Raw genomic sequence first — 46212 nt, forward strand, 5'->3', positions numbered from 1 at the left:
CCGGCCAGGCGGCGGCCGGCCAGGCGGCGCCCGACCGACGCCCGACCGACGTCCGCCCGGCGCCCGGCGGAGCGCCGCCCGACGCCCGCCTCAGCGCAGGCCGAGGGTCGCGAGCGCGCTGGCGTGCCGTGCGAGACCCGCATCGACGGCGTCGGGATGCTCCGCGTACCAGGCGAGATGGGTGGCGCGGACCTCGTCGGTCGAGACGGACGCTCCGTCGACGACCCAGTGGTCGGTCGGCGAGGCGTCGAGGCCGAACGCCTCGACCACGGCCGCCTCCCGCGGCGCGTGCACGCGATCAAGCAGCGGCCGACCCGGATCGACGACGTGCTCGGGCAGACCGAGTGCGGCGCGCACCCGCGTCGCGGCCGCACTCCAGACCGGGTTGCCGGGGTGGTTCAGCGTGCGCATCTGATCGAACGAGGGGCGCTCGAACAGGTCGGACAGCACCACGGTCTCGTTCGCGGCCTCGCGGCGGCGCAGCTGGTCGAGCGACTCGTCGGCGATGGTGTGGACGGTTCCCGTGTCGAGGCGGGCGGCGACACCGGCTGCCGGCACCGCGCCTCCTTCGCGTCGGATCGCCGCTTCGACCAGCACCCGCAGGTCGTGGTACTCGACGACGGGCGGCACCAGCGACGCGTCGCTCGGCGGTCGGACGATCGCGTGGGTCGGGTAAAGCCCGGCGACGCGGATCACCGGCACGCGCAGCACGCGCCCTCCGGCGGGCAGCAGCGCGGCCAGCTGAGCCGTGCCGAGGGGCATGCCGTGGTAGTCGGTGCGCACCGGCTGCGACACGAGCACCGCCGCCCGCGACAGCCAGTACCGCAGATACGGCAGGTCGCTCGCCGTGAGCTCGTGCACCGCCGGGATGCGGATCGTCGCGAGGCCCGGCCCCTCGAGCATCTGCCGCAGGCTCTCGGCCTGGCAGTTGCCGACCACGATCGCGACGTCGTCGGCCGGCCCCTCGGCCAGCGAGTAGAAGACGCCGTAGTGATGCGCGCGGGGGTCCGCGTCGACCGGAGGCGCAGGAGGCGCAGGAGGCGCGGCGGAGGGAGAGGAGTCGGTCACGGTCCCAGCATGGCCCGGTGCGGCGCCGGGTGCGTCGCGGTCGGGCCCGGACGTCGGATGCCCGGCACCCGGTGCGGCGCCCGGTGCGCCGCGGTCGGGCCCGGACGTCGGGCACCCGGCACCCGGTGCGGCACCGGGTGCGTCGCGGTCAGCGACCGTAGCTCAGCCGACGGAGCAGCCGCTCGGCCGGCCCCGGCGTCGACGTGCGCTCGAGCACCACGGCGACGACCACGGTGGCCAGCCACACGCCGACGGCGACGAGCGCCACGCGCAGCGTCCCCGCTTCGACACCGAGCCCCAGCGCCCACGGCTTCAGCAGCACGACGAAGAGCACCGACTGCATCAGATAGCAGGTGAGCGACCGGCGGCCCACCGCGACGAGGGCCGACAGCACGAAGCCCGGCTGCGCTCCAGGCCCCACGACGGACCCCGCGGCGGGCTCGGCTGCGCGACCCGCCGCCCCGGCACCCGAGGAGGCGCGCTCGGCACGCCGCGCCGCCCACCAGCCGACGAGCCCGAAGAACGCCAGAGCGCCTGCGATGCCCGTCGTGCCGTGCAGCATGCCGAGCAGGTAGAGCAGCCCCTCGCCGGGCTGCCAGGCGCCGATGGCGGCGAGCACGAGCGGTAGAGCCCCCACGATGCTGATCGGGAACCCGACGAGCGTCAGTCGGCGCAGCAGCACGACGTGCTGTTCGGGCTGCTCGAGCACGCGACGGCGGCCGAGCAGGGTGCCGACCGCGGCGAGCGGCAGCAGCATCGCGACGGTGAACGGCGCGGTGAAGACGAGCCCCGCGAGGGCGATCACCCGCCAGAGGAGGTCGCCGAGCACGGTGCGCTGATCGAAGGGGAGCCAGGAGGTGTCGCCGGCACCGCCGCCGAGACCGTCGACCCCGGCCATGACGACGAAGACGACGAGCGTCGACCAGCCCACGACCCGGAAGACCTTGTCGCTCGCGGCGAACATCGCCGCGAGCACCAGCCCGAGGGCACCGTAGCTGAGCAGGATGTCGCCCTCGAAGAGCAGCACGATGTGCAGCGCGCCGAACACGATCAGCCAGAGGCTGCGGCGCAGCAGCAGCGACCGCGCTCGGCCCCGATCGACGCCCCGCTCGGCCTGTCGGCGGATCAGCACGGTGAAGCCGTACGCGAAGAGCAGGGTGAACAGCGGGAAGGCCCGGTTGTCGACGAAGGTGCCGACCAGCACGTCGGCCACGTGGTCGCCCGTCGAGCCGTCGACGGGTCGGGCCAGCGGACCCATCGTGCGGCCGACGATGTAGTAGACCGAGTTCGCGAGCGCGATGCCGAGCAGCGCGACGCCCCTCAGCAGATCGGGTGCGACGAAGCGTTCGGACGCGGCCACCGGCCCGCTGTACGCGACGGGCGGCGGCTTCGGCGACAGGTCGGTGCTCATGCGATCAGCCTGGCCGACAGCACGCAGGCGACACCACCGCCGGGAGAGGGAGATGGGGACGACGCGCAGGCCGCGCGGCCTGGGGAGGATCGGTCAGAGCTTGGCCGCGAGCTCCGGGTCGGTCGGCTCGACGAGGTGCGTGCCGTCGGGGAACACGACGACGGGGATGTTCGTGCGACCGCTCACGGCGTAGGCGCGATCGGCGCCGTCGGCGACGGCCTCGAGGTCGACGTAGTCGTACTCGACCCCGCGCGAGTCGAGCAGCGCCTTCGAGCGACGGCAGTCGCGGCACCATTCGGCGCCGAACATGAGGATGCGGTCGGGGGCACTGTCAGACATGAGCGTGATTCTAAGCCTCGGTTCCGAGGGCATGCTGGGACACCGGCGGAGACACCCGTCCGCGGGCTCCGTCATGCGGCAGCCGGCGGGTCGGGCCGAGGAGGCGCGGGTAACGTCCCCGACACACGTCGCTGCTAGACACGCCCCATGCTCGAGATCACCGGCGCCACCCGCATCGTCGTCGACGACCAGACCGAGACCACCGGCAGCCTCTTCGTCGAGGGAGGGGTGATCGTCGACGGCTCGTCGGGCGAGGTCACCGAGACCCTCGACGCGAGCGGCTGCGTCGTCACTCCCGGCCTCGTCAACGCGCATCACCATCTGCTGCAGAGCGGATTCCGCACCCTGCCGGGCACCCGCGGCGTCCCGATGGCCGACTGGCTGCCCGCGATGGCCGGGGCCTACGGCGCCGCCGGCATCGATCCGTCGCTCGTCGCCGCGACCACGGCCGTCGGCGTCGCCGAGGGCCTGCTCAGCGGGGTGACGACCGTGGCCGACCACCACCTGAACTGGCCGGTGCCGGCGGTCTCGGCCGCCGACACGGTGGCCGTCGCCCGGGCCGTCGCCGAGGCCGCGCGAGCGCTCGGGGGGCGACTCGTGTTCGTGCGCGGCTCGGCGCGCGACGATCCGCAGACGGCGGCCGGCTCGGCGGAGGCGATCGTGCGCGGCCTGCTGACCCGCGCCTCCGGAAGCATCCCGACCGGGGGCGTCTCGGACGACGGCATGCTCCAGGTCGCCGTCGGACCGGCCGGCGTGCACAGCGACGGCCGCGAGACGTTCGAGCTGCTGGGCGAGGTCGCCGCCCGCCACGGGCTCAGGAGGCGCACCCAGGCGAACGAGCAGGTCGACGTCGTCATCGCCCTCGAGCGCTACGGACGACGCCCGCTCGACCTGCTCGACGAATGGGGCTGGCTCGCGGACGACGTCACGATCGCCCACCTCTGCGCCGTCGAACCGGGCGAGATCGCCCGTCTGGCCGCCGCGGGGGTCAGCGCGACGCACGCCCCGGGGTGCGACCTGCCGATGGGCTGGGGCATCGCCCCGGTCGCCGCCCTGCTGGCCGCCGGGGTGCCCGTCGGCCTCGGCACGAGCGGGGGCGGCAGCAACGACGCCGGGCATCTGCTCGCCGACGCACGGCTCGCGATGCAGGTCGCACCGCTCGTGGGGCCTCCGATCGCGGCGCGCACGATGCTGGGCCTGGCGACGGCGGGCTCGGCGGCAGGGCTCGGACGACCCGAGCTGGGGCACCTGCGACCGGGCGCCGCGGCCGACCTCTGCCTGTGGGACGTCACCGGGGTGGCCGACGCGGGGGTCGCCGACCCCGTCGCCGGGCTGCTCTGGGCGGCGCCGGGGCGCCGACCGCGCGACGTCTACGTGGCGGGGAGGCGCGTGGTCGAGGGCGGGCGGCTCGTCGCCGCCGACGAGCGCGACCTCGTCGCCGCGCTGGCGACGCGCCTCGCCCGCTGACGCGCAGGACGCGGAGCCGCACGCACCGCACCGCGCCGCACGCACACACCGACGCGCCGATGAACCTCTCGCGCCGCAAGGACTGCTCGCGCCGACGAACCGCGTTCGCGAAGATGAACCGCGATGTATCGCGGTTCATCTTCGCGAACGCGGTTTTCGGCCGAGGCTGGCGGGGGCGCGCGGAGGCCGGCGGGCGCTGGCGGGGCTGGGGCGGCGGCGCGCCGCTACAGATCGAGCACGAGGCGGGCGCAGGCGGCGCGCGAGACGCAGACGAACATGCGGTCGCCGGCGGCCTGCTCGTCGGGTGTGAGGATCGAGTCGCGGTGGTCGACCTCGCCCTCGAGCACGGTGGTCTCGCAGGTTCCGCAGGTGCCCTCGCGGCAGCTCGACAGCACGAGCACGCCGGCCTCCTCCACCACGTCGAGCACCGAGCGGTCGGGCGGCACCGTGACGGTCAGCCCCGACTCCGCCAGCTCGACCTCGAACGACTCGTGCCGCACCGGCTCGCCGACGGCCTTGGCCTCGAAGCGCTCGACGACGACCTGCCGCCCGGCCCCCGCGGTCTCGACCGCCTCGACGAGCCGCTCGGGCCCGCAGCAGTACGTCGTCGTGAACGGGGCCATCGACGCGAACAGACCGTCGACGTCGAGCCGGTCGCCCTCGTCGGCGACGTGCAGCCGCAGCCGGTCGCCGTGCAGCGCGACGAGCTCGTCGATCAGCGCCATCGTCGAGCGCGACCGCCCGGCGTAGTGCAGCACGTAGTCGACCCCGGCCGCCGCTGCGGCCCGCGCCATCGCCGACACCGGGGTGATGCCGATGCCGCCGGCGACGAACACGTACGACGTGCCGCGACGGGGCTCGAACTCGAAGTGGTTGCGGGGGCCCGCGAGGCGGACCGTGTCGCCGACGGCCAGGTTCTCGTGCAGCCAGGCCGAGCCTCCTCGTCCGTCGGTCTCGCGCAGCACGCCGATGCGCCACCCGTCGACCTCCGGGTCGCCGCAGAGCGAGTACTGCCGCACCTCGCCCGTCGGCAGGGCCACGTCGATGTGGGCGCCGGGCTGCCAGGCCGGCAGGGGCGAGCCGTCGAGCGCGGCGAACTCGAACAGGTCGACGGCGTCGGCCGCGGAGGTGCGGGCGGTGACGACCGCGTCGAGCGCGGTCTCGGGAAGTCGGGTCGGGGCGGTCACACGGGCTCCGGTCTCTGCTTGACGACGAACAGCGTGTAGCCGTCGTCGCCGACGGCGCTCCAGCGGTGGCGGGTGCCGCCGCCGTAGTACAGCGAGTCGCCCGCGGCCAGAACCCGCGCGCCCTCGGCGTCGAGGTCGACCCGCAGCCGCCCGGCGACCACGTGCACGAACTCGTCTTCGGCGTGCACGAAGAAGTCGCCGGGATCGAGATTCGCCCCCGACATCTCCATCACCCGGAACGGCCGGTCGGACGGGGTCAGGAGGCGCGCGGCGGCCTGTCCGTAGCGCCCGGTCGACCCGTCGGCGGCACCCACGAAGCCCACGACCGGCCCGTCGGCGGCGCGTCGGTCGTCGACCGCGGCGAGGATCTCGACCTGGCTCGACCCGAGCGCCCGGGCGATGCGCTCGAGCGACACCATGCTCGGCCTCGCGAGCCCGCGCTCGAGCTGGCTGAGGAACGGGTGCGACAGCTGCGCCTCGGCGGCGAGCTGCACGAGGGTCAGCCCGCGAGCGCGGCGGAGGGCGCGGATCCGACCGCCGACCGCCAGGGCCTGCTGATCGACGGGGGCGTCGAGGGACGTGACGGGGGCCTCCTGGTTCGGGTGGTCTGACGAGGTCTACCACGGGGTCCGGTGCTCGATCCGAGCAATTTACACGGCGAAACGGTCGCGTCATCTGTCGGAAACGAGCACTCCTTAGATTGACGCATGTTGACGCCATCAACATTCTGCCCCGTCGACCACCTGATCGCCAGCCCGACCCGAGAGGCCCTCCGTGACCCGACTCCCCCGCCGGCTCGCCCTGCTGCGGAACGCCACGCTGCCGAGCGGCGACGTGGTCGACGTGCTCATCGAGGGCGACACCGTGGAGGCGGTGGTCGCGGCGGGCACGGCGCCCGCGGCCCCCGAGTCGGAGACCCTCGACCTCGCCGGCCACGTGCTGCTCACGGCGCCCGCCGAGCCGCACGCGCACCTCGACAAGGCCCTCTCGTTCGACGCGATCCGCCCGCCGATGGGCGACCTCGAGCTCGCGATCGCCTCGTGGCGCGTCTACGCGGCCACGATGACGGTCGACGACATCGCCGATCGCGCCCGACGCCAGCTGCTCGCGATGCTCGCCCAGGGCACCACGGCCGTGCGCACCCACGTAGACGTGCTGCTCGGCGACGGGCCGACCCGCGGGGCCGAGGCGCTCGTGCGGGTGCGCGACGAGCTCCGCGGGCTGATGGACGTCGAGATCGTCGCCCTCGCCTCGCAGGACTCCCCCGACTCCGACGTCGAGGCCGTGCTCGATCTCGGGGTGGACCTCGTAGGAGGCGCGCCCCACCTGGCGAGGGATCCCCATGGGGATCTCCACCGCCTCCTCGACATCGCCGAGCGCCGCGGAGTCGGCGTCGACCTGCACACCGACGAGAGCCTCGACGGGGCCGTCACCCTCGACGAGTTCGCCCGACGGGTCGTCGGCTGGACGACGAGCGTCTCGGCCGGGCACTGCAGCCGACTCGGGTCGATGCCCGTCGCGCAGCGCGACGACATCGTCGCCGCCGTGCTGGCGGCCGACATCGGCATCATCGCGAACCCGATCACGAACCTGTACCTGCAGGGCTGGGACCACCCCGTCGCGACGCCCCGGGGGCTCACCGCGCTGCGGCCGCTGCTCGACGCGGGCGTCCGACTCGCGGCCGGGGCCGACAACGTGCGCGACCCGTTCAACCCGCTCGGCCGCAGCGACGCCCTCGAGACGGCCATGCTGCTCGTCACCGCCGGCCACCTGACGATCGACGAGGCCTACGCCGCCGTCAGCGACTCGGCCCGATCGGTCATGGCGCTGCCCCCGGCGGGAGTCACGGCCGGGGCGCGGGCCGAGCTGCTCGCCGTCCGCGCGACGTCGCTGGCCGACGTCGTCGCGAACGCCCCGGCCGACCGGTACGTCGTGCACGCCGGTCGCCTCGTCGCCGAGAGCCGCGTCACCCGCGAGGTCGCCGACCCCGCGGCGGCGCTCGCGACGGCGTCCACCACGACGTCGGCGAGCGCGACGTCGCCCGCCGCGACGTCGGCGGCACCCCCGACGTCTCCCTCCTCGCCCCGCCCGACCCTCGCAGAGACCCGGTGACCCGATCATGACCATCGCCAGCCCTCCCGTCGCCCCGCCGACGTCGACCCGGGTCGACACGCTGCTCGACTTCCGCGACGTCGCCATGCGGTTCGCCAACGGCACCGTCGCCCTGCAGGACGTCGACCTCACCGTCGACCGGGGCGAGTTCGTCACCGTCGTCGGCCCGTCGGGCTGCGGCAAGTCCACGCTGCTCCGCATCGCGTCGGGTCTGGAGCAGGCGTCGCACGGCAGCGCCGAGGTCGACACCGACCGCATCGGCTACGTGTTCCAGGACGCCACGCTGCTGCCCTGGCGGAGCGTCCGCGACAACGTCGAGCTGCTCGCCGAGCTGAACGGGGCGCCCAAGGCGACGCGTCGGGCGGCCGCGCAGGAGTCGATCGACCTCGTCGGCCTCTCGGGGTTCGAGTCGAACCTGCCGAAGGAGCTCTCGGGCGGCATGAGGATGCGCGCGTCGCTGGCCCGCTCGCTCACCCTCGACCCCGAGCTGTTCCTCTTCGACGAGCCGTTCGGCGCCCTCGACGAGATCACACGCGAGCGTCTGAACGACGAGCTGCTGCGGCTGTTCGTCGAGAAGCGCTTCGCGGGCCTGTTCATCACCCACTCGGTGTCGGAGGCCGTCTACCTCTCGACGAGGGTCGTCGTGATGTCGGGCCGCCCCGGTCGCATCGTCGGCGAGTTCGACGTGCCGTTCCCGATGCCCCGCGACCCCGAGATCCGCTTCACCGCCGAGTTCGCCGAACTGGTCGGCGAGGTCAGCCACGCACTCCGAGAAGGGCACAACTGATGGCCGTCGACACCCGCGTCTCGCGCACCGAGCCCGCCGCCACGACGGCCACCCACCTCTCGGGGCCGAAGCCGCCGCGTCGCCAGGCGTCGCCCCGGGCGACGCGCGTCCGCGACATCGTGCTGCCGATCGTCGTCTTCTTCGCGCTGATCGGCGTCGGCTACGGGGTCGCCGCGTACTACGACCAGGTGCGCGGTCTGCCGTTCCTGGTGCCGTACCCGCACCTGGTCGTCGAGGCGCTGCTCTTCGACGGCGACTTCCGACCCGACCTGCTCGAGGCGCTCGGCAACACGACCCTGATCGCCGTCATCGGCCTCGCGATCGCCATCGTGATCGGCATGGCCTGGGCCGTGCTGATGGTGCAGGCCAGCTGGATCGAGAGCGCGCTGTTCCCCTACGCGGTCGTGCTGCAGTGCATCCCGATCCTCGCGCTCGTGCCCCTGATCGGCTCGCTCTTCGGCTACGAGATGCCGTCGCGGATCATCGTCACGGTCATGTTCGCGCTGTTCCCCATGGTGTCGAACACGCTGTTCGGCCTGCAGTCGGTCGACAAGGGCCAGCGCGAGCTCTTCCAGCTGCAGGGCGCCTCGCGTCTCACCCTGCTGACCAAGCTGAGGTTCCCCGCCGCGCTGCCGTCGATCTTCATCGGACTCCGCAACTCGGCCGGGCTCTCGGTGATCGGCGCCATCGTCGCCGACCAGTTCTTCCAGCGCGGCGACGGCGGCCTCGGCGTGCTCATCTCGGTGATGAACCAGCGCCTCAACGGCGCCGAGATGTTCGCCGCCATCGTCGTCGCCAGCGTGCTCGGCGTGGTCGTGTTCGTCGCCTTCGGCTGGCTCCGCCGCGTCGCGATCGGGCGCTGGTACAGCGCGAACTGACCCGCGCCTCCTCGGCTTCCCTCCTCTTCCTCCCTCCGCACCTCCCGCACACAGCCCCGCACCATCCCCTGCTCCACCCCCGACAGGAGACCCCATGCCCCGCACCTCCCGCACCCTCACCGCGCTCGGCCTCGTCGTCGTCACCGCCGCCGCGCTCTCCGCCTGCTCGAGCGGCTCGAGCGACGACGCCGCCCCGCAGGCCGCCGCCGGCTCGGCCGTCGACCTCTCGGGCGTCTGCCCGGCGACCGTGGTGATCCAGACCGACTGGAACCCCGAGGCCGAGCACGGCCACGCGTACCAGCTGCTCGGCGACGACTACACCGTCGACGCCGACCAGAAGTCGGTCTCGAGCGATCTCGTGATCGGCGGCGAGCCCACCGGCGTCAAGGTCGAGATCCGCGCCGGCGGCCCCGCCATCGGCTTCAACACCGTGCCGTCGCAGATGTACCAGGACGACGAGATCACGATGGGCTACGTCACCACCGACGTCGCCGTGCAGAACTCGGCCGACCTGCCCACCACCGCCGTCTTCGCCGAGAACGACATCTCGCCGCAGATGATCATGTGGGACCCGGAGACCTACCCCGACGTGTCGACCATCGAGGAGCTCGGCACCGAGCTCGAGGCCGACGGCGGGGTCGTCCGCTACTTCGGCGGCGCCGCGTACATGGACTACCTGGTCGGCAACGGGATCCTCCCCGAGTCGGTCGCCGACGGCAGCTACGACGGCACCCCGGCGAAGTTCGTCGTCGCGCAGGGCAAGGACGCGCAGCAGGGCTTCGCGACGGCCGAGCCGTTCGTCTACGAGAACCAGGTCTCGGCCTGGGGCAAGCCGCTCGACTACCAGCTGATCAACGACACCGGCTACCCCATCTACCCCGAGGCGATGTCGGTGCGCACCGGCGACCTCGAGGAGCTCAGCCCCTGCCTCGAGAAGCTCGTGCCCGTGCTGCAGCAGGCCGACGTCGACTACTTCGCCTCGCCCGACGCGACGAACGAGAAGATCGTCGACCTGGTCGACCAGTACGACACCGGCTGGGTCTACGACGAGGACGTCGCCGCGTACGCCGTCGACAAGATGAAGGAGCTGAAGATCGCGACCGACGGCGACAACGGCTACGTCGGCGACATGGACGAGGAGCGCATGCAGACGGTCATCGACCTCGACACCGAGATCTTCGAGAAGCAGGGCTCGACGCTGAAGGAGGGCCTGGTGCCGTCCGACCTGTACACGAACGAGTTCCTGGACGACTCGATCAGCCTCGGCTTCTGATCACCCGGGGGCCCGGTGCGAGCCGGGCCCCCTCCCCTCCTTCTTCAGACAGGACGCACCATGAACGACATCCGTCCCCCGGCAGCCCAGGAGGCGCTGGTCGCCCTCGAGGGCGAGCTCCGCACCCTGCTCGGCGAGCGCGGAGTCTCGGTCGAGCTCGCCGCCCGCGAGAAGGCGTCGCTCGACGGCTCGCGGCTCTCGCCCGTGATCAGCGAGCAGCTGCCGCTCGGTCTCGCCGACCTGGTCGCCTACCCGGCGAGCGCCGAGCAGATCGCCGAGGTCGTCGCCGCGGCGGTGCGTCACGGCGTGCCCGTCACCCCGCGAGGCAAGGGCACCGGCAACTACGGCCAGGCGATCCCGATGTCGGGCGGGCTCGTGCTCGACATGACGCGCGCCAAGGCGATCGTCGAGGTCGGCGACGGCGTCATCACCGCCGAGGCGGGTGCGACGATGGTCGCCCTCGAGCAGGCCGCGAACAAGACGGGTCAGCAGATCCTGATGTACCCGTCGACCGCGCAGTCGTCGCTCGGCGGGTTCCTGTCGGGCGGCTCGGGCGGCACCGGGTCGATCAAGCACGGGTCGAACAGCTCGGGCTTCGTCACGGCGCTCGACGTCGTGCACGCCTCCCCCGAGGCGCGACTCGTGCACGTCGAGGGCGACGACGCCCAGCCCTACGTCCACAACTACGGCACGGCCGGCATCATCGCGCGCGCCACCGTCCGGCTCGAGCCGTTGCAGGACTGGCGCGGCTTCTTCGCCAGCTTCGACACGTTCGAGCAGGCTCTGAGCCTGATCCGCCCGTTCGCCGACCTCGAGCCCACGCCGCGGCTGGTCAGCGCCGATCTGCCGACCCTGGCCGACGCCCTGCCCGCCGACCCCGGCATCCCGGCCGGGCGGGTGAGCCTCCGCGCCATCCTCGACGTCGCCACGGTCGAGCTCGCCACGCGGATGGTCGAGGAGGCGGGGGGCCGCGTCGAGGACGTCCGCGAGGGCGCGCAGACCTCGATGAAGATCAGCATGATGTCGTACAACCACCCGATCGAGTGGCTGCAGAAGGCCTACCCCGACCGGTACTTCCATGTCGAGGTCTCGGGTGACGCCCTGGTCGACCGCATCGACGAGGTGCACGCCGTCTACGAGGGCGGGATGCTGCACATCGAGTCGCAGCACGGTCGGCCGATCGGCATGTTGGCCGGCGTCTACACGACCGCCGCCGACGTCTACGCGGGCTTCGCGAAGCTCAAGGCGCTCGGTGTCGGGTATCACAACCCGCACCAGTGGTTCGTCGACTTCGAGCCGGCGCGCACCCGCGAGCTGGCGGCGTCCACCGACCCCGAGGGGCTGCTCAACCCGGGCAAACTCGTCGACCCCGCGACCGTCGGCGGCCCCGACACCGGCGTGAAGGGCGGGCACGCCGTGCCCACCGGACGCCTCGGCATCGACACGGGGGTGAAGGTCTCGTGAGCCGCCTCGACGACGTCACCCGCGCCTCCTCGGCGCCCGGTCGGCGCTCGCGCGACCTGATCGAGCTGAGCGGGCCGGCCGCGGCGGCCGCGCTGACCGAGGACAGCATCATCGTGCTGCCGACGGGCGCGATCGAGCACCACGGGCCGCATCTGCCACTCGCCACCGACTGGCTGATGGCCGACATGATCGGCCGAGCCGTGGTCGAGGGGGCGGCGGCAGGCGGGCAGGACGTCTGGCTGCTGCCGTCGCTCGCCTACACGAAGTCGGACGAGCACCACTGGGCGCCGGGCACGATGTGGCTGACCGCCGAGACGCTGCTGCAGACCGTGGTCGACATCGGCCGATCCGTCGCCGCGACCCCGGCGCGCACCCTCGTCTTCTACAACGGGCACGGCGGCAACATCGCCCTGCTGCAGGTCGCCCTGCGCGAGCTGCGGCGCCGCTTCGGGCTGCGGACGTTCCTGATGGGCACCGGCATGGCACCCGGCGACGGCGTCAACGGGCCCGACGAGCACGGCTTCGGCGTGCACGGCGGGCACAGCGAGACGTCGATGCTCCTGCACCTGCGGCCCGACCTGGTCGACATGACGCAGGCCGCCCGGTGGATCCCCGACCACATGATCGACCTCGACTACGTGAAGTTCAACGGCGGGCCGGTGCACTTCGGCTGGCTGAGCGACGACTTCGGCCCGGCCGGCGTGGTCGGCGACGCGAGCGGCGCGACGGCCGAGTGGGGCGCCGAGCTCTACGAGACGGCGCTGCGCAAGGGCGTCGCGTCGCTCGCCGAGATCGCGCGGTTCCGCCACCTGCCGGCGCGCGGGCCCGTCGGCTTCGGCGCGTGACCGGCACCGCGAGCCACCCGCTGCCCGCCGAGGCCTGGGAGCTCGCCGCCGAGTGGCTGCCGCCGAACGACGACCCCGAGCGCCCGCAGGTGACCCTCTCGACGGTCGACGTCGACGGCGCACCGGACGCCCGCACCGTGCTGCTGAGCTCGTTCGACCGCGACGGCTTCGCTTTCCACACCGACGTGGCGAGTCGCAAGGTCGAGCAGATCACGGCCAGGCCCCTCGTGGCGATGACCGTGCTCTGGCCCGGCTTCACGCGGCAGCTGGTGGTGCGGGGTCGGGCGGAGACCGCCGACGACGCGGCCCTCGCCGGCGCCTACGCGGCCCGCTCGCCCTACCTGCAGCAGCTCGCCTGGCTGAACTCGCACGAGTTCGCGGCCCTCCCCCTCGACGAGCGTCGCCGACGCTGGGACGCCTTCGAACGCGAGCACGCCGACGGGTTCGAGCAGCCGGCGGGCTGGACCGGCTTCGTCGTCCGCCCGACCCGCCTCACCTTCTGGGTCAGCGCGCCCGACACGGCGAGCCGGCGCCGGGAGTGGTCGCTCGGGCCCGGCGGCTGGGCGCACGAGTACCGCGCCGGCTGATCCCCCCACAGGGCCCGAGCCCGGCGTCCGACCCGCGCGACGGGCGGATCATGCCGACCCGCGCCTCCTCGGCTGGAAGAATCGGACCACCGTGCCGTGACGAAAGGACCCCCGTGAAGAAGTTCCGTGCCGATCAGGCGCGCATGCACCTGTTCATGATGCTCGCGCTGACGTTCACGACCGGCATCATCGACGCCGTCGGCTACCTCGGTCTCGACCGGGTGTTCACGGCGAACATGACCGGCAACGTGGTGATCCTGGGCATGGCGATCGCGCAGGCCGACGGGCTGCCGATCGTTGGTCCGATCGTCGCGCTCGTCGCGTTCATGATCGGCGCCGCGATCGGCGGGGCGATGCTGCGCTCGGCTCGCGCGGGCTGGTCGGGTCGCAGCACGATCGCGTTCTCGGTGACCGGCACGGTGCTGCTCGGCCTCGGGGTGTCGTGCTTCGTCGTGCTGCCGGTCGAGGGGTCGCCGTGGGCGTTCACCATCACCGGGCTGCTCGGTGCGGCGATGGGTCTGCAGGCCGCGGCGGCACGCAAGCTCGCAGTCGCCGACGTCACCACCGTCGTCGTCACGTCGACCATCGTGGGGCTCGCATCGGAGTCGAAGCTGGCCGGCGGCACGGGCAAGAACTTCCCGCGGCGGGTGCTCGCGGTGCTGATGATCCTGATCGGCGCGGGGGTCGGGGCCCTGCTGCTGCAGGTGCACATCGGCATCGGCATGGGGGCGGCCGGCGGGCTGACGCTGCTGGTCGCCCTCGCCGGTCACCTGCTGCGGAAGCGCCGCAAGGAGCTCGAGGCGGAGGAGGCGGAGGCCGCTGCGGCCGCCGAGACCGCCGCGCCCGGGACCGCCTCGCCCGGGACCGCCGTCGAGGAGGCGCGGGTCGCCCCGACCGCGGAGGGCACCCGTGCCTGAGCCGCTCGCCTCCGCTCCCTTCGATCTCGTGCTGCGCGCCGAGCGGGTGCTCGTCGACGGCGCTTGGCGGGCTGCCGCGGTGGCCGTGCGCGACGGCGTCGTCGCCGCGATCGGTCCCGTCGATGCGCCCTTCGCCACGACCGGCGTCGACGACGACCGTCTGCTGCCGCCCGACCAGGTGCTGCTGCCCGGCATGGTCGACACCCACGTGCATGTGAACGAGCCCGGTCGCACCGAGTGGGAGGGCTTCGCGTCGGCCACCCGCGCCGCCGCGGCCGGCGGTGTGACGACGATCGTCGACATGCCGCTGAACAGCATCCCGCCGACGGTGACGGTCGAGGCGCTCGATCTGAAGCGTGCCGCCGCCGCCGCGCAGTCGGTCGTCGACGTCGGCTTCTGGGGCGGCGTCATCCCGTCGAACCTCGGCACCGGCGATCTGCGAGCGCTGCACGAGGCCGGGGTGTTCGGCTTCAAGGCGTTCCTCTCGCCGTCGGGCGTCGACGAGTTCCCTCACCTGTCGACAGCGCAGCTGTTCGAGGCCCTGCGCGAGCTGACGGCCTTCGACGGTCTGCTGATCGTCCACGCGGAGGACCCGGGGCAGCTCGACGCCGCTGCGGCCTCGCTCGAGATCACCGCAGGAGGCGCGGTGTACGACGACTTCGTCCGGTCGCGCCCCGAGGCGGTCGAGCAGACCGCCATCGACCACGTGATCGAGGCGCTGCGGGAGACCGGCGGGCGGGCGCACGTGCTGCACCTGTCGTCGGCGTCGGCGCTGCCGGCGATCCGGGCGGCCAAGGCCGAGGGTCTGCGGTTGACGGTCGAGACGTGCCCGCACTACCTGACCTTCGACGCGGGCTCGATCGGCGACGGCGAGACGCAGTACAAGTGCTGCCCGCCGATCCGCGACGAGCAGAACCGCGAACTGCTCTGGGAGGCGCTGGTCGACGGGACGATCGACATCGTCGCATCCGACCACTCCCCCTCGACGGCGGCGTTGAAGTTCGCCGGCGACGGTTCGTTCGACCTCGCCTGGGGCGGCATCGCCGGTCTCGAGGTGAGCTTCCGGGCGGTGTGGACGGGTGCTCGGGCCCGGGGCATCGCGCTCGAGACGGTGGTCGGCTGGATGTCGTCGGGGACGGCCGCGCTCGTCGGGCTCAGTGCGGTTGCTGCCTCGAAGGGCTCGATCACCGTCGGCGGGGCGGCGGACCTCGTCGCGTTCGCACCCGAGACGCCGTTCACGGTCGACGCGTCGGCGCTGCGGCACCGCAACCCGGTGTCGGCGTTCGACGGCGCGTCGCTGATGGGCGCCGTCGCGGGGACCTGGGTGGCGGGCGCCATCGTGGACTCCGACGCGCCTCCCGCCCGTCTGCTCCGCCGGGGCTGACCCCCGGCGTACCGTCGAGGCATGACCCGCCGACCTCTCACGCACGCCGACCGGGCGCTCCTCCGGGAAGCGACCCTCGCGAACATGAACTGGAACACGACCCGGTTCACCTTCGACGACCTGGACGCCGCCGACGCGATCGCGCATTACTACACGGGCTTCCCCGCAGAAGGCGACTTCGGGCTCGTCGACTTCGACGGGGACATCGCACGGGCCGTCGGCTGGGTCGTCTTCCTGCCGGAGGACGACCCCGGCTACGGATTCGTCGATGCCGACACTCCGGAACTGAGCCTGACGACCTTCCAGGGATTCCGTGGCCAGGGCCTCGGGCGCGACCTGCTCTCGGAGCTGATCGCCCTGGCGTCGGCCCGGGGCCTCCCCGGCATCAGCCTGAGCGTCGAGGACGGCAACGGCGCACGACGTCTGTACGAGCGCGCGGGATTCCGGGTCGTCGGACGGAACGGCGACTCGGACACGATGCTGTTGAGCCTCGTCTGAGCCTGAAGGCGTCGGCGACGACCGTCGTGTCGAGCTGACCATCGACGAGGAGGCGCGGGCCTGGAGAACCCGGACCGCGCCTCCTGCAGGTCCGGTCAGCTCCGGCCACCGCGACATCGTCGCCGAGCGGGATACGGTGCGGGGATGCTTCCCGCCCCCTCCGCGCGGCTCCGATTCCGCGAGATGACCCCGGCAGACCTCGACGACATGGCTGATCTGCTCGGCGACCCGAGGGTCATGGAGTTCTACCCGGCACCGAAGAGTCGCGACGATGCGGCGCGATGGATCGCCTGGAACGAGGACAACTACGCCGCGCACGGCTTCGGTCTCTGGATCGTCGAGACGCATGCAGGGCTGTTCGTCGGCGACTGCGGGCTGACCTGGCAGGACGTCAACGGCGTCCCGATGCTCGAAGTCGGCTACCACGTGCGCGCGACGCTTCAAGGACGGGGCTACGCGACGGAGGCGGCAGCCGCCTGCCGGGACTTCGCCCGTGTCGAGCTCGACGCCACCGAACTCGTCGCGATCATCCATCCCGACAACACCGCCTCCGAGAGGGTCGCGCAGAAGATCGGGATGACTCGACGAGAGGACGACCACGGCGGACCCGTCGCCGTGCGCAGGGTGCTCGGCATGACGCTGTGAACGCGTCTCGGCGGCGATCCCCGGACCGTCCGCGCCGCAGCAGGACGACCGGACGGACGGGCCGATCCGGAGGTCAGACGCGCACGTGGTGCAGCGGGTCGAGCGCCGAGTCGAGTGCCGCCTCGAGCGGCCAGGACGAGCGCAGCGGCTGACTCATCACGAGACCGCCCTGCACCGCGGCGAGGATCACCATGGCGATGCGGTCGGGGTCGGCGTCCGCGTCGACGTCACCCGTCGACTGCATCTTGCGGACTCCCGCGGCGAGCAGGTCGCGCCATGCGCCCATGCTCTCGGCGATGACCCGTTCGAGCTCGGGGTCGGTCATGGCCGCCTGCGTCGCGAGTGATCCGATCGGACACGCCCATCGACCGAGGCCGAGGTAGTAGTCGACGAGGGCCTGCCGCCAGGCGATCCACGACTGCCACGAGCCGAGGTCGTCGATGTGCGGCTGCTGCGCTTCGAGCAGCTGGGCGCCCTCCCACGCCGCGACCTCGCGCACCAGCTCGGCTTTGCCGCCGGGGAAGTAGTGGAACAGCTGACTCTTGCTCGTCAGCGTCGCGGCCCGGACGGTGTCGAGGGTCGTCCCGCCGATGCCCGATGCGAGGATCTGCTCCCCCGTCGCCTCGATGATCCGTTGCCGGGTCGCCCTGCCGCGCTCGGTGAGCTTCGTCTCGTCCACTCGGCGATCCTACTCTCTTGGACCATTCAGTCCATTCGTGTGCTAGTAATGGACCATGAAGTCCAATGAAGAAGAACTGCAGACCCTGGCCGTCGATTCCCGCCTCGCCGGCAGGACCGCCCTGGTCACCGGCTCGACCAGCGGCATCGGCGAGGCGATCGCCCGCGTGCTCGCCGCCTCCGGAGCCGAGGTCGTCGTGAACGGGCGCGATGCCGACCGCGCCGACGCCGTCGTGCGCGTCATCACCGATGCGGGCGGGCGCGCCCACGCCGTCGTCGGCGACCTCGGCGGAAGCGCGTCGGAGGTGCGCCGCATCGCCGCAGAAGCCGAGTCCGCTCTCGGCGGGCGCGTCGACGTCATCGTCAACAATGCCGGCATCTACCCCGCGGGCCCCACCGCCGACCTCGCCGACGCCGATCTCGACGCCGTGCTGGCGGTCAACGTCCGTGCGCCGCACATCCTCGTCGCCGCCCTCGCCCCCGCGATGGTCGCGCGCGGCGGAGGTGCGATCGTCAACATCGGCTCGTGGATGTCTCGCGTCGGGGTCCCCTTCGGCGCCGCCTACACCGCCTCGAAGGCCGCCCTCGAGCAGATGACCCGCACCTGGTCGGCCGAGTTCGGACCCTCCGGCGTGGGCGTCACGACCGTGGCCCCCGGCGCGACGAGCACACCCGGCAACGCCGAGAGCGCCGACGTCCTCGCGGCGATGACGGCGGGCACCGTCGCGGGCCGACCCGTCCGCCCCGTCGACGTCGCCTTCGCGGTGCGCTGGCTCGTCTCGGACGAGGCGGTGTTCGTGCACGGCAGCACCGTCGACGTCGACGGCGGCATCACCGCGACTCGACTCGCATGACCGTCGACCCGGCCGACCCGGACACCCCGAGGTTCGGGGAGTCCTCGACCGCCCACGACGTGATCGAGGGGATCGATCTGCATGGGCGGAACGCCCTGGTCACCGGCGCCAGCTCGGGCATCGGCGTCGAGACGGTGCGGGCTCTCGCCGAGGCCGGTGCCACGGTCGTCCTCGCGGTCCGTGATGTCGACGCCGGCCGGAGCACGGCCGACGAGATCAGGGCACGGAACCCGGCAGCGGACCTCCGCGTGATGGAGCTCGATCTCGCCGACCTCGACTCCGTGACGCGGTTGGCCGGGGCGTGGTCGGGGCCTCTGCACCTGCTGGTGGCCAACGCCGGCGTCATGCACGTCCCCGAGCGGCGCACCGCCAGGGGGCACGAATGGCACTTCGGCGTCAACCACCTCGGGCACTTCGCCCTGGCGACGGGTCTTCACGGGGCGCTGGCCAGCGCCGACGGAGCGCGCATCATCTCCTTGTCGTCGAGCGGCCACGGCGCGAGCGGGATCCGCTTCGACGACATGCACTTCCGCCGCACCCCGTACGACGCTGGGCTGGCCTACGGGCAGTCCAAGACGGCGAACGTGCTCTTCGGCATCGAGGCCACGCGCAGGTGGCGCGACGACGGCATAACGGCCGCGGCGGTGATGCCCGGGGGGATCTGGACCGGGCTGCAACGCCACTGGGACCCTGCGGTGCTGGCCGAGATGAAGGTCCGCTACTCCGACGGCGTCAAGACGGTCGAGCAGGGCGCCGCGACGTCGGTGTTCGTCGCCACTCGAGCGGAGCTCGGTGTCGGCGCCCCGGCGTACTGGGAGGACTGCGGCCCGGCGGACGTCGTCGACGACATCGTCGACGGGATCCACGGCGTCGTGCGTCACGCCCTCGACCCCGACGCGGCCCGGCGCCTGTGGTCGGAGTCCGAGGCCCTGATCGGATAGAGATCGGAGGCGACGGGTGTCAGTCGACGGAGGATCGATCGACGATCGTGTCGGCGTGCTCGACGATCCAGTCCATGAGGGGGACGAGTCGCGCGGCCAGTTCGGCGCCGCTCTCGGTGAGCGAGTAATCCACCCGGGGCGGGATCGTGGGCTGGGCGACCCGGTTCACGATCCCGTCGTGCTCCAGCGTCCGCAAGGTGGAGGCGAGCATCTTCTCGCTGATCCCCTCGATCGTGCGCCGCAGTTCGCCCCACCGCATGCCACCCTGCTCGAGCGCCAGGAGCACGAGCACGCCCCACCGGCTCGTGACATGTGTGAGCACGACTCGCGAAGGACACGCCGCAGGGAAGCGCGCCGGGGCACCCCGATCATGCGCGGGCGGTGCGGGCGGTTCCACGATTCCGACATCCATGTAAGCAACTTACAAAAAAGTGCGTACCTCCGCTGGGGAGAGTTCTCTGCGATGCTGCGATCCCGATCGCTCACCATCGAAGGAGTACTCGTGCCCACCATCTCCACCGCCCGTCGTGCCCGCCTCGCCCGCGGCACGGCCGTCCTCGCCGGAGTCGCCCTCCTCACCGGAGTCGGCGTCGCCACACCGGCAGCAGCTGCTCCCGGCGACCGACCGGAGGCGAGCGTGACGGTCGCCGCAGACCGTGCGGACACCCGCACCGAACAGCGCAACGCCTGCACCGTGCGGATGCTCCTCACGAAGACCTTCGGCGACCCCGACAGCAGGTCCTCCCAGCAGCTCGCGGCTCGGTTCGTCTCGCCGAGCGCGGTCGCACGCGGAGCAGGGACCGCCGCGGGGCCCGAAGGACTCCTGGCCCGGTTCGCGGCGGACCGCGCCCGCGTTCCCGGTGCCCAGGCGGTGATCAAGCGCGTCGCAGCCGACGGCGACCTCGTCGCGGTGCACTGGCAGATCACGTCGGACCCCCGCGACGAACGGAGCGGTGACGCCGCCGTCGATCTGTTCCGCCTCCAGCACGGCCGGATCGTCGAGCACTGGTCGCTCGAGCAGCCCGTTCCGACCGGCACACCGGCGAGCGGGAACACGAACACCATGTTCAGCGATCTGTACCGGCCGGCACGTCCGACCGCCGCACCGTCGGAACGTCAGGAGGAACGCAACCGCATCCTCGCGGTGTCGGCGTACGACACGCTGTTCCGCGACCAGGACGCCTCGATCCTCGACCGGGCCTTCGACCCCGCGTACCTGCAGCACAACCCGGTCGCTCCGAACGGGACGGCAGCGCTGAAGCAGCTGTTCGGCAGCGGTGCGCAGTTCCCGGCGCAGCAGTCCGTCATCTCGCTCTCCGACGGCGACATCGTCTGGACCTTCTCCCAGGCGGTCGGCGCGAAGCCCGGCGACCCGCTGCTCGCAGCCGACCTGTTCCGCGTCGACGGCGGACTCATCCGCGAGCACTGGGATGTGGTCCCCACCAGCTAGCGGCCGGAGGGCCGCCACCTCGAGCAGCGAAGTCGTCGTCGGCGGGGTCGCAGGCGGCGGGATCGCCTTTCGGGGCGGCACCGGGCGGCACCCGGCGTCGCCCCGCTCGACGGAGCCGCTCCGCTCGACGGCGTCAGCGTGACGTCGCGGCCAGGGCCGTGTTCAGCTCGAGCACGTTCACGGTGGGCTCGCCGAGGTAGCCGAGGTCGCGGCCCCGGGTGTGCTCCGCCACCAGGGCCTCGACGTCCGCCAAGGGCAGATCGCGCGCCGCGGCGACGCGTTCGATCTGGATTTGCGCGTACTCCGGGCTGATGTGCGGGTCGAGCCCGGACGAGGAGGCGGTGAGCGCGTCGACGGGGACGTCCTCCGGGGCGACGCCGTCGCTCGCGGCGATCGCGGCACGGCGTTCGTCGATCGCGGCGATGAGGTCCTCGTTCTCGGGTCCGTAGTTGCTGCCGCTCGAGGCGGAGGCGTCGTAGCCGTCGCCCGCTGCGGAAGGCCGTGACTGGAACCACTCCGGCAGGGCGGCCCCGTCGGCGTCGGTGAACGACTGCCCGATCAGGGACGAGCCGACGGTCTCGCCGTCGAGCGCGACGGCGGATCCGTCGGCCTTGCCGCCGAAGGCGAGCTGTCCGACGCCGGTGATGACGGCCGTGTAGGCCACGCCGAGCACGAGGGTGAAGACGAGCATCGCACGGAGGGCGACGCCGTGCTGGCGGAGGAGGGTGCGTGTGTTCATGGTCTCTTTCCCGGTTCCGGTCGCCGGCTAGAAGCCGGGGATGACGCTGACGACGAGGTCGATGAGCTTGATGCCGACGAACGGGGCGACGACGCCGCCGAGTCCGTAGACGAGGAGGTTGCGCGACAGGATCGACGAGGCCGACGCTGCGCGGTACTTCACACCCCGCAGGGCGAGCGGGATGAGCACGACGATGACCAGCGCGTTGAAGACGATCGCCGACAGGATCGCGGAGGCCGGCGAGCTGAGCTGCATGAGGTTGAGCAGCCCGAGCCCGGGGAACACCCCGGCGAACATGGCCGGGATTATCGCGAAGTACTTCGCGATGTCGTTGGCGATCGAGAACGTGGTGAGGGCGCCGCGGGTGATGAGCAGCTGCTTGCCGATCCGGACGATGTCGATCAGCTTCGTCGGGTCGCTGTCGAGGTCGACCATGTTGCCGGCCTCCTTGGCGGCCGACGTGCCGGTGTTCATGGCGACGCCGACGTCGGCCTGGGCCAGCGCGGGGGCGTCGTTGGTGCCGTCGCCGGTCATGGCGACGAGCGCGCCTCCTTCCTGCTCCCGGCGGATCAGCGCGAGCTTGTCCTCGGGGGTGGCCTCGGCGAGGTAGTCGTCGACACCGGCCTCGGCCGCGATCGCCTTGGCCGTGAGCGGGTTGTCGCCCGTGATCATCACGGTGCGGATGCCCATGGACCGCAGCTCCGCGAAGCGCTCGCGCAGGCCGGTCTTGACGACGTCCTTCAGGTAGACCACGCCGAGCACACGGGCATCGGCCGTGGTCGTCTTCATCGCGACCACCAGCGGTGTACCGCCGGCGTTCGAGATCTCGTCGATGCGGGCCTGGAGCTCGTCGTGCTCGCTCGAGGCGAGGCGGCGATCCTCCTCGACCCACGAGATGATCGAGTTGCCGGCGCCCTTGCGGATCCGGGTGCCGTCGGGCAGATCGAGCCCCGACATCCGGGTCTGCGCGGTGAACGGCACGATCTCCCCCTGCTGGTCGCCGGCATCGAGCCAGCCCGTCGTCAGCGCGAGGTCGACGATCGACTTGCCCTCGGGCGTCGGGTCGGCCAGGGAGGACCGCGCCGCGGCGTCGACGAGCTCGGCCCGCGCGATGCCGTCGAGGGGCGTGAACTCGGCGGCTTGGCGGTTGCCGTAGGTGATGGTGCCGGTCTTGTCGAGCAGCAGCGTCGTCACGTCGCCTGCGGCCTCGACCGCGCGCCCCGACATGGCGAGCACGTTGCGCTGCACGAGGCGGTCCATGCCGGCGATGCCGATCGCGCTCAGCAGCGCGCCGATCGTCGTCGGGATGAGGCAGACCAGCAGGGCGATCAGCACCGGGATGCTGACGGAGGCGTCGCTGTACCCGGCGATCGGGTTCAGCGTCAGGGTCACGACGACGAAGACGATCGAGAGGCTCGCGAGCAGGATGTTCAGCGCGATCTCGTTGGGCGTCTTCTGTCGGGAGGCGCCCTCGACGAGGCGGATCATCCGGTCGACGAAGGTCTCGCCCGGCTTGCTCGTGATGCGCACGACGACCCGGTCGGACAGCACGCGGGTGCCGCCGGTGACGGCGCTGCGGTCGCCGCCCGACTCGCGGATCACCGGGGCGGACTCGCCCGTGATCGCCGACTCGTCGACGCTGGCGATGCCCCAGACGATGTCGCCGTCGCCCGGGATCAGCTCGCCGGCGGTCACGACGACCGTGTCGCCGAGCGTGAGGTCGGCGGATGACACGGACTCCGAGGAGGCGCGCTCGGCACCGGCGTCGGACGTCGCGTCGTACGAGAGGACGCGCTGGGCGGTGGTGCTCGTGCGGGTCGCCTTGAGGGTCTCGGCCTGCGCCTTGCCGCGCCCCTCGGCGACGGACTCGGCGAGGTTGGCGAAGACGACGGTCAGCCAGAGCCAGATCGCGATGGCCCAGGTGAAGGAGCCGGGGACGGGCGACCCGCCGGAGGACTGCGGACCGGTGAACAGACCCGCGATCGCGAGGATCGTCGTGTAGGCGGCGCCCACCTCGACGATGAACATGACCGGGTTGTGCCACATCTCGCGGGGGTCCAGCTTGCGCAGGGCGCCGGGCAGCGCCGCGACGAGCTGGGCGGCGCTGAAGGCGCCGCCGCGGTCCGTCGGAGCAGCCTCCTGGTCGTGATCGACGGTGGCGGGTGTGTCGGTGATGGTGGACATGGTTACTGCAGCCCTTCAGCGAGCGGTCCCAGTGCGAGGACGGGGAAGTAGGTCAGCGCGGTGATGATCACGGAGACGCCGGTGAGCAGGCCCACGAACTGCGGGCGGTGGGTGGGGAGGGTCCCGGCGGTCGCGGGGATCCTGTCCTGCGCGGCGAAGGAGCCGGCGAGGGCGAGCACGAGCACGATCGGCAGGAACCGGCCGAGCAGCATGGCGACGCCGAGGGTCGTGTTGAACCAGGGGGTGTTCGCGGTGAGGCCGGCGAAGGCCGAGCCGTTGTTGTTCGCGGCCGAGGTGAAGGCGTAGAGGACCTCGCTGAAGCCGTGCAGGCCGGGGTTCCAGATCGACGTGCCCTCGACGTCGGCGCGGACCGCGGGGATCGCGAAGCTCAGCGCGGTGAAGGCGAGCACGATGGTCGGCGTGACGAGGATGTACAGGCTGGCGAGCTTGATCTCGCGCGGCCCGATCTTCTTGCCGAGGTACTCCGGCGTGCGGCCGACGAGCAGACCCGCGATGAACACCGTGATGACGGCGAGCACGAGCATCCCGTAGAGACCCGATCCGACGCCGCCGGGGGCGATCTCGCCGAGCATCATGTTGATCATCGGCATCATGCCGCCGAGAGCGGTGTACGAGTCGTGCATCGAGTTGACGGCACCGGTCGAGGTGAGGGTCGAGGTGGAACCGAAGAGGGTCGACCCCCAGATGCCGAACCGCGCCTCCTTCCCCTCCATCGCGCCGCCGGCGAGCTGTGTCGCGGTGCCGGCACCGCGGAGCTCGAACCAGGTCATGGCGCTGAGCGAGACGGCGAAGATCGTCGTCATGACCGCCGCGATCGCGACGCCCTGCTTCGTCGAGCCGACCATGCGGCCGAAGGTGCGCGGCAGCGAGAACGGGATGACGAGCATCATCAGGATCTCGAACACGCTCGTCCAGGGCGCGGGGTTCTCGAAGGGGTGGGAGCTGTTGGCGTTGAAGAAGCCGCCGCCGTTCGTGCCGAGCATCTTGATCGCCTCCTGCGAGGCGACCGGCCCGCCGGGGATCGTCGCGGTCCCGCCGGTCAGGGTCGTGACGTCGGTGAACCCGGCGAAGTTCTGGACGACCCCGCCCGCGACGAGCACGACGGCCGCGACGACGGCCAGCGGAAGGAGGAGGCGGACGAGCGTGCGGGTCAGGTCGACCCAGAAGTTGCCGAGCGTGCCGCTCTTCGCGCGGGCGAGCCCGCGGATGACGGCCACGGCGACCACGATGCCGACGGCCGCGGAGACGAAGTTCTGGACGGCGAGACCGCCGAGCTGGACCGCGTACCCGAGGGTCGTGTCGGGCGAGTACGACTGCCAGTTGGTGTTCGTGACGAAGGAGGCGGCGGTGTTGAAGGACAGCCCCTCGGGCACGGCGGGGAAGCCGAGCGAGTACGGCAGGAACGCCTGGAGGCGCTGGATCGCGTAGACGAACAGCACGCCGATCAGCGAGAAGGCGAGGACGCCGCGCAGGTAGGCGGGCCACGTCTGCTCGGAGGCGGAGTCGACGCCGATCAGGCGGTAGAAGCCGCGTTCGACGCGAGAGTCCTTCGCAGTGGTGAACAGTCGGGCCATGTGGTCGCCGAGGGGGCGGTACACGACGACCAGGACGACGACGACGGTCAGGATCTGGAGGATGCCGAAGAGGGTGTCCATCAGAACCGCTCGGGCTTCACGAGCGCGTACACGAGGTAGGCGAGTGCGGCGACGGCCAGTACGACCGCACCGATGCTGAAGACGATCACAGCTTCTCGACCCCCTTCGCGACGAGGGACACCACTGCGAACACAGCGATGACGGCGAGCACGTACACGATGTCGAGCACTACGACTCCAAGAGAAGGATCGACGGGCCACCAGGACCCGGTGCCCGTCGTGGGCACAGCGAGTCAGTAGACACCGGGATGCGGCCGTGTCGGACGGCCCTTACGGGTTCCTCACGCGAAAACGGGAGTTCCTCACGGAGACCACACGGCCGCACAGCGTCTAGGTCTCGTAAGAAAGTGCTTGCACCATTGGAAAGTACTTTCTATGATGAGAACACGAACACCCACCCAGAGAGGATCAGCACCATGACGAACAGCACGTCCCTCCCCACACCCGACGAGGCCCGCCGCCTCCTCGCCGACGCCGATGCGACCGGCCGCCAGGCGACCTCGACCGCGAGCTGGCCCGCCGTCGCCGTGCTGCTGGCCCTCGGGTCGACCCTGTCGCTCGGCACCCTCGCCATGGGTCTCACCTCCGGCACGAACTACCTGATCGCGATGCTCGCTCTCGTCGTCTGGATCGCGGTGATCATCGCGTTCCAGCTCGCGTTCCTCCGCTCGCACAAGAACGGGTTCGGGCGACGGTGGGGCCTCTACATGGGCGTCATCTTCGCGGTCTACCTCGTCGCGATGCTCGTCGTCTCGACCTCCCAGGGCGAGGCGCTGCTGGCCTCGAGCCTGCTGGCCCTCGCGCTGCTCGCACTCTCCGTGGGTGCGGCGACGTACGAGGCGAAGGCGGCTCGGCGATGAGCGAGCAGCACCCGCGCCTCCGGCTGTCGGACACCCTGCACCAGCCCGTGCGCTTCTCGATGACCGCGGCCCTCGCGGCAGCGGACCAGCTCGACTTCGCCGACCTCCGCGATGCCGTGCAGGTCAGCGACTCGACACTCAGCAAGCAGGTCAGCGTGCTCGAGGCGGCCGGCTACGTGCAGGTCAAGAAGGGGTTCGTCGGCAAGCGACCACGGACCTCCCTCAAGCTCACGGCGGAGGGCCGCACGGCGTGGGCCGCCCATCTGGCGACGCTGCGCGAGATCGCCGCCGGCTGAGCCCGCGGTAGCCTCGCGACATGACCTTCGTGAACGTGGGCACCCTCGGGGCCGCACCCGGAAAGCGCGATGAACTCGTCGCCCTCCTCACCGAGCGCAACGAGAGCCTCACGGGCGCCGGATGCCGGGCCTACGAGGTCGGGGTGGACGACGATCAGCCCGACACCGTCTTCGTCGTCGAGCTCTGGGACTCGGCGGAGGCGCACCGCGCCTCCCTCGCCCTCCCCCAGGTGCAGGACGCGATCGCCAGAGCCCGCCCCCTGCTCGACGGCACCTTCGGCGGACACCGCTTCACCGTCGTGGGATCGCCCCTCCGCGACTAGATCGGCGTACGCTCCCCGCTCGGCCGTCGGGCGGGGCGCGGGCGCGGGCGCCGGCTGCCGACTCTAGAGAGCCCGCGCCATCGTGAGCTCGCTCCGGAACCTGCCGTGACACCGAATCCGTTCTTCGCCTTGCTAGCGTCGACGGATGGCCGGCATCACGTACCCCACGCCGCTCCGGGCGGGAGGACGCATCGAAGTGCCCGCTCCTTCGATGGGGGTCCCCGACGAACTCCACGAGCGTCTCCGTGCAGCGGTGGCCTCGCTGACCGACCGCGGTCTCGATGTGCACGTCCGGGATCACGCCACCATCGGCGGACTCGTTCCCGCATCCGCTGGCGATCGCATCGTGGATCTCCACGACTCTTTCCGCTCCGGCGACACGGTGCTGCCTCCCTGGGGAGGTGAACTGGCCGTCGAGCTGCTCGACGGCATCGACTGGGCGGCCCTCGCGTCGACCCGGACCTGGTTCGTCGGCTGGTCGGACATCTCCACCCTGCTCCTGCCGTTGACCACCCTCACCGGGCTGGCGACGATGCACGGTGCGAACCTCATGGACGAGCCATGGGAGTTGCCGACGGAATTCCACCGCTGGACAGACGTCGCGAGCATGCCGGCCGGGAGCTCGTTCGAGCAACGCAGCGCACCGCGTCGCCGCTCACGCCCCTGGGCCGCCTGGAGCGAAGAGCCCCTCGATCGAGACCGCGCGTACGAGACCCCGACCAGATGGCGCACGCTCGACGGTGAAGATGACGTCAGCATGAGCGGGCGACTCATCGGCGGATGCCTCGAGACCGTGTCGCTCCTGGCGGGTACACCCTACGGAGACGTGCCCCGTTTCGCCCTCGAACACGCCCCAGAAGGAACCCTCGTCTACCTGGAGGCCGCGGGCTCCGACTCGGTCGCCGTCCTGCGCATGCTCCGATCCCTTCGGCTGGCCGGATGGTTCGACGCCGCCGAGGGCGTCTTGATCGGGCGCACGAACGGCCCGGACAGCTCGGAACTGAGTCAGGAAGATGCCGTGCGACGAGCGCTGGGAGACGTCGACATCCCCGTCATCCTCGATTTCGACACCGGCCATCAACCCCCGCAGATGCCGTTGGTCAACGGCGCTCTCGCCGACGTCGCCCTCGTCGACGGGCAGGGCAGCATCACGCAGCACCTGACGGCCTGAGGCGTCGGTCGACGATCACCTACCTGTCGGCCGGAGACGACCCCTTCCGATCATGCGCCGGCGGCACACTTCGTAGTGGATCCTTTGCATTCTCAGCAAACGGAGATAGTCTCCTGATCTATGCGGAGAAGGTCTCCGGTCAGAGCAGAGGATCTCCATGGTCGGTGACGTGAGCACGAGGGCCCGCGAGCCCAGAGCTGATGCACGACGCAACCGGGATCTCATCCTGGGGACGGCCGAGAGGCACTTCGCCGAGCACGGAGTCGGCGGCTCACTGGACGCGATCGCGAAGCAGGCAGGTGTCGGCGCGGGCACGCTCTACCGTCATTTCCCGACTCGCGAAGCACTGCTGGCCGCTTTGCTGGCCGGCCGCGACGAGGAGCTGATAGCTCGACGCGAGCGCCTGCGAACTGCGTCCGTCAGCACCGCCGAGGCGCTCGACGGCTGGCTCGGAGCCGTCGTCATGTGGGCTGGGGCGTTCGAGGGCCTTCCTGGACCTCTGCGGGAGGCGACCACGACGAGTGCATCACCCCTCGCCACGACCTGCGAGGGGTTCGTGACGACCACGGCGGAGTTCCTCGAGGCGGCCCAACGAGATGGTCTGGCGCGCAGCGACATCCGTCCACGTGACCTGTTCCTCGCCGCACTGGCGACGAGCTGGGTGCAGGGTGCCGCTCTCGCCGACCATGCCTCGGCTGCGGCGCTCTCCGCTCTGACACGGACGGGATGGGCGGCGCCGGAACCTCCTCGGCCCGCGCGACCCCGCAACTGACAGCACGTTCGCCTGCCCATCATCAGCACCGACCACGACACGAAGGAGATAGACATGAAGCGCATCGGAATCATCGGCAGCGGAGCCATCGGAAGCGGCATCGCCCGGTTGGCCGTCGCCGCCGGCTACGAGGTGCTGATCGCGAACTCACGAGGCCCGGAGTCGCTGCGTGGCCTGATCGACGAACTAGGGACCCAGGCGCAGGCCGGCGACAGCCGCGAAGCCATCGAGTTCGGCGAGGTGCCGGTCCTGGCCGTGCCACTCGGCGCGTATGAGGCGCTCCCTGGCGAGGCGTTCTCCGGCAGGACCGTCCTCTCGACGGGCAACTACTACCCGCACCGGGACGGCCGGATCGCGCGCCTCGATTCGCTCGAGGTCAACACGGCCGAGTTGGAGCGCGAGCTGCTGCCCGGGGCCGTCGTGACCAAGGCCTTCAACAACATCCTGTTCCACCACATCCCCGCCCTGGCCCACTCCACTCCCCGCACCGCCCTCGCGGTCTACGGCGACGAGGATCATGCCAAGAAGCGGGTCTCGGCGATCGTCGACGACCTCGGCTTCGAGCCGGTCGACGGGGGGACACTGGCCGAATCGTGGCGAGCAGAGCCCGAGTCGGGGGCGTACACGCCCATCTACGCCGCCGACCTCGATGGGTTCATTGCGGACTATCTGTCCGACCCTGGGGCCCCCGTCACCGCGGACCACCTCCGTGAGCTGCTGGCCGCGTCGACGCGGCCGGACGTCGCCGCACGTCAGTTCTGACTCGGACTGATTCCGTGGCGGATCGGCGTCCGTGCAGCAGCGGTCACCCCTCGACGGGAGCGATGGCCACGGCGTAGACGGTCGGGGCACCGGAGAGGCCGAGACTGACACGCGGTGCGTCCGGGCTGCTGTCGTATTCGAAGCTGATCGTCTCGTCCGTGCATGTCGCATCCGGGGAGCCGGGAGCCGCGGGGTCTTCGGGTTCCTGCAGGCGGACCGTGATCGTTCCGCTACCCAGGCACGCCACATCGACCGCGTATCGCCCCGGGGGCTCCTCCGGTGCAGACACCATCAGCTGAGACGAGGTGCCGTCGCTGAGCCAGCCACTCTGATTCACCAGCCGCCCTGCTGCACCGGGCGCGGGGAGTGCGCTGGCCGCCCAGTCGGAGATGTCTTCGCGAGGCAGCGGCAGCTCATCCAGATCCTCTTCCGCCCCGTCCGCGTCCGCCTCGGAACCGCCTGCCGACGCAGGAGCAGACGCGGAGCTCGTCGGCGGGGAGCTCGCCCCTCTGTCGTCGTCGCTCGTCGTGCACGCGGTCGTGAGCCCCGCCGCGACGGCCGTCACGGCAGCCGCTGCCGCTCGGAGAGACAGGACGGTGAGCCGGCTCCTGCGGGACGGACGCGATGCGGACATGCGGTTCCTCTCGACGGTGAGCGCCACACGGTACCCGGTGCGACCGAGCACCGTACAGCCCTGTCCGTAGCCCTGCCTCCGCAGAGCACTCCTATCGAGCTCCCTCGGATGCTGCGATCGAGGACGTGACGAGCTCACCGATCGGGAGCCCACGGCTGCGGTGGTCGTCGACCAGGAGCGGCTGCATCCCCGCTGCCCTGGCTCCGTCGGCGTCCTTCACCGGATCGTCGCCGACGAAGAGGCACGCCGCCGGCTCGACCCCCAGTTCAGAGGCGAGAACTGCGAAGGCCCTCGCGTCGGGCTTCGCGAAGCCGATGCGCTCCGACGTGCAGACGACGTCGAAGGCGTCGAAGAGACCTGTCCGCCGGAGCTTCGCCAGCTGCTGAGCCTCCGTCCCGTTCGTCAGCAATCCGATGCGGTGACCGGACGCGCGCAGGCTCCGAAGGAGGGGCAGCGCATCGGGAAATGCCCGCCAAGCCGACTCGTACGCCCGCAGGTACTCGCTGAACAGCTCGTCGATCTCGATGTCGCTGTGAGGGACGTCGACCCCGAGCGGCGGGAGGACCGAGCGCAACCGCTGACGGCGCTGCTCCGAGAAGCTGATCTCACCCGCCCGCCAGCGTTCGTAGTGCTTTTCTTCGGCGGCGAACCAGCTAGCGATAGTCGATTCCGACGCGACCACGTCGAGTGAGTGGAGGAAGCGGACCACCGCTGCACGTGCCGAACCCTGGTGATCGAACAACGTGCCGTCGAGGTCGAAGCAGACCGCATCCACTGGCGTCACCGCGCCAGTGTGGAAGCGGCCGTCGAGTTTTTCGAGCTTCGGGATCTGGACGGGAACAAGATCGGCTTCATGACGGAACCGACCTGATTCCGGCCACGGTCGATGAACGAGTCGCCTTGGTGCCGGGCCATCAGATGCGTTCCTTTCGCCCTCTTCGGAGGGCGAGCCCCGTCGCGACGGTCATCGCCACGACGAGGAGGACGAGTGACGCGATGATCAGGACGCGCTCGTCAGCGGCGAACCCGCTCGCGAAGAGCGTCCAGAGCGGTACGACAGAGCAGCTCAGTCCGAAGAGCGTGACCGCCACGACGTTCATCGCACGTTCGTTCTTGAGCGCGACGAGAACGATGGTGAGGGCGAGAAACGCGAGGATGATGAAGGTCCCGACTGTGGCGGGGGCGATGCGCGCGCCGGCTCTGCACGATTCAGGTGCTGGATAGATCGCCGGGCAGATCTGTTCGGCGCCCGTCGCGAGCCATGTCGCGGCCAGCCCGGATGCCGCGATCGCCAGGAGTCGAAGCACGAAGGTCCCCATGCCGACATTGTCTCAATCGATCGACTACAGGGGCTCGTCGTCATCCGAGGTCGAGGCAGAATGCCATGACCGCCTGCTGCACAGGGAGGAGCGGGGCCTTGAACGCGTGACCGACGAAGGCCGCGTGCGACACGGCGTCGGCACTCACCTCGCGGCCGCGGACGAACGGCGGGCACGGAGCGAAGCGGACCCCTGCCGGCGCGAGATCGAGAAGGGCCCCAGTGACCCGATAGGGCTCGAGGAGCTCGGCGTGAGACCCGGGACCGTCGGTGAGGACGACGTCCGCTGATCTGATGGCCGCTTCCAGGTCATCCGTCCAGAGAGCGCCCGGGGTCGCGAGCTCAGCCGGGCAGCACTGGATGAGATCCAACTGCAGCACCCTCGCGGCCTCCTGCCATGCCCTGGCGATGTTGCCGTCGGCGCCGACGAAGAGGAAGCGGAGCTCTGAGATGTCGCCCCTGCGGCGCAGGGAGTACAGGTCGGAGAGCACCTCGCATGGGTGGTTGACGTCGGTCATCGCGTTCACGACGGGCAGCGAGTGAGCCGCCGCCAGGCCCTCGATGACGGAGAGGTCGGGGTGCCGAGCCACGATGATGTCGACCCAGGCGTCCAGATACCGGGCGACATCGGCCAGAGACTCCGGCTTGTCGAGCGTGGTGTCGGGGAGAACGATCGGCTGGAGCCCCATCAGCGACGCCCCGCGCTCGAACGTGGCTCTCGTCCGCAGACTGCTCGGCGGAAAGAACATGACCGCCGCCCCCTCCTTGACCGGCCCACGGCCCTCGCTGTACGCATCCGCCAGAGCGAACACCTGGAGGACGTCTGCCGCAGACCACTCGTCGAGCTTGGTGAGAGAACGCATGCAACCACCGTAGAGACCGCCCGGTCATCGGCTGACGTCGGCGCCGACCACTCCGGACGGCACCGGGCGCACCTGGCCTCGAGTCCAGAGTGGAACCGTCGGAGGCGCCAGGCCGTCGGATGCGTCAGACCGTCGCAGGTCAGAAATCCTGTCCGCTGTCTCCGGGTGCGCCGCTGCCGGAACGCTGCAGATGGATGCGACGAGCGAGTCTGATGAGGGGTCGGATCATCAGCTGGATGCTGCCGAGCAGAAAAAGCCACGTACCCGTGATGGTGGTGGACTCGGAGAAGAAGAGGATGCTGCCCACCACGAACCAGGCCGCGACCATGATGTCGTTGACGATGCTCACGACTTCGTACTTGTGTCGGATCACGATCTCGTCTCGTCCGATGGAGAAGCTCACGGTCCGGCCGTCGGAGTCTGAGTCGGGTGCCATCGCTCCATGGAACCACCAGCCCCCGGCCACGGTCGTGGCGCAAAGGGGCGGAGATCCGGGTTTCGGTGCTTTCAGGCGGGGCCGCCGCGCAGGGGTGCGCGAAGCCGGCCCCGCCCTCGACATCGACAGACGGCCGACGCGACGAGGATCAGAATCGCCGCGGTAGCCGGTCGAGGGCGGATGGCCGATCCCGAAATCGGTCCATTCCTGGCGCGTAACCAGCGCGCTTACCGAGATCTATTACAACGCATGCACTTTGCGCTGTCGACCCTGGCGTGCGCCCGTCTCGCATTTCGGCCAGACCTCGATGATCGTCGGATCTGCGGCGACTGAATCCTGATCGACGACGCAGGGGAGAATGGTGGACATGACCCACCCGATCCAGGCGACGCCGACCGAGCGTCTGACGCTCTCCCGCCCGACCGATCGAGATCTGCCGGAACTCCACGCCCTGCACGCCGACCCGGAGGTCTGGAGGCACCTCCCGTCCGCACGCCACACCGAGCCGTCCCAGACACGCGAACTGGTCGATCGGTACCTGGCGGGATGGGAGGTCAACGGCGTCGATGTCTGGGTCGCGCGGGACACGGCGACGGGCGCGCTGGTCGGCATGGGCGGCCCCAGCCTCCGCGGGGGCCTCGCCTGGAACATCTACTACCGGCTGGCTCCATCGGCGTGGGGCCGGGGCTACGCGCAGGAGATCGTCGCAGCGGCTCGACAGGCGGTGTCCGCGACGGGGCGCGACCTGCCGATGGTCGCGTCCCTCCTCGAGCACAACGAGGGATCGCGTCGTGCGGCCCAGCGGGCGGGCCTCGAGCTCGTGTGGCGCGGCCCGGACGAGGGGAACCCCGACCCGGATGCGGTACGGCTCCTCTTCGCCGACCGCCCCCTCAGCGACGACGCGCTCCGCCTCTTCGCCTCCTAGATGAGGGCCGGCGGACTGCCACCAGGGACCAGCCGAGTCGGACACACCGTCGTCGCACCCTCCCGGTGATCGATCGTCTACCGGGCGACCCGTCGACGCCCCGCCGAAGACTGGAACCTGATCAGGTAGCCGTCTGGATCCTGGACCAGGAACTGCTGCACGCCGGCCTCCTCCTCCCCGACGCGGTACCACTTCGTCTCCAGCTGCATGAAGAGCTCGACACCGGCGTCGTGGAGCCTGGTGGCCAAGGCGCCACTGTCGAGAACCGTGACCTGGAAGTTCGCTCCGCGACCCAAGGGGCGCTGCAGAGGGCCCGTGACCCAGTTCCTGCCGACTCCGATCTGCTCGAGCATGATGTGCGCCGAGCCGAGGACGATGTACGCGAACAGCTCGTCCGGTCGCGCATAGCTGATGGTGAAACCGCAGAGGTCGCACCAGAAGGCGATGCTTCGATCAAGATCGGTGACGAGCAGCTCCGGGACGAGCGCGGGTTCCATGGCATCAGTCACCCGCACATCGTCGCACCCGGATCCCACCACTCACGCCCGCCCTTTGCGTGATCGTCCACCGGACACACCGTTCACACTGCCTCAGAGGTCAGCGGAAGTCGCCGATCTGCCTCTCGACCGGAACCGTGCCCTCGACGACGACGTCGCCGGTGTGGGCCGTCGTGACCGTCTCGATCAGGACGATCTCGACCTCTTCGTCCGCGATCGGGTTGTGCTGCACCCCTCGCGGGACGACGTGGAACTGCCCCGGGCCGAGTACGACCTCCTCGTCGTCAGGCAGTTGGATCCGGAGGCGGCCCGAGACGACGAGGAACATCTCGTCCTCGGCATCGTGGGCGTGCCAGACCAGCTCACCGAGCAGCTTGGCGACCTTCACGTACTGGTCGTTCACCTGCCCGACGACCCGCGGCGTCCAATGATCCCGAACCTCACGAAGCTCAGCAGCGACGTCGATCCCGTGCAGATAGGTCATGAGACCATCGTGGTTCCTGGGTGGCATGACCTGCAGGTCGCATCCGACAACGAATGAGGCTCCGCATTGGAGGACCTGGATGGTAGCCAGAGCACGCCCGCTTCCTCGACCGCGTCGGCGGCGCCGCGTCGTGCTCGCGGCCGCCGGGGTCGCCCTCGCCCTGCTCGTCGTCGCCGCGCTCCTCCTGACGGGAACGCTCTGGCCCACCCGCACGGCGGCCCTCCGGTACCCGGTGCAGGGCGTCGATGTGTCCGCCTACCAGGGCACGATCGACTGGGATGTCCTGGCGGAGGAGGACATCGACTTCGCGTGGATCAAAGCCACGGAGGGCTCGAGCTACCAGGACCCCCGATTCGACGACAACTGGGCCGACGCACACGACACCGACCTGCTCGTCGGCGCGTACCACTTCCTCAGCGTCGACAGCCCGGGAGCCGATCAGGCAGCCAACGTCATCGCCGCCGTCTCCCGGAACGGGGGTGATCTGCCCGTCGTGGTCGACGTCGAGTGCTACGCGGAGTACTGCGACGCCCCTCCCCCGGCAGACGCGGTCCGGGAGGTGCTCGACCCGCTCCTGCTGGCCATCGAACGGCACTACGGCCGACCGGCTGTGCTCTACGCGACCCGCGACTGGTACGAGCGGTACCTCGCCGGGAACTACCCCGACAACCCCATCTGGTTCCGCTCCGTCGCCACCTCGCCGCATCTCGCCGACGACCGCGACTGGACCTTCTGGCAGTGGTCCGCGCGCGAACGACTCGACGGATACGACGGTGATGAGGAGTTCATCGACATGAACGCCTTCCGAGGCGACCGAAGGGAACTGGAGTCGCTGCTGCTGCCCTGACAGAGCGGCGGGGCGACCAGCCGCGTCCGCTTGACTGGGGTGCGTGAACACCCTCATCGTCACCGCGCACCCCGATCAGACCTCCCTCACCGCCGGCATCGCCCGGCAGATCCTCGAGGCACTGCAACCCGGCGAGGGCGCAGTCGCCGACCTCGCCGCTGAGGGCTTCGACCCACGCTTCGGTCTCGCCGATCGGGCCTGCTACCGCGGCGACGGGGGGACCCCCGCCGACGTCGTCCGTGAGCAGCTTCGGCTCGATGCCGCCGACCACCTCGTCCTGGTGTTCCCCGTCTACTGGTGGTCGATGCCGGCGCTGTTGAAGGGCTGGATCGATCGCGTGTTCATCAACGGTTGGGCCTTCAGCATCGACGAGAGCGGCACACGGCGCAATCTCGGCAGGCTCACCGTCCACCTCGTCGCCGTCGCGGGCGACGCCGCCGGCACGTACGAGCGGCACGGCTACGAGCAGGCGCTCCGCACGCAGATCGAGCACGGGATCGTGGACTACGTCGGAGCTCGGCGCGGTTCCGTGGCCTTCGTGCACGAGTCGGAACAGGACGACGCGGACGCGCGCCAAGCCCTCGTCGAGGACGCCGTCCGAGAGACCGTTCGCGCCGTCCAGAGGTAGGGGCCGAGGGCTCAGCGCCAACCGTGCCCTCGTGGCACGCCCGATGCACGATTCGGCTACCGGGCGAACGCGAGTTCCTGGCAGACGGCCCTCCGTGCAGCGGGGATCGTCTCCACCGGTGGCGCAGGGCACGTAGCCGGACGTGAGCCCCGGTCCACCGCCGACGAGCTGGAAGTTCGAGGCCCACATGCCGAAGAGCGTCAGGATGACGATCGACCGTCGGGCGACCGGATGCAGGAGACGTCGATCCTCTAGCGGACGCGCTTCGCATGCTCCGCGATGACCTCGTAGAGCTGCTTGTGCAGATCCAGGGAGCCGTGCCAATCATCGGCGAGGAGCAAGCTGTGATCGGCACCCTCCATCGTCTGGACGACTGCATCTGTCTGGAGGCGCATCGCAGGTGACCACAGTGGATCCCGACTGCCTCCGACGGCGAGATGGGCCGCCGATGCCTGAGCCAACGCGTCGAGGATCACCGCCTCGGTCAGGACCGGCGTGAGCCACACGCCCGGAACAGCGTGTGCCACTGCCCACGGCAGGCCGAGGGTGCCGAACGACTTGGCGACGACGAGATCGACACGGCCACCCGCTGCATCGCCGGCCTGCTGCAACTCACGCTCGACGTCAGCCTGTGATTCGTCCGCCGCCTGTGGATTCACGTCCCATTCGACCGCCCGAACACGCCACCCCTGTTCACAGAGCAGGACAGCAGACCAGTAGAGCAACGGCGCTTTAGCGGTGTACCCCGTGCCGGGAAGGATCACGGCCACCGGAGCGGTCTCCTGCTGGGCCGACCCCGGCCAGGTGAACGAGCTCATGCCTCGAGACTAAGAGCCAGCTGGCGACAGCGGGGACGGCTCGGTGCACGATCCCCTTCGGGACCTGCACAAGAGGACCACAGGGGAAGCTCAGTCCTGCTCGATGTCTGTGAGGGTGCGCTGCAGAGCATGGATCGTCTCTCCGAGCACACCGGAAGCCAGGAGCCCCGGACCGAGAGGGCCGGACGAGTCCTCCCCGAGAAGCGGCAGGGTGTGGAGTGCGGCCCGGACCGAGCGGCTCATGTGCTGCACTTGCCACCGGACCTCGGTCTCACCTCCGCTCGGCGATGCCAGCTCGGCCGCTTTCGCTGCATAGGCGGCTGCGCCGAGAGCGTGAGCGCCCATGTGCGCTACGGCAGCCACCTGCCCCGCGGACCACGCAGCGGCCTTCCCCGCCGGCGACCTGGCTGACTGCGCGGCCCGCCCCGCGACGAAGCGCCGCCGTATCTCTCCCGCTGCATCCAGTTCACCTCGCGAGAACGCACGCGCTCGAGCGATCCCGTCCCGTGGTCGGTCTTCATCCGGAGCCTCGGCCTCGAAGAGAGGCAGGACTCTCTCAGCGCAGTCAGCAGCCCATGCTGCGACGAGACGACGGTCACCTTCGGACAGCGACTGAGGAGAGAGCATGCCAGCACTCTCGCAGACGGCCCGGCCGACGATCGTCCGGAGCGGTCCTCCACGTGGACTCCCCGACTTCTACTCGTGCTCGAGGCGGCCGGATTCGTGCACGTCAAGAAGGGACTCGTCGGCAAGCGACCACGGACCTCCCTCAAGCTCACGGCTGAGGGCCGCACGGCGTGGTCGGCCCACCTGGCGACGCTGCGCGAGATCGCCGCCGGCTGAACCCGCGATCGAGTCGCGACATGACCTTCGTGAACGTCGGCATTCTCGGGGCCGCACCCGGAAAGCGCGATGAACTCGACGCCCTCCTCACCGAACGCAACGAGAGCCACGCGGGCGCCGGATGCCGGGCCTACGAGATCGGGGTGAATGACGACTAGCCCGACACCGTCTTCGTTGTCGAGCTCTGGGACACCGCAGACGCGCACGGCGCCTCCCTCGCCCTCCCCCAGGTGCAGGACGCGATCGCCAGACTCGAAATCGTGTTCGGCGTCCGACGGGATGATGCGCGGCGCCCGCTGGCCGCTCTTCTACCGGAAGTTCCGCAGCACCTTAGCGAGTTGATGGTCGCATAAGGCGAGGTCGAGAGGGGAGGGACGGGCTCGTAGACGAGATGCCGATATAGTCCGTGCGCCTCAGCAAGATCAGCACGCACTGTCAACCGGAGGGTGCGAATGCCACGCTCGGCGCTCAGAGATTCGATCTTGCCCACCAAGGCCTTTCCAGCGCCGCGTCCGCGAGTAGAGGCGTCCAAAGACACCCGAGTCAACTTAGCAACCCCCGGCTCCACGACCTTCCGCCCTCGCAGCCCACGACCCGTTCTTCATTTCGAACGATGACGAGAAAGCCGGTATCGCCCCTGAGATCGTCACAGAATAAAAATTCGGTCGCTGGCTGAATAAGCAATTTTCAAGACGGCGGCGGCCCCGCTGAACAGCCGACGTCACTCGGCCGGGAACGCAAACGCTGACCGGCCGGTTTCGCCATCCACGTCAAACGAAGCATGAAGTAGGAGATAAGGCGGTCGGCTTGTGAATCGGCGATCACTAGGGCGTTCCATGAGATCGAGAGGGTCGGCATCACCGAGCGGCGTGTCTCAATGTCGGACCCCCTTCGTAGACTCATAAGACCAACCCGATTGAGAGCGGAGTGCAACAGATGGCCCATCTGAAACAGCAGTTCAAGGATGCGTTGAGCTCCATCGAGCCCGGCGACGACAAAGCCAATGCGCCAGAGGCGCATCGTCGGGTCCGTGATGCCCTCGCGGCTGATGTGAAGCTCGCAGAGTATGGGGTTAACCCGGTGCTGATAGGTTCCTACAAGCGAAGCGTGTCCATCAAGCGCGTGAAAGACGTTGACGTGTTCGTCCGTCTCCCTGATCTCCCGAACGACGTGACGTCAAAGGAGATTCTTGATCGGTTCTTCACCGTCCTCCATGGTGAGTTCGGGCGTGATGACGACGGACACCAACGGACCAAGCGACAGGATCGAAGTCTGCAGGTCTCATTCCCTGACTACGACCTCTACGTCGACGCCGTTCCGGCCCGCCCGCATTGGGACGGCGAGACTTGGGAGATCCCGCAGAAGGGCGACGACAACCAGTGGGTGCGCACCAACCCGGAAATGTTGACTTCGTTGTCGACTGAGATGAACACCGAACACGACGGTTTCTACGTCCCGACAGTGAAGCTGCTCCGCCAGACCCGGCGCGCGCTTCTCGGGAAGAAGAAGCCGGGGGGCTTTTTCTTTGAGGTCGCGGCGTACCAGGCCTTCGCCACGGGTCTCGTGACAGGAAGCGATCACGCGGAGTATTACGCCTCGGCGCTCGATGAGGTGAGCAAGATCATCGAGGACTTCGTCACCTATGGCACTGCAGTCAGCGACCCCACGCTCCCCGGCCAATCCATCGGCATCCGCGCGACCGATGATGAGCTCGAGGCAGCTCGGACTCGATTCCTTGACGCCGCCGTTGACGCACAGGATGCGCTCGATGAGGAGGACGAGGGCAAAGCTGCGCTGGTGTTCCAGAGGCTGCTTGGCAAGAACGGCGATGACGAAACCGTCTTCCCAATGCCGAGGGGCTTCAACGACGACGGATCGAAGCGAGAGTTCGCGATCTCCGCAGGTGAGCGGGTAGTGCCCGCCGGTGCAAGGACCTTTGGATGACGACAGCCGAGTATGACGACTACATCGCATACTGTCGTCAGCATTTCGAGGAAGGCCTAATTCGCGTGGGCTTCCGCGAGAGCGACACCGGGTGGCGAGGCATGATTGCACATGCGGATGGGTCGACGGAGGTCATGATCTCGTTCGGGGTTCGCTTTCCGTTTCGGCCGCCGCGCGTCGTTCCCGTCGACCCGGACAGCGTCGAATGGTCATGGCATCGGGAGCTGGATGGCGCACTCTGCTTGGTGGCTGAAGACGACCATGACGACCTGTGGTGGACGGAAGCGTCAGCTTTTCTCGCGCATGTGACTGCTTGGTTTGAGCAGGCGCGTGCGGGGTGGCCCGATGATCGGCCGGATTTAGATCTCGAGCGATACTTCCAGTTCTCCGATGACAAGCGCTTGTATCTCTACGACGATCTCACCGGCTACCCCAATGGGTTCGTGCGCTTTCGCCCGAGTGGCAACAACACCATGCGGATCGGGAGCGGCACACGCCCGCCGAAGACGTCCAGGCACGGCAAGGACCGGTTTGGCTATGTCGCCGATCTCGGCGACATAGACGTTCCGCCGAAATCTTGGCAAGACGTCACTGCCCGCATTGCCCCTAACGTGGATCTCGACCGCCGCATCCGTAACCACTTCGTCGAAATCGTCGTGCTCATCTACCGCCGCGGCACCCATGACGGCACGATTGTCCTCGAGGTATGGCCGACTAAGGACGGGAAAATTGCGGTTCGGTGCCTCCGCGCGACCGCAGACACTATCGCCGCCAAAACGGCCCGCGCAGGTCTTGTTGCGCCTCTGCTTCACGAAGCGCGGGTCGCGATCGTCGGCGTCGGCGCCCTTGGCTCTTTTACCGTAGACATGCTCGTGCGTGCCGGCATCCGACGCATAACACTCATTGACGACGACATTGTCATGCCCGGCAACCTTATTCGCCACCTTGTAGGACCTGAGATGGTGGGGCTTCCAAAAGTCGTGGCGGTCAAACGGTACTTGGTCTCCCGGCATGAGATCGCCGCGGAGAACATCAATGAACTCGACAAAGCTGTTTCGTCGGGCGACGTCGCTATGGAACTTCTGACGAGTCATGATCTCGTCGTGGATACAAGCGCGGACTTCGCCACCACCGCGCTTCTGCATGTCGCGGCCAGGTCCGCGCGGAAGCGAATCGTGTCCGCCTCGATTCAGAACGAAGGCACCACCTACCGCGTCGACATACTCCCTCCTTTTAAGGGCGCCAACGCATTGCCTGTCTCGAGCGTCGTCGATCAGCAGCCGCCTCGAATGTTCGAAGCCGGGTGCGGCAGCCCGATCTCGCCGACGCCACCCCACGTCGCGGTCGAGGCAGCATCCGTGACCGTCCGTCACGTCATCGGTCTTCTTATCGAGCGCCCCGTTCACCCCTCAGGGGAAGTGCGAAACCTCGATGACCCAGCAAGGATCCCCCAATGACTCACGCCTCTTCGATTATCGACGTAAGTGCTAACGCCGACGAAACAATCGCATCCCAAACAGCGAAACGATTGCCTCTCGAAACCGGCGGCATCCTCCTCGGGTACCACGATGCAGACAAGGTAGTGGTCACTCACGCGATCGTAGTTGAGAGTGATGTTGCGACGAGGGACCGATATGTCCGTGACGACGTTCGAGCGAACAAGCTCCTCGCAGAATTCCTCTCGGATAGAGCAGAGGATGACCCAATTGGCTACGTCGGTGAATGGCACAGCCATCCCACGCCGTCTGGCCCGAGCACAATCGACCGCAACGCAATGCGCGCCGCTGCCAAGGCCGCGGGCCGGCCTGTCGCGCTCCTCGTCTTCACGCCCGGCCACGCTGGTGCGTACCTCGGCCTGATCGCGCGACGTCAGAGGCTCGGCCGAGCCGTCACTCGTGATGCGGACGTGACCCTTCCCGCATCACGATTTAGTTCCCTCGGCCCCCTTCCTGATGGCGCAGTTCGCGGTAAAGGGCCGGTATTCATCTCGTACCGCCAGATCGACGGGACTGAGCCAGCGGAGTCGTTGGAAAACCTACTCAGGGCCGCGGGCCTCGTCGTTTGGAGAGACCGCGTCGACCTCCGTCCAGGCACGACCACCGACCGACTCGAGCAGGCGCTCACCGAAGGGCTTTCAGCAGGGGTGCTCGTTGTGACTCCGGACATCGTCAACAGCGAGATCGTGCGCGAACGCGAACTTCCCCGGCTGCTCCAGCTTGACGAAGATCCCGCATTCAGCCTGTGCATAGCCAATAAGGTTGCACGAGAGGACAGCGAGTCGAAATGCGACTACGACGCGCCCGACCGCCTGCTGCGAATTGCACCAGCACGAAGTCTCGCCGACAAGAAACAGGCCAACTTGCTTGACCCGTCCGGCGAGCTCGAAATCGTTCGCGACCTCCTCATGCACCGCATACAGCAACGCCGACCTGAGATCCGCGCAGAGGGTCGGGACTTCTCCATTCGAGTCCAAAGCCGCCCCGCCCCATTCGCGGTAGACGACGACGACGACGACCTTCACATGCGGATCAAGGAGGCCACCAAAGGTAGGCTCCCGTCACCCGATGGCCTCGAACTTCTTAAAAGGACGCTCCCGCTCACGGGTGATGCAGTATTCGCGGCAGGGGCGAAGCGCGTGCGGATCTCCGGCGGCGGACATCTTTCGATCGGACTTGCGCTCGGCGCGGCATTGCCTGCAACCAAGATCGGCGACGTTGTGGTTCTCGATGTGCAGGACAACGCCTGGGAGTCCACACCGTCGAGCAACGATCCGGGCGTCACAGAACTCGACGTGAAGGCGCTCCCCACCGAGGTCATCGAGGCGAGCAATGCCACGAAGAGAGTCGCGGTCTTTGTGACACTTACCGCTGATCCAGACCTCTCTTCGTTCCAGCGCCTGATACGCGAATCCGCGAAAGTCTACGCCGCCGCAGAGATCATCTCCGTCGCGAATAAGAATCGGATTGATCCACGGGAAGCGGGCCGCCTAGGCCAGGCCATTGCCCAGCAGATTAAACGACTAGCCGCGGATCACGGGCGAGCAGAAGTGCATCTCGCCTTCCACGGCCCTTTCCCTATGTCCGTGCTTATCGGGCGGTATCTCAATACACTCCGGATCCTCGCCTACGAATGGGATGGCGACACGACCAACGGCACCCGCTACCGTCCGGCAGTCGCCATCGAGCCCGGCGTAACCGGTGGTCCGATCACCGAGGTACTCCTGTAGCGACGCGAGCAACACGAACGAACTCGTCGCTCAGCAGATGGCCTATGGACCAGTTCAAGCACGGAATCCGTGCATAGAAAGACTCCATATTCGGCCGCAACCCGTAACGGGATCACCCTTTTGCGGCGGCGAGCTGGCGTGGCCGACGCGACTCGTGCGTGGCTCTCCCCGCTCACCGCGCACGCGACCGGAGCGGCGGGCGCCCGGTCGGACCCTGGTGCGCCTCCTGCAGGTCCGACCCGCCGCCCCTCAGGAGGAGCCCGGCGGTGAGCCCGCCACCCCGGGCGTCGGTCAGGCCGATCGACCCGCCGTCGTGCTCGACCAGCTCGCGGGCGATCGCGAGCCCGAGACCCGAGCCGCCCGGTGCCGTGCTCCAGAACCGGTCGAAGGCCCGGGCGCGGTCGTCCGCCGTCATGCCGCCGCCCTGGTCGCTCACCTCGACGACGACCCCGTCCGACGTCGGCGCCGCCCGGAGCGTCACCGTCGCACCCGCCGGACTCGCCCGCACCGCGTTGTCGATCAGGTTGTCGAGCGCCTGCTCCAGATGCCCCGGGGTCGCGAGCACCGGCAGCTCGCCAGCCGGCAGATCGACGACGATCGCCACCCCGACGTCCTCCGCCGCCGACGACCAGATGTCCGCCCGCTCGTCGAGCACACCGCGGATGTCGACCCGCATCGGCGTGGCCGTCGACGCCTGACTCCGCGCCAGCTCGAGCAGGTCGGAGACGAGACGGCTGAGACGACCTGACTCGCTGAGGGCTCGATCGACGGCCGCCTTGTCGCCCGGGTCGTCGAGACGGTCGTGGAGGTTCTCGAGACCCAGGCGCAGAGCGGTGAGCGGCGTCCGCAGCTGATGCGACGCGTCGGCGGTGAAGGCGCGCTGCGCGGTGAGCAGCACCTCGATGCGCCGCGTGCCGTCGTTCAACGTGCTCGCCAGACGCCGCACCTCGGAGGTGCTCATCTCGTCGAGATCCACCCGGGCGCTCACGTCGCCGCGCGAGATGCGATCGGCCATGGCGTCGAGCAGCCTGAGCGGCCGCAGCAGCGACGTCGCGACGACGGCGCTCGCGATCACCGACAGGACGAGCACGATCACGCCGGCCCCGAGTCGGAAGAGCCACACGCCCTGCACCTGCGCGTCGACCGGCGCGGACGGCACGGTGACCCGCACCGCGCCGTCCACCCATCCGTCGTCGGTCACCGCGGGGACGGTCACCTGCAGACCGCGCTCGCCGAGCACGGAGTCGTCGAGCGATCGCACGCTCTCCTCGCCCGACAGGGCCGCGTCGAAATCGTCGTCGTCGACCCCCGCGACCTCGCGACCGAGGGCGGGTCGCCGATCGACGCCGATCAGCTCGACGCGACCGTCGGTCTGATCCTCCATCTCGTCGCGCAGCCGGACGAGTGCGAGCCGGGCGCCGCGGGCCGTCGCGTCGTCCGCCTCCGTCGCCGTCGAGAGGAGGACCGCGATCGTGCGCGCCTCCCTCAGGGCCACCTCGCGCTGTCCATCGCGCAGCAGGTCGTTCAGCTGGATGCCGACCGGCACCGTGAACGTGACGAGCGCGAGTCCGACGATCACCAGGTACGAGGCGATGAGCCTACGACGCATCGGCGTGCTCCACCCGGAACCCCACCCCGCGCACGGTCGTGATCGCGACCGCCGCGCCGAGCTTCTGCCGCAGCGCCGACACGTGGACGTCGAGCGTGCGGGTGGACCCGAACCAGTGGGTGTCCCAGACCTCGTCGATCAGCGCCTCCCGGGTGACGACCGATCCGACCCGGCGGGCCAGGGCGACGAGCAGATCGAACTCCTTCGGGGCGAGTGCGATCTCGGCGTCGCCCTGCGTGACGCGGCGGGCCGCGACGTCGATGGTGACCGTGCCGAGCCGGACGGGAGGAGGCGCGGGCTCCGTTCCCTCGCCCGTCGCGTCGGTCGCGTGCCGGCGGGTCACCGCGCGGATCCGCGCGACGATCTCGCGGACCCCGAACGGCTTCGCGACGTAGTCGTCGGCCCCGACCTCGAGCCCCGCGACCGTGTCGACCTCGTCGCCGCGGGCGGTGACGACGATGATCGGCACGTTCGACCGGGCACGCAGACGGCGGCACACGTCGAGGCCGTCCATGTCGGGCAGACCGAGGTCGAGGAGGACCACGCCGGGAGCGTCGGCGGCCAGCGCCTCCCGCCCGGTCGTCACCCAGTCGACCTCGTAGCCGTAGCGCGCGAGGCCTTCGCGCAAGGACCCGGCGATCGCGGGGTCGTCTTCGACGAGGAGAACGTGCACACCGGATCGTCTCAGTCGCGGCTGGACAGGAAACGAACGGACGCCGGAGGTGCGCCGAGGGTCGACACGATGGCCTACTGCTTCACCGGCTCCTTCGAGGAGTGGTGCTCGACGATCTTCCACTCGCCGTCGGTCTCGGCGTACACGAAGGTGAACCGCGCGGGCACGACGTCACCGGTCGCCCCCATCGTGAACGTGTAGAGACCGGAGTGCGAGACGTACCCGTCGCCCAGGTCGCGGACGACGCCCTCGGTGATCTCACCCGACGGCTCGTCGAGCAGGAAGCCCTCGAAGTACTCGAGCCGCTCCTCCTCGGTGTCGTGGATGCCGGGCGAGACGGTCGGCAGCAGGACCGCGTCGTCGGCGTAGTGCTCGGCGACCTGCTCGGGGTCGCCCGTGGCGAGCGAGGCGTTCCAGTCGTCGAACAGGGCCTGCACCTCGGCGTCGGTCGGAGCGGCGGCCGGCGAGGGGGCGTCGGAGGCGGCGTCCGAGGCGGCGTCGGCCGTCGCGGCCGTGCAGCCCGTGATGCCGAGAAGGGCCACGGCGGAGAGGGCGACGGCGGGGACGGTGAAACGGCTTCGGCGGGTCATATGCGGATTCCTTCGCGTGAGGGCCGGGGGTCCGGCCGGTGATCTGCTGTGGGATCAGCCTCGCGAGACACGCGTCAGCAGCCCGTCAGGAGAACGTCAACGCCCGGCCAGCATCGTGTCGGACGGCCGGGGGCCGCGCCCGCGATCATCCCGCTCGGGCCTCCCTTCATCACGGAAAGGTAACGAACCAGATCGGTTCCAATCGTTTATCGGGAGGGTGGCGAATCCTTTTCATCCCCACCGGGAATCACAGAAAAGGACCTGATCATGAATGCTTTCTCCCGTAAGAAGATCACCAAGGTCGGACTCG

The 46212-nt window shown here is 69.8% G+C and carries 54 protein-coding genes; 29 read left to right on the plus strand and 25 right to left on the minus strand.

Annotated features, from left to right (window positions below):
- Nucleotides 1-90: 90 nt before the first annotated feature.
- The 3 genes from SOM11_RS13570 to SOM11_RS13580 form a co-directional block, all read right to left on the minus strand.
- On the minus strand, nucleotides 91-1068 hold the full coding sequence (locus SOM11_RS13570; protein ID WP_320478358.1) for a WcbI family polysaccharide biosynthesis putative acetyltransferase: 978 nt from the start codon (nucleotides 1066-1068) through the stop codon (nucleotides 91-93).
- Between the two features lie 148 nt (nucleotides 1069-1216).
- Nucleotides 1217-2479, minus strand: a complete 1263-nt coding sequence (locus SOM11_RS13575; RefSeq protein ID WP_320478359.1) for a DUF418 domain-containing protein — start codon at nucleotides 2477-2479, stop codon at nucleotides 1217-1219.
- A gap of 93 nt (nucleotides 2480-2572) precedes the next feature.
- Nucleotides 2573-2818 carry a glutaredoxin family protein gene (locus SOM11_RS13580; protein WP_192059425.1) on the minus strand — a complete coding sequence of 82 codons (246 nt, stop codon included), beginning with the start codon at nucleotides 2816-2818 and terminating at the stop codon, nucleotides 2573-2575.
- 147 nt (nucleotides 2819-2965) lie between these two features.
- Between SOM11_RS13580 and SOM11_RS13585 the strand changes: the two genes are divergently transcribed.
- Nucleotides 2966-4285, plus strand: a complete 1320-nt coding sequence (locus SOM11_RS13585) for an amidohydrolase family protein (protein WP_320478360.1) — start codon at nucleotides 2966-2968, stop codon at nucleotides 4283-4285.
- Nucleotides 4286-4509: 224 nt separating this feature from the next.
- Here the strand turns inward: SOM11_RS13585 and SOM11_RS13590 are convergent, their stop codons facing one another.
- On the minus strand, nucleotides 4510-5472 hold the full coding sequence (locus tag SOM11_RS13590) for a PDR/VanB family oxidoreductase (protein WP_320478361.1): 963 nt from the start codon (nucleotides 5470-5472) through the stop codon (nucleotides 4510-4512).
- Entirely contained in the window at nucleotides 5469-6020 is a 552-nt protein-coding gene (locus tag SOM11_RS13595) for a helix-turn-helix domain-containing protein (protein ID WP_192060168.1), read from the minus strand. The genes SOM11_RS13590 and SOM11_RS13595 overlap by 4 nt, the downstream gene beginning before the upstream one ends.
- A 226-nt stretch (nucleotides 6021-6246) precedes the next feature.
- Here SOM11_RS13595 and SOM11_RS13600 point away from each other — a divergent pair, with 226 nt between their 5' ends.
- From SOM11_RS13600 to SOM11_RS13650, 11 genes are all read left to right on the plus strand, one after another.
- Nucleotides 6247-7584, plus strand: a complete 1338-nt coding sequence (locus tag SOM11_RS13600) for an amidohydrolase family protein (RefSeq protein ID WP_320478362.1) — start codon at nucleotides 6247-6249, stop codon at nucleotides 7582-7584.
- Between the two features lie 7 nt (nucleotides 7585-7591).
- Complete coding sequence (locus SOM11_RS13605) at nucleotides 7592-8371, plus strand: ABC transporter ATP-binding protein (RefSeq protein WP_320478363.1); 780 nt, start codon at nucleotides 7592-7594, stop codon at nucleotides 8369-8371.
- Nucleotides 8371-9249, plus strand: a complete 879-nt coding sequence (locus SOM11_RS13610) for an ABC transporter permease (protein WP_320478364.1) — start codon at nucleotides 8371-8373, stop codon at nucleotides 9247-9249. Before SOM11_RS13605 ends, SOM11_RS13610 begins: the two co-directional genes overlap by 1 nt.
- Nucleotides 9250-9343: 94 nt before the next feature.
- Nucleotides 9344-10522: an ABC transporter substrate-binding protein gene (locus tag SOM11_RS13615; RefSeq protein ID WP_192059413.1), complete on the plus strand. Its 1179-nt coding sequence runs from the start codon at nucleotides 9344-9346 to the stop codon at nucleotides 10520-10522.
- Nucleotides 10523-10582: 60 nt separating this feature from the next.
- Nucleotides 10583-11986: an FAD-binding oxidoreductase gene (locus SOM11_RS13620; protein ID WP_243215884.1), complete on the plus strand. Its 1404-nt coding sequence runs from the start codon at nucleotides 10583-10585 to the stop codon at nucleotides 11984-11986.
- A complete protein-coding gene (locus SOM11_RS13625) occupies nucleotides 11983-12831 on the plus strand; it encodes a creatininase family protein (RefSeq protein ID WP_320478365.1) in 849 nt (282 codons plus the stop codon). The genes SOM11_RS13620 and SOM11_RS13625 overlap by 4 nt, the downstream gene beginning before the upstream one ends.
- A complete protein-coding gene (locus SOM11_RS13630; RefSeq protein WP_320478366.1) occupies nucleotides 12828-13418 on the plus strand; it encodes a pyridoxamine 5'-phosphate oxidase family protein in 591 nt (196 codons plus the stop codon). The genes SOM11_RS13625 and SOM11_RS13630 overlap by 4 nt, the downstream gene beginning before the upstream one ends.
- Before the next feature lie 113 nt (nucleotides 13419-13531).
- The gene (locus SOM11_RS13635; protein WP_320478367.1) at nucleotides 13532-14335 is read left to right on the plus strand and encodes a YoaK family protein; all 804 of its coding nucleotides are present in this window, start codon (nucleotides 13532-13534) and stop codon (nucleotides 14333-14335) included.
- The gene (gene allB, locus SOM11_RS13640; protein WP_320478368.1) at nucleotides 14328-15719 is read left to right on the plus strand and encodes an allantoinase AllB; all 1392 of its coding nucleotides are present in this window, start codon (nucleotides 14328-14330) and stop codon (nucleotides 15717-15719) included. Before SOM11_RS13635 ends, allB begins: the two co-directional genes overlap by 8 nt.
- Nucleotides 15720-15740: 21 nt before the next feature.
- Nucleotides 15741-16217 (plus strand): GNAT family N-acetyltransferase, encoded by a 477-nt coding sequence (locus SOM11_RS13645; protein WP_320478369.1) that lies wholly within the window; start codon nucleotides 15741-15743, stop codon nucleotides 16215-16217.
- Between the two features lie 144 nt (nucleotides 16218-16361).
- Nucleotides 16362-16862 (plus strand): GNAT family N-acetyltransferase, encoded by a 501-nt coding sequence (locus SOM11_RS13650; RefSeq protein WP_320478370.1) that lies wholly within the window; start codon nucleotides 16362-16364, stop codon nucleotides 16860-16862.
- A 73-nt stretch (nucleotides 16863-16935) separates the two neighbouring features.
- Here the strand turns inward: SOM11_RS13650 and SOM11_RS13655 are convergent, their stop codons facing one another.
- Nucleotides 16936-17541, minus strand: coding sequence for a TetR/AcrR family transcriptional regulator (locus SOM11_RS13655; protein WP_192059399.1), 606 nt, complete (start codon nucleotides 17539-17541; stop codon nucleotides 16936-16938).
- Between the two features lie 55 nt (nucleotides 17542-17596).
- Here SOM11_RS13655 and SOM11_RS13660 point away from each other — a divergent pair, with 55 nt between their 5' ends.
- Both SOM11_RS13660 and SOM11_RS13665 read left to right on the plus strand, forming a co-directional pair.
- Entirely contained in the window at nucleotides 17597-18394 is a 798-nt protein-coding gene (locus SOM11_RS13660; protein WP_192059397.1) for an SDR family NAD(P)-dependent oxidoreductase, read from the plus strand.
- The gene (locus SOM11_RS13665) at nucleotides 18391-19335 is read left to right on the plus strand and encodes an SDR family NAD(P)-dependent oxidoreductase (protein ID WP_320478371.1); all 945 of its coding nucleotides are present in this window, start codon (nucleotides 18391-18393) and stop codon (nucleotides 19333-19335) included. The genes SOM11_RS13660 and SOM11_RS13665 overlap by 4 nt, the downstream gene beginning before the upstream one ends.
- A 19-nt stretch (nucleotides 19336-19354) precedes the next feature.
- Here the strand turns inward: SOM11_RS13665 and SOM11_RS13670 are convergent, their stop codons facing one another.
- Complete coding sequence (locus SOM11_RS13670; protein WP_374231391.1) at nucleotides 19355-19747, minus strand: winged helix-turn-helix transcriptional regulator; 393 nt, start codon at nucleotides 19745-19747, stop codon at nucleotides 19355-19357.
- A gap of 90 nt (nucleotides 19748-19837) precedes the next feature.
- Between SOM11_RS13670 and SOM11_RS13675 the strand changes: the two genes are divergently transcribed.
- A complete protein-coding gene (locus SOM11_RS13675; protein ID WP_243214372.1) occupies nucleotides 19838-20785 on the plus strand; it encodes a nuclear transport factor 2 family protein in 948 nt (315 codons plus the stop codon).
- A 133-nt stretch (nucleotides 20786-20918) separates the two neighbouring features.
- Here SOM11_RS13675 and kdpC read toward each other — a convergent pair whose 3' ends face one another.
- The 5 genes from kdpC to SOM11_RS13700 are packed head-to-tail and all read right to left on the minus strand — an operon-like array spanning nucleotide 20919 to nucleotide 25610.
- Nucleotides 20919-21524: a potassium-transporting ATPase subunit KdpC gene (kdpC, locus tag SOM11_RS13680; RefSeq protein WP_320478372.1), complete on the minus strand. Its 606-nt coding sequence runs from the start codon at nucleotides 21522-21524 to the stop codon at nucleotides 20919-20921.
- A 27-nt stretch (nucleotides 21525-21551) separates the two neighbouring features.
- The gene (gene kdpB / locus SOM11_RS13685; RefSeq protein ID WP_320478373.1) at nucleotides 21552-23708 is read right to left on the minus strand and encodes a potassium-transporting ATPase subunit KdpB; all 2157 of its coding nucleotides are present in this window, start codon (nucleotides 23706-23708) and stop codon (nucleotides 21552-21554) included.
- A 2-nt stretch (nucleotides 23709-23710) separates the two neighbouring features.
- Nucleotides 23711-25384: a potassium-transporting ATPase subunit KdpA gene (gene kdpA, locus SOM11_RS13690; protein WP_320478374.1), complete on the minus strand. Its 1674-nt coding sequence runs from the start codon at nucleotides 25382-25384 to the stop codon at nucleotides 23711-23713.
- The gene (kdpF, locus tag SOM11_RS13695) at nucleotides 25384-25473 is read right to left on the minus strand and encodes a K(+)-transporting ATPase subunit F (RefSeq protein ID WP_159825887.1); all 90 of its coding nucleotides are present in this window, start codon (nucleotides 25471-25473) and stop codon (nucleotides 25384-25386) included. The genes kdpA and kdpF overlap by 1 nt, the downstream gene beginning before the upstream one ends.
- Nucleotides 25470-25610 carry a hypothetical protein gene (locus SOM11_RS13700; protein ID WP_192059384.1) on the minus strand — a complete coding sequence of 47 codons (141 nt, stop codon included), beginning with the start codon at nucleotides 25608-25610 and terminating at the stop codon, nucleotides 25470-25472. Before SOM11_RS13700 ends, kdpF begins: the two co-directional genes overlap by 4 nt.
- A gap of 189 nt (nucleotides 25611-25799) precedes the next feature.
- Between SOM11_RS13700 and SOM11_RS13705 the strand changes: the two genes are divergently transcribed.
- From SOM11_RS13705 to SOM11_RS13730, 6 genes are all read left to right on the plus strand, one after another.
- Nucleotides 25800-26243, plus strand: coding sequence for a chemotaxis protein CheY (locus tag SOM11_RS13705; RefSeq protein ID WP_192059382.1), 444 nt, complete (start codon nucleotides 25800-25802; stop codon nucleotides 26241-26243).
- Complete coding sequence (locus tag SOM11_RS13710) at nucleotides 26240-26539, plus strand: winged helix-turn-helix domain-containing protein (protein ID WP_192059380.1); 300 nt, start codon at nucleotides 26240-26242, stop codon at nucleotides 26537-26539. Before SOM11_RS13705 ends, SOM11_RS13710 begins: the two co-directional genes overlap by 4 nt.
- A 20-nt stretch (nucleotides 26540-26559) precedes the next feature.
- Nucleotides 26560-26862, plus strand: coding sequence for a putative quinol monooxygenase (locus SOM11_RS13715; protein ID WP_320478375.1), 303 nt, complete (start codon nucleotides 26560-26562; stop codon nucleotides 26860-26862).
- A gap of 145 nt (nucleotides 26863-27007) precedes the next feature.
- Nucleotides 27008-28033, plus strand: a complete 1026-nt coding sequence (locus tag SOM11_RS13720; RefSeq protein WP_320478376.1) for an LD-carboxypeptidase — start codon at nucleotides 27008-27010, stop codon at nucleotides 28031-28033.
- A 157-nt stretch (nucleotides 28034-28190) separates the two neighbouring features.
- Complete coding sequence (locus tag SOM11_RS13725) at nucleotides 28191-28805, plus strand: helix-turn-helix domain-containing protein (protein WP_320478377.1); 615 nt, start codon at nucleotides 28191-28193, stop codon at nucleotides 28803-28805.
- 21 nt (nucleotides 28806-28826) lie between these two features.
- Complete coding sequence (locus tag SOM11_RS13730; protein ID WP_320478395.1) at nucleotides 28827-29567, plus strand: NADPH-dependent F420 reductase; 741 nt, start codon at nucleotides 28827-28829, stop codon at nucleotides 29565-29567.
- A 43-nt stretch (nucleotides 29568-29610) separates the two neighbouring features.
- On the opposite strand, the gene SOM11_RS13735 is transcribed toward SOM11_RS13730, so the two are convergent.
- The 5 genes from SOM11_RS13735 to SOM11_RS13755 form a co-directional block, all read right to left on the minus strand.
- Nucleotides 29611-30132: a hypothetical protein gene (locus SOM11_RS13735; RefSeq protein ID WP_320478378.1), complete on the minus strand. Its 522-nt coding sequence runs from the start codon at nucleotides 30130-30132 to the stop codon at nucleotides 29611-29613.
- Nucleotides 30133-30292: 160 nt separating this feature from the next.
- Nucleotides 30293-30985: an HAD family hydrolase gene (locus tag SOM11_RS13740; protein ID WP_320478379.1), complete on the minus strand. Its 693-nt coding sequence runs from the start codon at nucleotides 30983-30985 to the stop codon at nucleotides 30293-30295.
- A gap of 130 nt (nucleotides 30986-31115) precedes the next feature.
- Nucleotides 31116-31520 (minus strand): hypothetical protein, encoded by a 405-nt coding sequence (locus tag SOM11_RS13745; RefSeq protein WP_320478380.1) that lies wholly within the window; start codon nucleotides 31518-31520, stop codon nucleotides 31116-31118.
- A 40-nt stretch (nucleotides 31521-31560) separates the two neighbouring features.
- A complete protein-coding gene (locus SOM11_RS13750) occupies nucleotides 31561-32382 on the minus strand; it encodes an ornithine carbamoyltransferase (protein ID WP_320478381.1) in 822 nt (273 codons plus the stop codon).
- A gap of 139 nt (nucleotides 32383-32521) precedes the next feature.
- On the minus strand, nucleotides 32522-32818 hold the full coding sequence (locus SOM11_RS13755) for a YrhK family protein (RefSeq protein ID WP_320478382.1): 297 nt from the start codon (nucleotides 32816-32818) through the stop codon (nucleotides 32522-32524).
- Between the two features lie 367 nt (nucleotides 32819-33185).
- Here SOM11_RS13755 and SOM11_RS13760 point away from each other — a divergent pair, with 367 nt between their 5' ends.
- Nucleotides 33186-33743, plus strand: coding sequence for a GNAT family N-acetyltransferase (locus SOM11_RS13760; RefSeq protein WP_320478383.1), 558 nt, complete (start codon nucleotides 33186-33188; stop codon nucleotides 33741-33743).
- Nucleotides 33744-33820: 77 nt separating this feature from the next.
- Here the strand turns inward: SOM11_RS13760 and SOM11_RS13765 are convergent, their stop codons facing one another.
- Together SOM11_RS13765 and SOM11_RS13770 are read right to left on the minus strand one after the other, a co-directional pair.
- A complete protein-coding gene (locus SOM11_RS13765) occupies nucleotides 33821-34252 on the minus strand; it encodes a VOC family protein (protein ID WP_197981780.1) in 432 nt (143 codons plus the stop codon).
- Between the two features lie 88 nt (nucleotides 34253-34340).
- A complete protein-coding gene (locus tag SOM11_RS13770; protein WP_320478384.1) occupies nucleotides 34341-34724 on the minus strand; it encodes a cupin domain-containing protein in 384 nt (127 codons plus the stop codon).
- Between the two features lie 79 nt (nucleotides 34725-34803).
- Between SOM11_RS13770 and SOM11_RS13775 the strand changes: the two genes are divergently transcribed.
- Both SOM11_RS13775 and SOM11_RS13780 read left to right on the plus strand, forming a co-directional pair.
- A complete protein-coding gene (locus tag SOM11_RS13775) occupies nucleotides 34804-35571 on the plus strand; it encodes a GH25 family lysozyme (protein WP_320478385.1) in 768 nt (255 codons plus the stop codon).
- A gap of 43 nt (nucleotides 35572-35614) precedes the next feature.
- Nucleotides 35615-36199 carry an NAD(P)H-dependent oxidoreductase gene (locus SOM11_RS13780; RefSeq protein ID WP_320478386.1) on the plus strand — a complete coding sequence of 195 codons (585 nt, stop codon included), beginning with the start codon at nucleotides 35615-35617 and terminating at the stop codon, nucleotides 36197-36199.
- A gap of 251 nt (nucleotides 36200-36450) precedes the next feature.
- On the opposite strand, the gene SOM11_RS13785 is transcribed toward SOM11_RS13780, so the two are convergent.
- Together SOM11_RS13785 and SOM11_RS15060 are read right to left on the minus strand one after the other, a co-directional pair.
- Complete coding sequence (locus SOM11_RS13785; protein WP_320478387.1) at nucleotides 36451-37017, minus strand: hypothetical protein; 567 nt, start codon at nucleotides 37015-37017, stop codon at nucleotides 36451-36453.
- Nucleotides 37018-37107: 90 nt separating this feature from the next.
- The gene (locus tag SOM11_RS15060; RefSeq protein ID WP_341850018.1) at nucleotides 37108-37644 is read right to left on the minus strand and encodes a putative immunity protein; all 537 of its coding nucleotides are present in this window, start codon (nucleotides 37642-37644) and stop codon (nucleotides 37108-37110) included.
- 75 nt (nucleotides 37645-37719) lie between these two features.
- On the opposite strand from SOM11_RS15060, the gene SOM11_RS13790 reads away from it, so the two are divergent.
- Both SOM11_RS13790 and SOM11_RS13795 read left to right on the plus strand, forming a co-directional pair.
- The gene (locus tag SOM11_RS13790) at nucleotides 37720-37860 is read left to right on the plus strand and encodes a transcriptional regulator (RefSeq protein WP_320478388.1); all 141 of its coding nucleotides are present in this window, start codon (nucleotides 37720-37722) and stop codon (nucleotides 37858-37860) included.
- Between the two features lie 20 nt (nucleotides 37861-37880).
- A complete protein-coding gene (locus SOM11_RS13795) occupies nucleotides 37881-38018 on the plus strand; it encodes a hypothetical protein (RefSeq protein ID WP_320478389.1) in 138 nt (45 codons plus the stop codon).
- Here the strand turns inward: SOM11_RS13795 and SOM11_RS15095 are convergent.
- Nucleotides 38015-38428 carry a GNAT family N-acetyltransferase gene (locus tag SOM11_RS15095; protein ID WP_414655469.1) on the minus strand — a complete coding sequence of 138 codons (414 nt, stop codon included), beginning with the start codon at nucleotides 38426-38428 and terminating at the stop codon, nucleotides 38015-38017. The genes SOM11_RS13795 and SOM11_RS15095 overlap by 4 nt on opposite strands.
- A gap of 368 nt (nucleotides 38429-38796) precedes the next feature.
- On the opposite strand from SOM11_RS15095, the gene SOM11_RS13800 reads away from it, so the two are divergent.
- Genes SOM11_RS13800 through SOM11_RS13810 form a run of 3 tightly spaced genes read left to right on the plus strand, consistent with a single transcriptional unit; the run spans nucleotide 38797 to nucleotide 43030 of the window.
- Complete coding sequence (locus tag SOM11_RS13800) at nucleotides 38797-39804, plus strand: nucleotidyltransferase (protein WP_320478390.1); 1008 nt, start codon at nucleotides 38797-38799, stop codon at nucleotides 39802-39804.
- The gene (locus SOM11_RS13805) at nucleotides 39801-41261 is read left to right on the plus strand and encodes a ThiF family adenylyltransferase (RefSeq protein ID WP_320478391.1); all 1461 of its coding nucleotides are present in this window, start codon (nucleotides 39801-39803) and stop codon (nucleotides 41259-41261) included. Before SOM11_RS13800 ends, SOM11_RS13805 begins: the two co-directional genes overlap by 4 nt.
- Nucleotides 41258-43030: an SAVED domain-containing protein gene (locus SOM11_RS13810; protein ID WP_320478392.1), complete on the plus strand. Its 1773-nt coding sequence runs from the start codon at nucleotides 41258-41260 to the stop codon at nucleotides 43028-43030. Before SOM11_RS13805 ends, SOM11_RS13810 begins: the two co-directional genes overlap by 4 nt.
- Before the next feature lie 172 nt (nucleotides 43031-43202).
- Here the strand turns inward: SOM11_RS13810 and SOM11_RS13815 are convergent, their stop codons facing one another.
- The 3 genes from SOM11_RS13815 to SOM11_RS13825 all read right to left on the minus strand — a co-directional run bounded on the left by SOM11_RS13815 (nucleotide 43203) and on the right by SOM11_RS13825 (nucleotide 45902).
- Nucleotides 43203-44639: a HAMP domain-containing sensor histidine kinase gene (locus SOM11_RS13815; protein ID WP_320478393.1), complete on the minus strand. Its 1437-nt coding sequence runs from the start codon at nucleotides 44637-44639 to the stop codon at nucleotides 43203-43205.
- On the minus strand, nucleotides 44629-45312 hold the full coding sequence (locus SOM11_RS13820; protein WP_192059331.1) for a response regulator transcription factor: 684 nt from the start codon (nucleotides 45310-45312) through the stop codon (nucleotides 44629-44631). Before SOM11_RS13820 ends, SOM11_RS13815 begins: the two co-directional genes overlap by 11 nt.
- Nucleotides 45313-45386: 74 nt before the next feature.
- Nucleotides 45387-45902 (minus strand): SgcJ/EcaC family oxidoreductase, encoded by a 516-nt coding sequence (locus SOM11_RS13825; RefSeq protein WP_320478394.1) that lies wholly within the window; start codon nucleotides 45900-45902, stop codon nucleotides 45387-45389.
- Between the last annotated feature and the right edge of the window lie 310 nt (nucleotides 45903-46212).

The organism is Frigoribacterium sp. CFBP9029 (assembly GCF_034045305.1).
Classification (GTDB): Bacteria; Actinomycetota; Actinomycetes; order Actinomycetales; family Microbacteriaceae; genus Frigoribacterium.

Excerpts from the sequence above, each read along its gene's own strand:
- SOM11_RS13805 (WP_320478391.1), top strand. The coding sequence starts at position 39,801 with ATGACGACAGCCGAGTATGACGACTACATCGCATACTGTCGTCAGCAT.
- SOM11_RS13760 (WP_320478383.1), top strand. The coding sequence starts at position 33,186 with ATGACCCACCCGATCCAGGCGACGCCGACCGAGCGTCTGACGCTCTCC.
- SOM11_RS13745 (WP_320478380.1), bottom strand. The coding sequence starts at position 31,520 with ATGGGGACCTTCGTGCTTCGACTCCTGGCGATCGCGGCATCCGGGCTG.
- SOM11_RS13720 (WP_320478376.1), top strand. The coding sequence starts at position 27,008 with ATGGCCGGCATCACGTACCCCACGCCGCTCCGGGCGGGAGGACGCATC.
- SOM11_RS13770 (WP_320478384.1), bottom strand. The coding sequence starts at position 34,724 with ATGACCTATCTGCACGGGATCGACGTCGCTGCTGAGCTTCGTGAGGTT.
- SOM11_RS13665 (WP_320478371.1), top strand. The coding sequence starts at position 18,391 with ATGACCGTCGACCCGGCCGACCCGGACACCCCGAGGTTCGGGGAGTCC.
- SOM11_RS13785 (WP_320478387.1), bottom strand. The coding sequence starts at position 37,017 with ATGAGCTCGTTCACCTGGCCGGGGTCGGCCCAGCAGGAGACCGCTCCG.
- SOM11_RS13775 (WP_320478385.1), top strand. The coding sequence starts at position 34,804 with ATGGTAGCCAGAGCACGCCCGCTTCCTCGACCGCGTCGGCGGCGCCGC.
- SOM11_RS13660 (WP_192059397.1), top strand. The coding sequence starts at position 17,597 with ATGAAGTCCAATGAAGAAGAACTGCAGACCCTGGCCGTCGATTCCCGC.
- kdpB (WP_320478373.1), bottom strand. The coding sequence starts at position 23,708 with ATGTCCACCATCACCGACACACCCGCCACCGTCGATCACGACCAGGAG.
- SOM11_RS13825 (WP_320478394.1), bottom strand. The coding sequence starts at position 45,902 with ATGACCCGCCGAAGCCGTTTCACCGTCCCCGCCGTCGCCCTCTCCGCC.
- SOM11_RS13815 (WP_320478393.1), bottom strand. The coding sequence starts at position 44,639 with ATGCGTCGTAGGCTCATCGCCTCGTACCTGGTGATCGTCGGACTCGCG.
- SOM11_RS13615 (WP_192059413.1), top strand. The coding sequence starts at position 9,344 with ATGCCCCGCACCTCCCGCACCCTCACCGCGCTCGGCCTCGTCGTCGTC.
- SOM11_RS13580 (WP_192059425.1), bottom strand. The coding sequence starts at position 2,818 with ATGTCTGACAGTGCCCCCGACCGCATCCTCATGTTCGGCGCCGAATGG.
- SOM11_RS13645 (WP_320478369.1), top strand. The coding sequence starts at position 15,741 with ATGACCCGCCGACCTCTCACGCACGCCGACCGGGCGCTCCTCCGGGAA.
- SOM11_RS13710 (WP_192059380.1), top strand. The coding sequence starts at position 26,240 with ATGAGCGAGCAGCACCCGCGCCTCCGGCTGTCGGACACCCTGCACCAG.
- kdpC (WP_320478372.1), bottom strand. The coding sequence starts at position 21,524 with ATGAACACACGCACCCTCCTCCGCCAGCACGGCGTCGCCCTCCGTGCG.
- SOM11_RS13725 (WP_320478377.1), top strand. The coding sequence starts at position 28,191 with ATGGTCGGTGACGTGAGCACGAGGGCCCGCGAGCCCAGAGCTGATGCA.
- SOM11_RS13750 (WP_320478381.1), bottom strand. The coding sequence starts at position 32,382 with ATGCGTTCTCTCACCAAGCTCGACGAGTGGTCTGCGGCAGACGTCCTC.
- SOM11_RS13610 (WP_320478364.1), top strand. The coding sequence starts at position 8,371 with ATGGCCGTCGACACCCGCGTCTCGCGCACCGAGCCCGCCGCCACGACG.
- SOM11_RS13620 (WP_243215884.1), top strand. The coding sequence starts at position 10,583 with ATGAACGACATCCGTCCCCCGGCAGCCCAGGAGGCGCTGGTCGCCCTC.
- SOM11_RS13650 (WP_320478370.1), top strand. The coding sequence starts at position 16,362 with ATGCTTCCCGCCCCCTCCGCGCGGCTCCGATTCCGCGAGATGACCCCG.
- SOM11_RS13795 (WP_320478389.1), top strand. The coding sequence starts at position 37,881 with ATGACCTTCGTGAACGTCGGCATTCTCGGGGCCGCACCCGGAAAGCGC.
- SOM11_RS13670 (WP_374231391.1), bottom strand. The coding sequence starts at position 19,747 with ATGGATGTCGGAATCGTGGAACCGCCCGCACCGCCCGCGCATGATCGG.
- kdpA (WP_320478374.1), bottom strand. The coding sequence starts at position 25,384 with ATGGACACCCTCTTCGGCATCCTCCAGATCCTGACCGTCGTCGTCGTC.
- SOM11_RS13800 (WP_320478390.1), top strand. The coding sequence starts at position 38,797 with ATGGCCCATCTGAAACAGCAGTTCAAGGATGCGTTGAGCTCCATCGAG.
- SOM11_RS13585 (WP_320478360.1), top strand. The coding sequence starts at position 2,966 with ATGCTCGAGATCACCGGCGCCACCCGCATCGTCGTCGACGACCAGACC.
- SOM11_RS13575 (WP_320478359.1), bottom strand. The coding sequence starts at position 2,479 with ATGAGCACCGACCTGTCGCCGAAGCCGCCGCCCGTCGCGTACAGCGGG.
- SOM11_RS13605 (WP_320478363.1), top strand. The coding sequence starts at position 7,592 with ATGACCATCGCCAGCCCTCCCGTCGCCCCGCCGACGTCGACCCGGGTC.
- SOM11_RS15060 (WP_341850018.1), bottom strand. The coding sequence starts at position 37,644 with ATGCTCTCTCCTCAGTCGCTGTCCGAAGGTGACCGTCGTCTCGTCGCA.
- SOM11_RS13810 (WP_320478392.1), top strand. The coding sequence starts at position 41,258 with ATGACTCACGCCTCTTCGATTATCGACGTAAGTGCTAACGCCGACGAA.
- SOM11_RS13755 (WP_320478382.1), bottom strand. The coding sequence starts at position 32,818 with ATGGCACCCGACTCAGACTCCGACGGCCGGACCGTGAGCTTCTCCATC.
- SOM11_RS13705 (WP_192059382.1), top strand. The coding sequence starts at position 25,800 with ATGACGAACAGCACGTCCCTCCCCACACCCGACGAGGCCCGCCGCCTC.
- SOM11_RS13715 (WP_320478375.1), top strand. The coding sequence starts at position 26,560 with ATGACCTTCGTGAACGTGGGCACCCTCGGGGCCGCACCCGGAAAGCGC.